44 protein-coding genes and 2 pseudogenes are annotated in these 43,169 nt (G+C 63.4%); 24 read left to right on the plus strand and 22 right to left on the minus strand.

Annotated elements, in window-relative coordinates; all coding sequences use genetic code 11:
* Positions 1 to 117: 117 nt before the first annotated feature.
* Together BFL28_RS03185 and BFL28_RS03190 are read right to left on the minus strand one after the other, a co-directional pair.
* Positions 118 to 393 (minus strand): type II toxin-antitoxin system RelE/ParE family toxin, encoded by a 276-nt coding sequence (locus BFL28_RS03185; RefSeq protein ID WP_037447529.1) that lies wholly within the window; start codon positions 391 to 393, stop codon positions 118 to 120.
* 79 nt (positions 394 to 472) lie between these two features.
* Entirely contained in the window at positions 473 to 1,036 is a 564-nt protein-coding gene (locus tag BFL28_RS03190) for a MobA/MobL family protein (RefSeq protein WP_131818580.1), read from the minus strand.
* Between the two features lie 696 nt (positions 1,037 to 1,732).
* Between BFL28_RS03190 and BFL28_RS20645 the strand changes: the two genes are divergently transcribed.
* The 9 genes from BFL28_RS20645 to BFL28_RS03230 all read left to right on the plus strand — a co-directional run bounded on the left by BFL28_RS20645 (position 1,733) and on the right by BFL28_RS03230 (position 9,038).
* Positions 1,733 to 2,050, plus strand: coding sequence for a hypothetical protein (locus BFL28_RS20645; protein WP_125962618.1), 318 nt, complete (start codon positions 1,733 to 1,735; stop codon positions 2,048 to 2,050).
* A 458-nt stretch (positions 2,051 to 2,508) separates the two neighbouring features.
* Complete coding sequence (locus BFL28_RS03195) at positions 2,509 to 2,793, plus strand: hypothetical protein (protein WP_007407013.1); 285 nt, start codon at positions 2,509 to 2,511, stop codon at positions 2,791 to 2,793.
* A 20-nt stretch (positions 2,794 to 2,813) separates the two neighbouring features.
* The gene (locus BFL28_RS03200) at positions 2,814 to 3,233 is read left to right on the plus strand and encodes a periplasmic heavy metal sensor (protein ID WP_046407154.1); all 420 of its coding nucleotides are present in this window, start codon (positions 2,814 to 2,816) and stop codon (positions 3,231 to 3,233) included.
* The gene (locus tag BFL28_RS03205) at positions 3,230 to 3,802 is read left to right on the plus strand and encodes an RNA polymerase sigma factor (RefSeq protein ID WP_046407140.1); all 573 of its coding nucleotides are present in this window, start codon (positions 3,230 to 3,232) and stop codon (positions 3,800 to 3,802) included. The genes BFL28_RS03200 and BFL28_RS03205 overlap by 4 nt, the downstream gene beginning before the upstream one ends.
* Before the next feature lie 95 nt (positions 3,803 to 3,897).
* Positions 3,898 to 5,913: a copper resistance system multicopper oxidase gene (locus BFL28_RS03210; protein ID WP_066486605.1), complete on the plus strand. Its 2,016-nt coding sequence runs from the start codon at positions 3,898 to 3,900 to the stop codon at positions 5,911 to 5,913.
* Positions 5,903 to 7,201, plus strand: coding sequence for a copper resistance protein B (locus BFL28_RS03215; RefSeq protein ID WP_066486608.1), 1,299 nt, complete (start codon positions 5,903 to 5,905; stop codon positions 7,199 to 7,201). The genes BFL28_RS03210 and BFL28_RS03215 overlap by 11 nt, the downstream gene beginning before the upstream one ends.
* A gap of 47 nt (positions 7,202 to 7,248) precedes the next feature.
* Positions 7,249 to 7,623: a DUF305 domain-containing protein gene (locus BFL28_RS03220; RefSeq protein WP_066486611.1), complete on the plus strand. Its 375-nt coding sequence runs from the start codon at positions 7,249 to 7,251 to the stop codon at positions 7,621 to 7,623.
* Between the two features lie 60 nt (positions 7,624 to 7,683).
* Positions 7,684 to 8,133: a DUF411 domain-containing protein gene (locus BFL28_RS03225; RefSeq protein ID WP_069319186.1), complete on the plus strand. Its 450-nt coding sequence runs from the start codon at positions 7,684 to 7,686 to the stop codon at positions 8,131 to 8,133.
* Between the two features lie 179 nt (positions 8,134 to 8,312).
* Entirely contained in the window at positions 8,313 to 9,038 is a 726-nt protein-coding gene (locus BFL28_RS03230; RefSeq protein WP_205499320.1) for a DUF2231 domain-containing protein, read from the plus strand.
* Positions 9,039 to 9,217: 179 nt separating this feature from the next.
* Here the strand turns inward: BFL28_RS03230 and BFL28_RS21400 are convergent.
* Positions 9,218 to 9,343: pseudogene (locus BFL28_RS21400) on the minus strand (DUF305 domain-containing protein); the annotation flags it as partial.
* 24 nt (positions 9,344 to 9,367) lie between these two features.
* Positions 9,368 to 10,378 carry an NAD(P)/FAD-dependent oxidoreductase gene (locus tag BFL28_RS03235; protein WP_338152231.1) on the minus strand — a complete coding sequence of 337 codons (1,011 nt, stop codon included), beginning with the start codon at positions 10,376 to 10,378 and terminating at the stop codon, positions 9,368 to 9,370.
* A 196-nt stretch (positions 10,379 to 10,574) separates the two neighbouring features.
* Between BFL28_RS03235 and copC the strand changes: the two genes are divergently transcribed.
* From copC to BFL28_RS03255, 4 genes are all read left to right on the plus strand, one after another.
* The gene (gene copC, locus BFL28_RS03240; RefSeq protein WP_007407009.1) at positions 10,575 to 10,943 is read left to right on the plus strand and encodes a copper homeostasis periplasmic binding protein CopC; all 369 of its coding nucleotides are present in this window, start codon (positions 10,575 to 10,577) and stop codon (positions 10,941 to 10,943) included.
* A gap of 4 nt (positions 10,944 to 10,947) precedes the next feature.
* Positions 10,948 to 11,874, plus strand: coding sequence for a copper homeostasis membrane protein CopD (gene copD, locus BFL28_RS03245; RefSeq protein WP_066706733.1), 927 nt, complete (start codon positions 10,948 to 10,950; stop codon positions 11,872 to 11,874).
* Positions 11,875 to 12,102: 228 nt separating this feature from the next.
* Positions 12,103 to 14,808, plus strand: coding sequence for a vitamin K epoxide reductase family protein (locus tag BFL28_RS03250; protein ID WP_241527195.1), 2,706 nt, complete (start codon positions 12,103 to 12,105; stop codon positions 14,806 to 14,808).
* Between the two features lie 264 nt (positions 14,809 to 15,072).
* Positions 15,073 to 17,007 (plus strand): cytochrome c/FTR1 family iron permease, encoded by a 1,935-nt coding sequence (locus BFL28_RS03255; RefSeq protein WP_069319212.1) that lies wholly within the window; start codon positions 15,073 to 15,075, stop codon positions 17,005 to 17,007.
* Positions 17,008 to 17,133: 126 nt separating this feature from the next.
* On the opposite strand, the gene BFL28_RS03260 is transcribed toward BFL28_RS03255, so the two are convergent.
* Together BFL28_RS03260 and BFL28_RS03265 are read right to left on the minus strand one after the other, a co-directional pair.
* Positions 17,134 to 17,466, minus strand: a complete 333-nt coding sequence (locus tag BFL28_RS03260; RefSeq protein ID WP_058818218.1) for a four-helix bundle copper-binding protein — start codon at positions 17,464 to 17,466, stop codon at positions 17,134 to 17,136.
* 72 nt (positions 17,467 to 17,538) lie between these two features.
* A complete protein-coding gene (locus tag BFL28_RS03265) occupies positions 17,539 to 18,852 on the minus strand; it encodes a hypothetical protein (RefSeq protein ID WP_004212961.1) in 1,314 nt (437 codons plus the stop codon).
* Positions 18,853 to 19,161: 309 nt separating this feature from the next.
* On the opposite strand from BFL28_RS03265, the gene BFL28_RS03270 reads away from it, so the two are divergent.
* Positions 19,162 to 19,632: a YybH family protein gene (locus BFL28_RS03270; protein ID WP_004212962.1), complete on the plus strand. Its 471-nt coding sequence runs from the start codon at positions 19,162 to 19,164 to the stop codon at positions 19,630 to 19,632.
* A gap of 82 nt (positions 19,633 to 19,714) precedes the next feature.
* Here the strand turns inward: BFL28_RS03270 and fliE are convergent, their stop codons facing one another.
* The 3 genes and pseudogenes from fliE to traA all read right to left on the minus strand — a co-directional run.
* On the minus strand, positions 19,715 to 20,167 hold the full coding sequence (gene fliE / locus BFL28_RS03275) for a flagellar hook-basal body complex protein FliE (protein WP_069319187.1): 453 nt from the start codon (positions 20,165 to 20,167) through the stop codon (positions 19,715 to 19,717).
* A gap of 197 nt (positions 20,168 to 20,364) precedes the next feature.
* Entirely contained in the window at positions 20,365 to 21,069 is a 705-nt protein-coding gene (locus BFL28_RS03280; RefSeq protein ID WP_004212966.1) for a DUF6118 family protein, read from the minus strand.
* 9 nt (positions 21,070 to 21,078) lie between these two features.
* Positions 21,079 to 23,187 (minus strand): annotated as a pseudogene (gene traA / locus BFL28_RS03285) (Ti-type conjugative transfer relaxase TraA); the annotation flags it as partial.
* Positions 23,188 to 23,399: 212 nt separating this feature from the next.
* Here traA and BFL28_RS03290 point away from each other — a divergent pair.
* From BFL28_RS03290 to BFL28_RS03305, 4 genes are all read left to right on the plus strand, one after another.
* Positions 23,400 to 23,663, plus strand: coding sequence for a hypothetical protein (locus BFL28_RS03290; RefSeq protein WP_004212971.1), 264 nt, complete (start codon positions 23,400 to 23,402; stop codon positions 23,661 to 23,663).
* Positions 23,664 to 23,721: 58 nt separating this feature from the next.
* The gene (locus BFL28_RS03295) at positions 23,722 to 24,111 is read left to right on the plus strand and encodes a hypothetical protein (protein ID WP_004212972.1); all 390 of its coding nucleotides are present in this window, start codon (positions 23,722 to 23,724) and stop codon (positions 24,109 to 24,111) included.
* A 69-nt stretch (positions 24,112 to 24,180) separates the two neighbouring features.
* Positions 24,181 to 24,543, plus strand: a complete 363-nt coding sequence (locus tag BFL28_RS03300; RefSeq protein ID WP_004212973.1) for a copper-binding protein — start codon at positions 24,181 to 24,183, stop codon at positions 24,541 to 24,543.
* A gap of 56 nt (positions 24,544 to 24,599) precedes the next feature.
* On the plus strand, positions 24,600 to 24,857 hold the full coding sequence (locus tag BFL28_RS03305; protein ID WP_004212974.1) for a hypothetical protein: 258 nt from the start codon (positions 24,600 to 24,602) through the stop codon (positions 24,855 to 24,857).
* Positions 24,858 to 25,013: 156 nt separating this feature from the next.
* On the opposite strand, the gene BFL28_RS03310 is transcribed toward BFL28_RS03305, so the two are convergent.
* The 5 genes from BFL28_RS03310 to BFL28_RS03330 all read right to left on the minus strand — a co-directional run bounded on the left by BFL28_RS03310 (position 25,014) and on the right by BFL28_RS03330 (position 29,383).
* Complete coding sequence (locus tag BFL28_RS03310; RefSeq protein WP_037517745.1) at positions 25,014 to 26,372, minus strand: dihydrolipoyl dehydrogenase family protein; 1,359 nt, start codon at positions 26,370 to 26,372, stop codon at positions 25,014 to 25,016.
* 369 nt (positions 26,373 to 26,741) lie between these two features.
* Positions 26,742 to 27,050, minus strand: coding sequence for a cation transporter (locus BFL28_RS03315; protein WP_004212976.1), 309 nt, complete (start codon positions 27,048 to 27,050; stop codon positions 26,742 to 26,744).
* Positions 27,051 to 27,070: 20 nt separating this feature from the next.
* Complete coding sequence (locus BFL28_RS03320; RefSeq protein ID WP_004212977.1) at positions 27,071 to 27,463, minus strand: mercuric transporter MerT family protein; 393 nt, start codon at positions 27,461 to 27,463, stop codon at positions 27,071 to 27,073.
* Between the two features lie 77 nt (positions 27,464 to 27,540).
* On the minus strand, positions 27,541 to 28,974 hold the full coding sequence (gene merA / locus BFL28_RS03325; RefSeq protein WP_037517746.1) for a mercury(II) reductase: 1,434 nt from the start codon (positions 28,972 to 28,974) through the stop codon (positions 27,541 to 27,543).
* 58 nt (positions 28,975 to 29,032) lie between these two features.
* Positions 29,033 to 29,383 (minus strand): heavy-metal-associated domain-containing protein, encoded by a 351-nt coding sequence (locus BFL28_RS03330; RefSeq protein ID WP_206599058.1) that lies wholly within the window; start codon positions 29,381 to 29,383, stop codon positions 29,033 to 29,035.
* 148 nt (positions 29,384 to 29,531) lie between these two features.
* Between BFL28_RS03330 and BFL28_RS03335 the strand changes: the two genes are divergently transcribed.
* On the plus strand, positions 29,532 to 29,972 hold the full coding sequence (locus tag BFL28_RS03335) for a MerR family transcriptional regulator (protein WP_069319188.1): 441 nt from the start codon (positions 29,532 to 29,534) through the stop codon (positions 29,970 to 29,972).
* Positions 29,973 to 30,100: 128 nt separating this feature from the next.
* Positions 30,101 to 31,345, plus strand: a complete 1,245-nt coding sequence (locus BFL28_RS03340; protein ID WP_069319189.1) for a multidrug effflux MFS transporter — start codon at positions 30,101 to 30,103, stop codon at positions 31,343 to 31,345.
* Positions 31,346 to 31,531: 186 nt separating this feature from the next.
* Here the strand turns inward: BFL28_RS03340 and BFL28_RS03350 are convergent, their stop codons facing one another.
* The 6 genes from BFL28_RS03350 to BFL28_RS03375 are packed head-to-tail and all read right to left on the minus strand — an operon-like array spanning position 31,532 to position 37,271.
* Positions 31,532 to 32,734, minus strand: a complete 1,203-nt coding sequence (locus tag BFL28_RS03350; RefSeq protein WP_069319191.1) for an MFS transporter — start codon at positions 32,732 to 32,734, stop codon at positions 31,532 to 31,534.
* The gene (locus BFL28_RS03355; protein ID WP_131818581.1) at positions 32,734 to 32,970 is read right to left on the minus strand and encodes a heavy-metal-associated domain-containing protein; all 237 of its coding nucleotides are present in this window, start codon (positions 32,968 to 32,970) and stop codon (positions 32,734 to 32,736) included. Before BFL28_RS03355 ends, BFL28_RS03350 begins: the two co-directional genes overlap by 1 nt.
* Before the next feature lie 16 nt (positions 32,971 to 32,986).
* Positions 32,987 to 33,670, minus strand: a complete 684-nt coding sequence (locus tag BFL28_RS03360; RefSeq protein WP_069319193.1) for a cytochrome c biogenesis CcdA family protein — start codon at positions 33,668 to 33,670, stop codon at positions 32,987 to 32,989.
* Positions 33,667 to 34,050 (minus strand): heavy-metal-associated domain-containing protein, encoded by a 384-nt coding sequence (locus BFL28_RS03365; protein ID WP_069319194.1) that lies wholly within the window; start codon positions 34,048 to 34,050, stop codon positions 33,667 to 33,669. Before BFL28_RS03365 ends, BFL28_RS03360 begins: the two co-directional genes overlap by 4 nt.
* A 35-nt stretch (positions 34,051 to 34,085) precedes the next feature.
* Positions 34,086 to 36,539, minus strand: a complete 2,454-nt coding sequence (locus BFL28_RS03370) for a heavy metal translocating P-type ATPase (RefSeq protein WP_069319195.1) — start codon at positions 36,537 to 36,539, stop codon at positions 34,086 to 34,088.
* Between the two features lie 42 nt (positions 36,540 to 36,581).
* Positions 36,582 to 37,271 carry a MerR family DNA-binding protein gene (locus BFL28_RS03375; RefSeq protein WP_069319196.1) on the minus strand — a complete coding sequence of 230 codons (690 nt, stop codon included), beginning with the start codon at positions 37,269 to 37,271 and terminating at the stop codon, positions 36,582 to 36,584.
* Between the two features lie 434 nt (positions 37,272 to 37,705).
* On the opposite strand from BFL28_RS03375, the gene BFL28_RS20650 reads away from it, so the two are divergent.
* Genes BFL28_RS20650 through BFL28_RS03390 form a run of 3 tightly spaced genes read left to right on the plus strand, consistent with a single transcriptional unit; the run spans position 37,706 to position 38,612 of the window.
* Positions 37,706 to 37,885, plus strand: coding sequence for a hypothetical protein (locus BFL28_RS20650; protein ID WP_131818582.1), 180 nt, complete (start codon positions 37,706 to 37,708; stop codon positions 37,883 to 37,885).
* A 47-nt stretch (positions 37,886 to 37,932) separates the two neighbouring features.
* Positions 37,933 to 38,301, plus strand: a complete 369-nt coding sequence (locus tag BFL28_RS03385; protein ID WP_241527196.1) for a copper-binding protein — start codon at positions 37,933 to 37,935, stop codon at positions 38,299 to 38,301.
* A 56-nt stretch (positions 38,302 to 38,357) separates the two neighbouring features.
* Positions 38,358 to 38,612 (plus strand): hypothetical protein, encoded by a 255-nt coding sequence (locus BFL28_RS03390; protein ID WP_069319199.1) that lies wholly within the window; start codon positions 38,358 to 38,360, stop codon positions 38,610 to 38,612.
* Positions 38,613 to 38,686: 74 nt separating this feature from the next.
* Here the strand turns inward: BFL28_RS03390 and BFL28_RS03395 are convergent, their stop codons facing one another.
* Both BFL28_RS03395 and BFL28_RS03405 read right to left on the minus strand, forming a co-directional pair.
* The gene (locus BFL28_RS03395) at positions 38,687 to 39,145 is read right to left on the minus strand and encodes a hypothetical protein (protein ID WP_206599060.1); all 459 of its coding nucleotides are present in this window, start codon (positions 39,143 to 39,145) and stop codon (positions 38,687 to 38,689) included.
* 568 nt (positions 39,146 to 39,713) lie between these two features.
* The gene (locus BFL28_RS03405; RefSeq protein ID WP_079246896.1) at positions 39,714 to 42,095 is read right to left on the minus strand and encodes a heavy metal translocating P-type ATPase; all 2,382 of its coding nucleotides are present in this window, start codon (positions 42,093 to 42,095) and stop codon (positions 39,714 to 39,716) included.
* A 206-nt stretch (positions 42,096 to 42,301) separates the two neighbouring features.
* Between BFL28_RS03405 and fdxA the strand changes: the two genes are divergently transcribed.
* Complete coding sequence (gene fdxA / locus BFL28_RS03410) at positions 42,302 to 42,655, plus strand: ferredoxin FdxA (protein WP_069319203.1); 354 nt, start codon at positions 42,302 to 42,304, stop codon at positions 42,653 to 42,655.
* The last annotated feature ends 514 nt before the right edge of the window (positions 42,656 to 43,169 follow it).

Consider the following 43,169-nt stretch of genomic DNA (forward strand, 5'->3'; position numbering starts at 1 on the left):
GTCTCCTGTCCGGGCCGATCCCGGATCATCATGCGTCTCTGTGTAAGTCCTATGTGTAAACTAAAGCCTTACATGTCAAGCAATGACTGACAGATTTTTAGGAGGGGGGACACCCTCCTAGTGATAGTCCTCGATGTTCACGTCGATCGCATCGCCGTCATCCCAAGCCCATGTGACCCGGTAATTGCCGCTGGCATCGACCGCATATCGTTTGGGCTTGGTGCTCAACCCATGAAAGCGAAAGCCCGGAACATTCATGTCCTCGGGCTTCGTGGCAGCATCCAGCGTGAGCAGGATGCGGCGAACGCGGTTGTGGTTCTGGACGGGAAGTTTTGAGCCATCTCCCTTGGTGGCGAAGGCTTCGAGCGCCTTGCTGGTGTATGTTTTAATCATAGACACATTGTAAGGCATTTCCTGACATTTGTCAAGCATTACCTTACACTCTGCCGAAAACGATTCTTCGACAGCGACCCTACCGCCCGAACCCGATATCCGGCCCGTCACGTCCACGCTGACGGTCTAGCTCCTGCTCTCGCTGCCGATCGCGCCCACGCTGCCCCGATTGGTCCAGCTCAATCGCCGGCACCTGGTCGCGCTGGGGTGACTGGTCGAGCGCCGGCACCGCCCCGAACCCGCCCTCGCTGCTGGTCTGTAGCCCCGATCGCATCGCCCGCGCTGCGCCCTGGACCAAGCTGGACATGCCCTGCATCGCTAGATCGGCACGCTCGCGGAGTTGGTGGGACCACTCCCGTATCCGCTCCTGACCACGCTCGATGTAGAAGCCCAGCCCCCGCTTCTCCATGATCGCCTCGTTCATCTGCCCGCGCGGGGTAACGGCGTGCGGCTCCTTGCCGGCCGCGATCTGCTCGGCCGACGCGCGCCGCTCGATCGCGGCCGACGCATGGCCCATCTTCACGGTCGGTTCGATATCCAGCCCCTGACGCTCGTAACTGCGGTGATCGACCCGCTCGGCTACCTGGGCGTGTTCCAGCGCGCTGTTGACCATCCCGGCCCACCGCTCGCGGATCGCCTCCACCTCCACCGAGGCCGTCGAGCGCTCGTACGACCAGTCTCAGAACCGAAAACTTCCCGCACCGCCCGCGCCCTCGTCAAAGACGATAAGCATCCCGGCTACGGCCAAACGGGCAAGGCGGCCCTCAGGCCACGCTTACAGCTTGTCTTGCTCGCAATCAGCGTAGATTCCTGCTCACGCTTGGTGAGAACGGGCGACCGCGCGTGCTCGCGCTCAACGACGCTGTGCTCGCATTCAGCGTAGCTTGCTCGATATCGGTGCCCTCATGCTCACATTGGGGTCACGACACGAAAGTGAGTTTTGCGTACGCTAGGAGCGAACAGAACGTGTCCGTAAACCCGTTGCGCGCCGATCTTGTCCGGCAAGCCGTCAAAACCGTGCGCTGCCGGACACTCTGACGCTGACCGGCATACCAGCGTTTGACGGCGACGGCAGGAACCGCCCAAATCCTGCCGTTCAGTAAATCGTCTCGGCGTTTCGAAACCGGCCATTTGCCGTGCAGAAATATTCCCGCTTTCCCATGTACGACGGGCTGTTTTGAGAAAACTCAATCGGGAACAGATTTCGAGAAAGTAGCTCCCCTAGGCGCATCAAGAGAACGATCCTGCCCAGCTTTCTCGCTGCGCCTTCCCAATCGGGAATAGGCGGCGAGCAGACAGCATTATTGCGGAGCCGATCATACGTGTTAGGCGTGTACGCATGACCAATACATACATGGCACTGGCGCTATCGTTAGCAGGACAGTCTCTTGGCTATCCCGTTTATGTTCATGTCGAAGAGGGGGTATGCCATTTTCAAATCCAAGATATGGTCATGTCGAAAGAGCGAGAAGTTCGCGATTGGTTAAGAGAATTGCCAGATAAGCAACGGAAAATCGATTTGGTTTCAGACGACAAGCGGGCAGCTAGTTGCGTTCGTAAGGCTGAAGCGATCGTGCGGCGATCTGGGTTCTTCCATATCGCTGTGCGCCGAGGTACAATGAACGACTACCCAGATGGCTTGCGGCCGGGAAAGTAAAAGCGACATATCGAAGGCTGCCGCCGCAACGGGAGGGATAGTCACTTTCCCATTTCTCGATCCCATGCGAGACGGGATCGCTATGCTTTGGGGTGTCATTCCGCCCCCAACCGGACCCGGCTACCAGCGGCACGTTTTTCAACAGCCCCTAGGGTTTCCAAGAGATAGCACATTCATTTGTAAACAGCGGAAGAGCCGTGCCGACCGGTGTCGCCCGGCTCCTCTATTTCTAACGCCGCGGCGTCCGCTCAGTGGCGCGCTCGGCCTGCAAACAGAGTTGCCAAGGAATTTGAACAGCGGGACGCGTGGATTGTCGGCTGCGTAGCCAGCTGCGAGCGATTGGACGCAATGGAAGAGTGCGCAGTCGCGCCGAGGGGCGTGTGGCATTCGTTCACTTCAGATTGGAGGGGTGTTCGCCGGCCGTGCGTAATGGATGTGAGGACGGCGGAGGAATGACCATGGACATGGATTTAGACAGCGCGTTGCGCCGCCTTGGCGAGCAACCGCTTGATCCCCGGCTCGCTGAACTGGAAGGCGAAGTCATGCGACTGATCGCGGCGGAGCGCCGCGCGGGTGGCGTAGTGGCGCTGCGATCCGGCATGCTGGCAGCGCTAGGCGCAGTCGCCTTGGGAGTGGTGGGCGGCGGATTGTCGTCCACAGCGGCGACTGCGCAGGTGCCGACGCTAACACCCTTCGGGCCTGCCATGCCGCTAGCGCCTTCGACCTTGCTCGCGTTCCAGTGACGAGCGGCGCCCGGAGGGCGATGCTGATCGCCATCATCGCGTTCGTGGCGGCGGTCGCAGGCGTTTGGGCTGGACGTGAGTTGTTCCCGTCCCCGCCAAGCCCGGGCGTTGAGCTTCACAGCTTGCTCCACGACGGGCTCGAGCTAGACGAAGCTCAACGGACTAAGCTCCAGGCGCTGGAGTCTCACTTCGCCGTTCGAAGGCGTGCCTTGGAGCTGGAGCTCAGAGCCGACAACGCCCGGCTCGCCGCCGCCATCGAGGCCGAACATGGTAACGGGCCGCAGGTCGCGGCGGCCGTCGATCGTTCGCACGGCGCGATGGGTGAGCTCCAAAAGGAGACGTTGAACCATATGTTCGCGATGCGGCAGATCCTGCGGCCGGATCAGACGACGGCGTTCGACCGCGCGGTGGTGAAGGCGCTGACCGCAGACGCGCGGTGAGCCTCGATCTCGCGGCCTGCACGGACGGCGAACTCGCCGCCTTGACGCTCGGCGGACGTCAGGCTGCGTTCGCTGAGATCATGCGGCGGCACCAAAAACCGGTCTACCGCCTGATCCGCTCGCATATCGGCGACGCCGAAGAGGCGCTTGACCTCACTCAGGAATGCTTCGTGGCCGCCTTTCAGAACTTGCGAAAGTATGACGGAGAGCGACCGCTCGCTGCGTGGCTGACCCGCGTGGCGATCAACAAGAGCCGCGACTGGCACAGGCGGCGGCGCATACGCCAGATACTATCGTTCGCCTCTTCGCTGCCGCCCGAGACCATGGAGAGTGGGCGGGACGAGGCGCCAGGTGCCGACGCGGTAACCTTCGATCGCGCAGAGCTTGCGCGGCTTTCGCGCGCGGTGTCCGAGCTGCCGGCCACGCTCAAGGAGACGCTTTTGCTGCGGACCGTGGAAGGACTGTCCCAGGGGGAGACCGCGGCCGCGCTGGGGATCAGCGGCAAGGCCGTGGAGATGCGACTCCGGCGCGCGCGTGAAAGATTGTCGAAAAATCTCGACTTAGTGTGAGGGGATGGGCCGGTTCGCGCGTAGTGAAAGGTAAGGTCGGCGGCCCTCCCCCGGGTCGCCGGCCGCAAGCCATGAACTTGGAGCGAAGGAACGGCATGAGCCGCAAACTGAACCGGCGCGACGTAATGCGCGGAACCGCCGCGCTCGGCGGCACCTTGGCCATGTCGGCCTACTTGCCAGCTTGGGCGCAACCTGTGTCGCGCGGTATCGCCAAACCCCTGCCGACCGTGTCGGGCACAAACATCGCGCTGACCATCGACCGAATGAAGCTGGTCATGGACGGGATCACCACGCCCGCGATCGGGGTAAACGGCACGGTCCCGGCACCACTCGTCCGCCTCAAAGAGGGCCAGAAGGTCCGCCTTGCGGTGACCAACAACCTCGACGAAGATAGCTCGATCCACTGGCACGGGCTCATTCTGCCGTTCCAAATGGACGGCGTACCCGGGATCAGCTTCCCCGGCATCAAGGCGCGTTCGACCTTTGTGTACGAGTTCCCGATCTTGCAGTCCGGCACCTACTGGTATCACAGCCACTCGGGCGAGCAGGAGCAGGCAGGACTCTACGGACCCATCGTGATTGATCCGGCGGGTGCCGACCCAGTCGCGTTCGACCGCGAGCATGTGATCGTCCTCTCCGACCATAGCGAAATGACGGGCGAGGAAATCTTTCGCAAGCTCAAGCAGATGGGCGGCGCCTATTTCAACTATCAACGCCCGACGCTGAGCGGGCTGCTGGCCGGCCGCGAAATGCGCCTTAAGGATCGCCTCGATTGGGGGCAGATGCGGATGGACCCGGCGGACATCGCGGACGTCACTGGTTCGACCTACACCTTCCTGGTCAATGGCTTTGGACCTTACGACAACTGGACGGGTCTCTTCCGACCGGGCGAGCGGGTTCGGCTGCGCATCGTCAATGCCGCGGCGCAGACGAACTTCAACGTGCGCATCCCTGACCTGCCGATGACGGTGGTGCAGGCCGACGGCCAGAACGTCCGGCCGGTAACCGTGGACGAATTCCAGATCGGCGTCGCGGAAACCTTCGACGTGATCGTGACGCCCGAGGACCGCGCCTACAGCTTCGTTTCCGAGGCGATCGACCGATCCGGCATGGGGCGCGCGACACTGGCCCCGCGCGAGGGCATGATCGCCCCGGTCCCGCCGCTCCGCCCACGCACGTTGCTGACCATGACCGACATGGGCATGGACATGAGCGGCATGAGCGGGATGGAGGGGATGTCCGGTATGGCGGACGAGAACCCGGTCGCAAAGCGCGGGCCGGATCCCACGTTGATGCAGAATGCCTCGCGCAACCTGTGGAAGCTCACCGGGTGGAAAGAGCCCACCGATCACGGAACGAAGGCGATAGGCGCTGCGATGGCCAGCATGGCTGGGATGGGGGGCGACCAGATGAGCGGCGCTATGCCTGGGATGGACCATAGCCAAATGGCGGCGGGCGCTGCCGGGATGGCGGGCATGGACCATGGTCAGATGAGCAGCGGCGGCATGGCCGGGATGGATCATGGGTCAGGCGGCAGCATGGACATGAACATGCGCAACCCCAAGAACGCGCCCGGCGTCAAGATGGGGCCGGGAGTGCAGACCATCTCGCCGATGCCGAAGGACCGCACGGGCGAGCCGCCGCAGGGGCTGGAGGATGCGGATCATCGCGTGCTCACCTATCGCGACCTTGTCGCGCTGGACCGCAACCCGGACGTTCGCGCCCCGTCGCGTCAGTTGGAGATCCACCTCACGGGCAATATGGAGCGCTACATGTGGGGCTTTGACGGCCAGAAGATGAGCGACCCTGCCGACCCCATCCCGTTCCGCAAGGACGAGCGCGCGCGCGTTACCCTGGTCAATGACACGATGATGCCGCACCCCATCCATTTGCACGGCCACTTCTTCGAGTTGGTGACCGGACATGGCGACTTTGGGCCTCGCAAGCACACTGTGAATGTGGCGCCAGGCGGTAAGATGACATTCGACGTAACGGCCGATGCGCCCGGCGACTGGGCGTTCCACTGCCACAATCTCTATCACATGACCGCGGGGATGATGCGTGTCGTGACGGTTCGCCCGATGGGCGAGGAGAATCGCGATGCAGCCTAAGTTCCTCCTGATCGCCGGCGGCGCGGCGCTTGGCCTCGCAACGCCGGCGGCCGCGCAGATGGACCATTCCAACATGCCCGGCATGAAGATGCCGCCGCCAAAGGCGCCAGCGGTAAAAAAGCCTGCCGCCAAGAAGCCCTCAGCGACCAAGCCCGCCGTGCACAAGGAGTCCGCGAAGCCTGCCGCCAGGTCGACACCGCGCGCGAAGGCGGGATCGGGGGCCAAGCCTGCCGCAAGTCGGTCCGCCAAGCCTCCGGTCGGTGGACCGGCTGTTGCTGATCCTCACGCCGGTCATGACATGTCCGCCATGCCCGGTATGAATATGCCTGAAGCCAAACCTGATGCCAGTTCGGGGCACGACATGTCCGCGATGCCAGGTGCGTCCGGCGGCGCCAACCCCGCTGAGCCAGGTGCTATGCAAGGCATGGACCATGGATCGATGCCGGGAATGGGCCAAAGTTCGGGCGCGATGCAAGGCATGCCGGGACACGGCATGGGAAGCATGCCCTCAGCCACGGGCGCGGCGATGATCGGCACCAACCTTCAGGCCGGCACCGCTCCGCCGCCGCCCATCCCGACCGATCGGGCCGCGGACCAGGTCTACTCTGCCGCTGCTATGGCGCATTCGCAGCAGCATCTGCGGTCGATGCACGGCGGGCAGAATTTCTCCCAGGTCATATTCAATCTGGCTGAAGTCCAGATCCGGGACGGTCGCGATGGTTACCGGTGGGACGGCAGTGCCTGGTATGGGGGTGATATCAACCGGCTGGTGCTCAAGACCGAGGGCGAAGGGAATATCGGGGGAAGTCTGGAAGCGGCGGAGGTACAGGCGCTTTATTCGCGCGCCATTGGCCCATACACCGATATACAGCTTGGCGTCCGCTACGATTTCAAGCCCAACCCCTCGCGCGTCTATGCGTCGGTCGGCTTCGAAACGCTGGCACCCGGCTTCTTCGATGTCGAGGGCGCACTGTTCCTGTCCAACAAGGGCGACCTGCTGGGGCGCCTGGAAGGTTATTACGATCAGCGGATCACGCAGCGGCTGGTTCTTCAGCCACGCGCCGAACTCAACTTCGCCGCGCAGGACGTGCCGGAAATCGGCATCGGCTCAGGCCTTTCCACGGCCGAACTCGGTCTGCGTCTCCGCTACGAGATCAGGCGCGAGTTCGCGCCCTATGTGGGCATATCGTACGACCGCAGCTTCGGGGACACAGCCCGCTTCGCGCGCGCCGAAGGCCAGGGCGCGGCGTCGACCAGCCTCGTTCTGGGCATTCGCACATGGTTCTAAGGCCAACTAGTCTTGTTGCGTTGGCCAAGGCCAAGAAGGAGAAATCGATGTTCAAGGCAGTAACGCTTCTGGCTCTGGCCGCGATGTCGGCGAGCCCCGCTTTGGCTCAGCAGGGCATGGACCACTCGAAAATGCAAGGCATGAACCACGACAACATGCCTGGCATGAACACGCCCTTCATGCCCGCCGAAATGGCGATGCATGAAAAGATGATGAAGGCCAAGGGCGCTAATGCGAGCGAGACGTGGGTCCGCAAGATGATCGAGCATCACCGCGGTGCGATCGCCATGTCGCAGATCGTTCTCCGGGAGTCGCCCGATGCGAAGACCCGGCAAATGGCTCAGAAATCGATTGCCGAGCAGAACAAGAGCATCGGTGAACTCCAGGCGATGCTCCGGTCGATGGGCAAGCGTCCTCAGTAATAAGCCTCATTCCTCCCGCCCCCAGCGAGCAACGGGAGGAATGACCAAGGAGATTCTTCCATGAAGTCAGCGTTGCGATTTGCGCTTACTGCCGCAGCCTTGTTGGTTCCGGTTGCCGCCAGCGCGGCTACCCCGATCGTTATGCACCGCGACCCCGGCTGCGGCTGTTGCGCCAAGTGGGCGGCGCAGGCGCAGCAGCAGCTCGGCCGGCAGGTGCGCGTCGTCGATGATTCTAACCGCCCGGCGCTGCAGAAGCGCGCGGGCGTTCCCGCGGACCTCTCGTCCTGCCACACCGCGATCGCCGATGGCATGGCTTTCGAGGGCCACGTGCCGATCGCCGACATGAAGCGGGCTCTTGCGACCCGGCCCAAGGGCGTGCGGGGCCTGGCGGTCGGCGGTATGCCGCTCGGCTCGCCGGGAATGGAAGTGCCGGGCGTCAAGGCGCAGGCCTATGACGTGGTCGCCTTCGGCACCGGCGGACGCCGCTTGTTCGCCCGCCACGGCAGCTGATCGGCGATTTTTCTGGTTAGGGCCGGCAGGACGCGCCTGCCGCTGCCAGCGTGACTCCTCCATCCAGTTCGCGTCGAAGCAGACGAAAAGTCTCACGGAAAGAGCTAGTGGGCGGGTGAGGGGAGAAGGCCGGGCGTGCGTAAACGGGAATGGATGAACACGGATCAAGGGGTCAGGTGATGGGCGGCAAACGAGGCGGGACCTTCGCTATACTTCTTGCGGTTGCAATATCAGTCAGCACGTCGGCATCGGCGCACGAAGATCACAATGCGCTCGGGGCGGGTCCCGGGCCGGTCGCTAACAGCGCAGCCGAGACGCAGAAAGCAGATGGGGCGGACGCTGGCGACGGCCACATGGGCATGGGCTCTATGTCGACTGTGGACATGAACATGGGTGGCCGCGACATCGCCGGCGACGACATGGACATGGGCGGCATGCACGAGGAGACCGCCAACAAGAACAAGAGTTTCGGCGAACGGCTTGTGAGCTGGCTGGGCCGGCTGCACACCATGGTCATTCATTTTCCCATCGCCATGTTCATCGGCGCGTTCGGGTTAGAGCTGTTCGGGTTATGGCGCCGCAACCGGGACTATCAGCATGTCGCACACATAATGCTGGTGGTCGGCGCGCTGGGAGCGATCGCAGCGGCGTTCCTGGGCTGGTTCGCAGGCGGGTTCTACCTGACCGACCGCAACCCTATCCTGATGACGCATCGCTGGCTCGGAACATCGATCGCGGTCTTCGGCGTCGTGCTGGCTTGGATGGCAGCCCGCCACCGCAAGGGTCCCGAGCGGTCGCGGTCGTTGTATTGGGTGGTGCTTGGCCTGATGACGCTCGCGATCTCAATTCAGGGGTTCCTCGGCGGAACCTTCATGCATGGCGGAATAAACCACTTGGCGTTCTGAGGGGCCCGACGCTTAGTAGCCGCTCGCGTGTTGGCGCGGTTCGAAGGAGAATGCGGCAGCGCCGACCTTCGTGCCGTAGGATGCCGCCAGCGATCCCGGCTCCGCTCGGGCGTGTCGAGGAACCCCGACCCTGATAATAGCACACTGTCTCGATGCACTCGCGCGCGAGCCACGGGATCGTGGTACGGGATCATCGAACGGAGAAAGGCCGTGTCGCCGATCGTCGTGTGGATACGAATAAGCGCGAAGCAGCCGAAGAAGATGACAAGCGAGCCGGCGATCAGCGCTTTGTTGGCGGTGTTCGCTCGTCGCACCGCCAATGGCTCCCGCTACGTCGGCGGTACGCTCCGAGCGGAATACAGCCCGGCGAGGGCGGATGACAATCCACTGTCGCGGTCGCGCAACAGGTTATGAATTGCGGTCGCAGCGATCGCCGCTTGTCCGGCTGCGACGCTGATCTGATCGAGCCCTTCCACGACGTCGCCGACTGCGTAGAGACCCTTAACCGAGGTTTGTTGGTGGGCATTGGTTAGCACGCACCCGGATTCGCTGAGCTGTGCTCCGAGCAAAGCGGCAAGCCGCGTCCGAGGTGATGAGCCGAGTGCGGGGTAAAGCGTGTCGAATTGTAGCTCCAAGCCATTGGCCAGCCTCACCTCGACACACTCGCCAAGACGCAACTGCCCGACAGGCGAGGGGGCGACATCAATGCCCTGCTGGTCCAGCTTGGCAAGTTCGGTCGGCCCAAGATCGAGCGAGCGTTCGGCCAGAAGCGTGACCTTGGCCCCATAAGCCCTCAGGAATTCGGCTTCTTCAGCACCATGACCATCGCCGCCGAGCACCGCCACGTTCATGCGCCGGGCCTCATAACCATCGCAGATCGGGCAATAGCGGAGAAGCCCACGCGCCACGCCGATGTCATGCATCGCATCAGGCATCTCGGGACGCCGGTTGACGACGCCCGTCGCAAGGACAACGGTCCGCGCATACAGGACGTTCAGTTCGCAGCTTGCCGAGAAGTGGTCGCCTGACGCGACGATTGCGTCAATCTCACCTCTCTGGACCGTACCGCCATATTCGCGCAGCTGAGCCTGCAAACGGGCAAGAAACGTGACGCCGGAAATGCCGCCGGGAAATCCTGGCAGGTTGTGCGAGCGCGGGATGGACGCGGCGCGCCCTGCCGCCGCATCGTAGACGACGCAGCTCCTGAGAAACCGCGACAGATAGATCGCGGTCATGAGGCCCGCTGGACCACCGCCCACTATCAGACAGTCGATGACCTCCTCAGGATCTCCAGTCCAGCCCTGATCGGTCAACCGCAACCTCATCATTACCCCGCGCATGCGCCTATCAGGCCCGCGGCCACAGTTGGTTTAAGGGGAGACGCAGTGAAAAAGCGCTCCATGCTCCCTTCTGAATACGCGCTGCCACCGCCGACCCCTCATCGAGAGCGGTGCGTCGGCACGAAAAAAGATCGTGAGGGGTGACCCGTCCAGCTGCGTAATACAGGTGAGCCCAATTGAAATGGAGATTACCTAAATGCGCCGCTTGTTCATCACGACTGCCGCCGCCGCCCTGTTCTTCGTAGGCGGCGTGGCGAACGCGCATCCGAAGCTGGTGTCCGCCAGTCCCGCTGCCAACGCGGCGGTCGCGACCCCCGAGAAGATCAGCCTCCAGTTCAGCGAGAAGCTCGTGCCGGCTTTCTCTAAGGCCGACCTTACCATGGCCGCGATGCCTGGCATGGCGGCCATGAAAATGCCCAGCAGCGCCGCAGTCGGCGCCGATGGCCGGACGCTCACCATCACCCCGAAGCAGCGTCTCCCGCGTGGACGCTACAGCGTCGACTGGCAGGTCGTCTCTGGCGACACACATAAAATCACCGGCAGCTACAATTTCACGGTGAAGTGAGCGAATGCTCGACTGGCCGACCGTCGCCATCCGCTTGGCGTTGTACCTGGTCCTGGCGGCGCTGTTCGGCCTGTCGGCCTTCAGCCTCTACGGCCTTCGCCTTGGCGAGCGCGATGATGCAATCGCGCTGCGGCCTTGGCTCACGGCAAGCGCGGCGCTCGGGTTGCTTCTCTCGGCCGCTGGCCTGATCCTCATGGCCTCGGCGATGGCCGGATCTCCGTTCTGGCCGATCGATCAGGCTGCTGCGGCCGCGCTGCTCGGAGGGTCGGCGGTTGGCACCGCCTGGAAGGTGCGTATGGTGGCGCTCGTCATCGCCGGCGGTGCAGCCCTGCTGGCGCGAGGCAGAGCATCATGGCTGGCTATGGCCATGATTGCGGCAGCCGCGGCATTGGCGACACTCGCGTGGAACGGGCATGGTGCCGCGAGCGAGGGAAGCACGGGATGGCTTCACCTCACTGCGGACATCCTCCATCTCCTTGCTGCCGGTCTGTGGGTCGGGGCGCTGTTCGGATTGCTTCTCCTGATGGCGCGGCGCGCCGAGGAGATCGATGCTGCGCACCTTCGGCTGACCCATCGCGCCCTGCACGGGTTTGGCTCCGTTGGTACGCTCGTTGTTGTTACCCTGGTGGTAACTGGTTTGATCAATAGTTGGCTGCTCGTCGGGCCGACCAATTTTATGGCTCTGGGAACGACACTTTACGGCCTGTTGCTGCTCGCCAAGCTAGCCCTGTTCGCCGGGATGCTGGGGCTCGCTTCGCTCAATCGGTTTCGCCTCACGCCGGCCTTTGAGCGCTCGATTGCCATGAACGACCATGGCGGGGCGCTTACGGCGCTGCGGGTCAGCCTTGCGGTCGAGACAGCCTGCGTGATCGGCATCCTGGCGCTCGTGGCATGGCTAGGCACCCTCGCGCCACCCGCGTCGGGCATGTAAGCGCTATGGACCAACCGTCCACGCAAGCGCCGCTCAGGCCTTCCACCTTCTTTTACCCACTTACGCGGCTTAACCCTCGCCTCCCAAGACACCCCCCGCTTGGACTGAGCTTACGTGTCCGACGCCCTAAGTCGCCCACAGGCGCTTGCGGGAAGGCCGCGTCGCGCTGCAAAGCTGGGCGTGCGAGAGGGTTGGTCCGGGTGGGCCTGTCAGTGTTTTCAGAGATGAATGAACAAGGGTGGCAAAGTCATGAACGATGGCAAACGCAGTGAAGCCGGCAGCGGCCAGGGTGGCGAAGTCGTCCTCATCACGGGCGCGAGCGGCTTCATCGCGGCCGCGTTGATCGCCAAGCTTAGCGAGCGCTATAGGGTCGTCGGCCTCGATCGCGCTGGTCCTCCCGATCCGCCGCCGCCCGCCGCAGCAGTCGACTTCGATCTCGGCTCTGACGAGGCAGTGCGCGCTGCACTTGATGAGGTTCGTGCCCGCTATGGCAACCGCATCGCCTCGGTGATCCATCTCGCCGCCTATTACGATATTACGGGCGATGCCAATCCGCTTTATGACAAGGTCACCGTGCAGGGCACCCGCCGGCTGATTGACGGGCTGCAATCGTTCGAAGTCGGACAATTCGTCTTCGCCAGCACGATGCTCGTTCATAAGCCGACCCCCACACCCTACGAGCGCATCAACGAGGACTCGCCGATCGGCGCGTCCTGGGCCTATCCGCAGTCCAAGGTCGACGCCGAGACATTGCTGCATGAGCGCCACGGAAACATCCCCGTCGTTTATATGCGCGCCGCCGGAGTTTACGACGACGACGGACGCTCGGCTTTTCTCGCGCAGCAGATATCGCAGATTTACGAGCACCGCCTGATCTCGCACTTTTATCCCGGCATGCTGTGTGCGGCGCAGTCATCGGTGCACCGCGACGACTTGGCTGACGCCGTGCTGCGTCTGGTCGATCGGCGGCACGAACTGCCGTCAGAACTGCCGCTGCTCATCGGCGAGCCCGACGCACCCGGCTATGCCGAGATCCAGGACATCGTCGGCGAGGCGCTCCACGGCGAGGGCTGGAAGACGATCCGGATTCCGCAGCCGCTCGCGAAAGCCGGGATCATCCTGCAGAACGAAGCGCTCGGCAGCGACGACTTCATCCAGCCCTGGATGATCGACAGCAGCAACGACCACTATATCCTCGATATTTCACGCGCCCGCTTGCTGCTCGGTTGGGAACCGAAGCATCGCCTCCGGGACACGCTGCCGACGATCGTCGCCGCGCTGAAGCGCCACCCGCGGGCCTGGTATCGGAACAACAAGCTTAACGAGAATCTGGTTGCCTGGCACGATAAGCTAAAGGCCGAACCTGTAGCGCCGGGCCAACAACCCGCAGCGGCAGGCGGTGGAATGGCCGGTATGGATCACGGGGCTGCGGACCATAGCAGCATGGACCATGCTGCCATGGGGCACCGACCTGGCGCGGCGGACATGGCGATGACCGGTCACGGTGCACACGGCGATCACATGGCCATAATGGACCGCGACGAGCGCCGTGCGCGCTGGGCTCTTTACGCAAACATCGGTCTTGGGCTGTGGCTCGCCTCCAGCCCGCTTATCTACGACTCCGTGACCACTCACAGTGTCGGCGAGGCGGCGCGCTTCGTAACTATTGATCGCGGGCTGCCGTCGATCGAGTGGCGGGCGAACGCGCTGGCCATCAGCGATGTCGTCAGCGGCCTCGCCATCGTGCTGTTCGGCGCGCTGTCGCTCGTTCCGCGCACCAAGACATGGGCGCAGTGGGCGGTCGCGTTCGTCGGCATCTGGCTGTTCTTCGCCCCGCTGATCTTCTGGAGCCCGAGCGCCGCTCAGTACAACAACAACCTGCTCATCGGCTCGGCCGTGATCGCCCTGTCGGTGCTCGTGCCGATGATGCCGGGCATGAGCATGGCGGGCATGATGGACCCCAAGAACATCCCGCCCGGCTGGACCTATTCGCCATCCACCGACGCACAGCGGCTGCCGATCGTCGCCATGGGTCTGATCGGCCTTCTCACCTCGCGCATCCTCACCGCCTACCAACTGGGGCATATTGACGGCGTTTGGGAGCCGTTTTTCGCCGGCTCCCTGAGCGATCCACGCAACGGCACCGAGGAGATCATCACCTCGGACATGTCCAAGGCCTGGCCGATTCCCGATGGTGGGCTCGGCACGGTCAGCTATGTCCTCGAGATCCTGATGGCGGTAATGGGCACCCGCGACCGCTGGCGGACCATGCCGTGGATGGTGACCTTCTTCGGCATCCTTGTCATCCCGCTCGGCGTCATCAGCATCTATTTCATCATCAGTCAGCCCATCGTCATCGGCACATGGAGCACGCTGGCGCTGATCGCCGCGCTCGCCATGCTGATCATGATCCCCTTCGCGCTCGACGAGGTGATTGCGATGGGTCAGTTCCTTCTCTGGGCGCGCCGGCAAGGCAAACCGCTGATCCGCACCTTCTTCCAGGGTGACGCGATAGAGGCGGGAGCGGTGGACGCGTCGGACGCGATGGCCTCGCCAAGCACCTTCTGGGCGGACGCAAAGAAGGGACTGACCCTGCCATGGACGCTGACTGCGAGCATCGTCATCGGCGTCCTGCTGATGCTGACCCGAATACTGTTCGGCACGGAAGGCGGTATGGCGAACAGCGATCACGTTGTGGGTGCGCTGGTCATCACGGTCGCGATCATCGCCACCGCAGAAGTTGCCCGCGCGCTGCGGCTGATCAACGTCGCGTTCGGAGCCTGGCTTGTGGCCGCGCCTTTCCTCCTCGACGGCGTTGGTCACCTTGGGGCCGTGGCCTCGGTCGTAGCCGGCATTGCGCTCGTCGGCCTCAGCTTTCCAAGGGGAAAGCGCAGCGCCGAGCATTATGCAAGCTGGGACAAGTACGTGATCTGAAAGTATCTTCAATCACTGCTTAGCCTCATCGAAAACCTTGATCGTGCATCGCACACCGTCACGCGCCTTCGCTGCCGCTTTTCTACCCCCCCGATCGTCTCCGGGTTCGCGGTCACGATCTTGTCGCCGGAGACGATCGCCCGCCAGCTCTCCGGCGGCGATGTTCATCATCCTGCCATTGGTGGTCGCGCACGCTGCCCAATACTGCTAATGAGAGTTGTTCGCATAGTCCGCGACGAGTGAAGCTTGGAATCGATCACCCATATGCCGTCACCTCTGGTCGCGCTGGTCGCGTCGCTTATGCTGCTGTTGATCCCCGCTGCGGCGATGGCCGATACCCGCGATGTTCAAACTGCTTGGCGTCTGCTCGACTATATGGCGGTCGATTATGGCGGTGCGGTCGCCAACGGCGCGGTCATAAGCGCGTCCGAATACGCGGAGATGACGGAGTTCGCCGCTGGGGTGTCGACGCGCCTCCGCGCACTTCCCGCGACGCCTGAGCGGCAATCTCTAATCCAAAGCGCTTCGCAGCTCGAAGCCGTGATCGGCCGCAAGGGATCGTCCCGAGAGGTCGCGACACTCGCGCATGGCCTCGCCGCCGATCTGCTCAAGGCCTATCCGGTGCCGCTCGCTCCCGCCAAGGCACCCGACCCCGCCATGGGAACAAGGCTATACGTCCAAAGCTGCTCGTCCTGCCACGGCCTCACCGGCGACGGACATGGGCCTGACGCTGCCAGACTCGACCCGCCGCCGATCGCGTTCACCGACGCCGAACGGGCGCGCCAGCGCAGCGTGTTCGCGCTCTATCAGGTGATAAGCCAAGGCATCGACGGGACCGCGATGCAGAGCTTCGCCGATCTGCCGAACGATCAACGCTGGGCGCTGGCGTTCCGCGCTGGCAGCTTCGCCCTGACCGACGCGCAAGCGGTCGAAGGCGAACGGCTGTGGAAGTCCCAGCCGAGCTTGCGGGCGCGGATCCCCGATTTGAAAACCCTGGTCGCGCTCACCCCCGCCGCGCTTGCGGGCAGCATCGGGCAGGCGAAAGCCGACGCGGTGCTCGCCTATCTGCGGCGCCACCCCGATCAGGTGATGCAACAAGCCCCGGGCTCGCTCGCGGTCGCTCGCTCCAAGCTTGCGCAAAGCCTCGCCGCGTTCCGGCGCGGCGACCGGCGCGGCGCAAAGGAACTGGCGCTGTCCGCCTATCTCGACGGGTTCGAGCCGATCGAACCGACGCTCTCGGCGCGCGACCCGACGCTCATGTCCAGGATCGAAGGCGCGATGGGAGAATATCGCGCCGCTGTGGAGAGCAGCACGTCGGCCGATGATGTGGCCGAACGAGTGGCAGTGCTGGGCGGCCTGTTCGATGATGCCGAGGCGGCGCTCGCGCCCGACGCCGCGACGCAGGCGTCCACCTTCTTGGGGGCCTTTACGATCCTGCTGCGTGAGGGGCTGGAAGCTCTTTTGATCGTGGTCGCCATGATCGCGTTCCTCCGCAAAGCGGAACGGCCAGAAGCCTTGCGCTATGTGCATGGCGGGTGGATCGGGGCGCTCATCGCGGGCGGGCTTACCTGGGCCGTCGCCACCTATGCGATCGGGATCAGCGGCGCGAGCCGGGAGCTGACCGAAGGGTTCGGCTCGCTGTTCGCCGCGATCGTGCTGCTCTCGGTCGGAATCTGGATGCACGGCAAGGCCCAAGCCGATCAGTGGCAACGCTATATCCGGGAGAAAATGTCACGGGCGCTATCGAGCGGGTCGGGATGGTTCCTGTTCGGGCTCGCATTCCTGGTGGTCTGTCGGGAGGTCTTTGAAACGATCCTTTTCTACGCCGCGCTCTCGACACAGGGTAACACCGCGATGCTGCTGGCCGGCGCCGGCGCAGCGATCAGCCTTCTCGCCGTCATCGCCTGGGCCATGCTCCGCTACAGCCGGACGCTGCCGATTACGCAGTTCTTCCGCTACAGCTCGTGGCTGATGGCCGCTCTGACGGTCGTGCTGGCCGGTAAGGGAGTCGCTGCCCTCCAAGAGGCGGGGATCATCGACATAGCGCCGCTCGCCAGCGTGCCACGTATCTCGATGTTGGGCCTGTTCCCGACATTTCAGTCGGTGCTGGCACAACTCCTGATGCTTGCCGTGATCGTGATCGGGTTTGCCTGGAACCGCCGCGCCAAGCCGCGGGCGGGCGGGCCGCTAGCCTACTAGTGGCAGGGCAGACAACGCCCCTCTCTAAAGCGTTGCCGCAACCCTGACCGTGCATCGCACCGTCTCACGCGCCTTGGCTCGCAATGTAACGGGAGGGCGGCGGGGAAAGCGCCGCCCTCGGGCCATTTACGCGGCCATCTTGTCGCAAGCCTCGGCGCACTTGCGACACGCGGCGACGCAATCCTCCATGCCGTCCAGCCCTTCGCAGCTCGACGCGCACGCCCGGCAAATCTCGGCGCACTCGCGGCAGATATGCCGGTGATGCTCAGATTTCCGCGCCATGAAGTCGATCGCGACCGCGCAAATCTGCGCACAATCGGCCATGATCTTCATGTGCTGCGGCTCGGCATGTCGGCCTCCCGCCTCAAGGCAATGGTTCATCGCCATGTGGAGGCAGGTGACATGGCATTCGTGGCAGGCGTCCATGCACGCCTTCATCTCGGGATCGATCTGATGCATCATTCATCTCCAGCTGAGCCCCCGCCCATTTGAAAATACGCGGCGCGCGCGCGTACCCCTTACCTCTCTCGATCAAGCCAGCTTGCTGGAGATGGCTTTGATCGCTTTAAGCCCCGATCCGAACCTGGCGATTGCCTCGCGGTTTCTCTCCAGCTCGCCGTAGGGAAGATACGATATGTCGAGATCGGCGACGCGGCTGAACGCGGGACGCTGTAACTGCGCGCGGACATCCGCCTCGCGGGCGTCGGGTGCGACCAGAAACAGCCCTGCGGTCGCGTGGAGGGCGCTGCCGCTCAGCGCCAAGTCGAGCATGCGCACAATGCCCGAGTAGATCGACGTCGAATGCTCGACCTCGAACGCTGCCGCGACGTGATCGCCGCCGCGCTCAAGCCACAGCACGTCGATTAGACGGATGGAATCCGCCCCCTTCGAGGTTGCGATGGAGGCGGGCAGGTGCTCAAGGCACCCATGTCCCAACGGCGATCCATTGAAGGCACGGCTGCGGTCGTTCGATGCGATCCACACGTCATAGCCGAGCGCGAGTCCTAGATCGCGAAGCCATGCTTGGATTTCAGTATGGGTGCGCTCGTTCTCGCCTTCGCGTAGCGCCGCCTTGCTGAGCGTGCGCGCCTCCTCGCGCGCCGTCTCAAGCCGTTGTCCCCAACTTGCCAGCGCCTCGCCGCTAACATCGAGAGGAGGGGCCGGGTAGCGATCGAAGCCGATGTCGAACAGCAAGCCGCCAATCGCACCCAGGTCGTTCGATAGCAGGTCGCGGTGGCGATCGTTCAAGTCGAGTACACCCGACCGCATCGCCAGAAAATGCTCCCAGCTCCCGAGCTTCACCTTCGAGCCGGTCAGCGCGTTGTAGCCTTTGACGATCGCGGTGTTGAAGGGCGGCACCAGCGTCGGGTGAAGAAAATAGAGCAGGTTGGCGACCGCGGGCCCGAGCCCCTTGATCTTCAAGCGATCGATCGTGTGGATATGGCCAATAATTTCCTCGGCCGTGTCGCAACACGAACAGGCGTCGAGCAAGCGACCGAACGCCCGCTGGTTCTCCGGGTTTTCGTAGATATCGGGTATGCGGAGCTTCGGCTTCCAGAGAAAGGCATGGTCAGCGCCTTTGAAAATTTGACGCTGCTCGGCGACGGAATGAACGACCGTTTCGAGCGACGATCCCCGGTAGGCGACGCCGAACGTGCCGCGCTCGATCTCACCAACGACCTGGCCAATACCACGCCGGATCGAGCGGAAGTTTTTCAACCGTTCGTCCCACAGAAACCAGCTTCGGTAGGTTGCGCCAGGATCGTCACGCCAACGGGCAATAAGACGACGAACGAGGCCACCGTGATCCTCTCCGGTAGTAATTTGGTCGGGTTGCGTGGCCATATTGTCGGTGTGATCCCCATTCGCTGAACCAAGACCTAAGCCCCTGGCCGGTGACCGTCGAGCTTCTTGATTCAGCATACCGGACCGCGAGGTTCCGCATCTGTTCAGTTTTTGGTATAACGTGACAACGGCGGGGATGCTCGGTTTGATGGTGAGCCGTGACCATCGTGCTTGCCATCCAAAGTTGGCTAAGGGCTATTTAGTACACGGTAGCCTCGACCATTTCGCGACCTGACGGTCAGTCGGCTGCTCCATATCGCATCAAGCGGTGATAGCCTAAAGCCGGACAGTCTATTTGGGAGATCATGAATGAACACCGGCGTGAAAACGATTATGCTCATGTCGATCGCCGTGCCTGTTGTGGCGTGGGCTCAGCCGGTCGCCCGCGATGCCGATACACGGGCCGTGGAGGCTGTGCTCTCACGGTACAAAAACGCGATCGAGAAGCTTGACGTCGCTGGAACCGAAAAACTGTTTACGATTGACGCGCGGGTCTTCGAGACAGGAAGCCCTGAAGGAACCTACGCCACCTACCTCGCCCATCATCTTGGTCCCGAGCTGCGGCAGTTCAAATCGTTCCGCTTCTCCGACTACAAGGTCGACGTCCGCTTCGAAGGGTCGGTTGCCCTTGCGACCGAGACCTACCGTTACCGAATCGAGCCAAGAACCGGCGAGGCCGCCGAAAGACTCGGCGTCGCCACAAGCGTGCTGAAAAAGGTGAACGGAGGATGGAAGATCGTGTCCATGCACAACAGCGCTCGGAAACCGAAGGGCAGCTGACGGACGCAGGCGGGGGCTGGCGTGCGAACGTTTTTCGCAGCACCGGATTAGCGACAAGGCGATGTGCTTTCGGCAGATTGCGCTAGACCGGCATACTCATGATGTCCTTGTAGGCCGAAAGCACTTTATTACGAACTTGCAACGTTGCCTCGAATGCGATCGAGGACTCCTGCCGCGCGAGCATTACCTTCGCAATGTCGGTTTCGTCCCCGCGTTCGTAGGCGACCGTCAAAGCACCAGCGCGCGCATTGATCGCGTTAATTTTTTGAAGCTGCGTCTGAAAAGTAGAGGCGAAGCCGCCTGGCTCCGCGTGTCCTGGCTGCGACACGCCCGCCGCTCCGCTCACCCCTGAGACGGAATTTGGGCTATCCACCGTTCCCAGCGCGGTGATCATCGCTGCGTCAAAAGCCGCTCCTCTCGCAGCCGCGGAAACGGCGACAGAATTCGGGTTGCTCGCTATATTCCGAAGCGCCGCGTTCTTGTCGAGGACGGCGTTCCGCAGGGCCATAACGTCGTTGATGGAGATGCTGCTCATATTCACCCCGGTGCGACTTCTATCGCATCTGTATGATCGCACTGTAAGCATTAGAAGATGGTTAACGACGCTTAGTATTGATTGCCTGATCGTGAAGCCATGCGCCGACCTCTAATTGGACCCGCCCAAGCGTGCCACGGTGAGGACCGGGCCGGATTGTCTATTGTCAATTGCTTGGCGGAATAGATACGCGGCCACTACGGGGCGACCTTAATTGTGCATCGCACTGTGGCACGCGCCCGATTCGCCGCTTTGCTGCAACCCTCGATCGTTTCACGATTGGCCGTCACGATCTTGTCGGCCGCGACGATCGCGCGGAACTGTGCGGCGTCGGCGCTCTGCATCATCCGCTGACCTGCCTCCCAACGGGGCATGTCAAGCGTCCGCGCCGCCATGCGCTCGGGCCATCGCCAGCTCGCCGGCGCGAGCTCGCGCGCGACGAGGCCCGGCACGATCGCCCATGCGAGGATGCCGGCCGCTACCCCGCCCAAGGCGAACCATAGCTGCCGGTTTCTCTGGTCGGCGCGTGTCCATGCGGACCCGGCGATGGCGCGAAGCTCGGCCATGACGCGGGCCTTGTCCTCGCCCGCCTTGGCGAGCGCCGCCTGATCCTCGCGCCGGGCGGCGTTGCCCACCGCGGCGATCCGTTGCGCCATCTGCTCCGGCGTCATCGCCAGCGCCGGACTCCGCACGATCACGTCGTTGATGAGCGCGACGCGGGCGGCCGTGGCGTCCACGCCCTGCTGCATCCGCCCTAACGTCTCGGTGTAGTCGGGAACGTCGATCGCGCCGCGCTCGGCCGCCAGACCCTCCACGGCGCGGCGCAACAGCGCCAGCTCGCCACGCATGGCCTCGAACGCCTCGGCCGCGTCGGTTCCGCCCTGATCGTCCTCGTCCGTCACCCGTCCCCCTTACCGGCTCATGCCACGATCGCGGTCGCGGCCTTGTCCGACCGACTGCGCCAGCTCCTGCCCGATCGACCGGCCCCGCTCCATGTTCAACGCCAGCTCGGGCGCGTGCCGCTTCAAGGCGGATTCGAGCTGCGGGTCGCGATGCAACCCGCCCGCGATGCTCTCCATGCGCTTGCCGAGCTTCTCCGCGCCCGCGCGGTCGCCGGCGCGCTCCATACTGGCCCGCGCCGCCTTCATGTCCTGCCACTGCTCCACGAAGCGCCCCGCACGCTTCTCCGGGTCGATACGGACCTGGCGCTCTACCTCCATCGCCTTCGCCGCGCCGCCCGTGTTCCCTTCGGCCGCGGCGCGTGCGAGCTGGGGGTCGCGCTCGATCGCGCTGGCGAGGTCGCGCGCGCCATTCGGTCGCACCTGGTCGAGCGCGTCGCCCGCCTTCGCCAGCGCCTGTTCCTGGTGCGCCAGCACCGGCAACCCCTTCTCCCACATCCGGCCTATATCGGCCGCGGCGCGCCCATAGCGTTCGATCGCACGGGCCTGCGAGGGCGCCAGCGGCCGATCGGCCGCGATGCGCTCCGGCGACGTCGTTTTTTCCGACGTCGGTTTCGGCCGGAACCCGGCGAACATGCCCCTGGCCTTGTCGCGCACCTTCTCCGCCACCTGACGCGCGAGTTCCGGGAACCGGATCTCGCGCCGATCGGCGAACGCACGGGCCTGGTCCTGCTCGGGCCGCGCATAGTCGCCGGCCATGTCCTTGCCCCGGTCGCGCGACATGGCGCGGACGAGCTGGCGCTGGTCGGCGAAGTCGTCGCGCCCGTAATGGAGCTGCACGTCATCACGATGCCGCGACATGCCGACATAGGCGCTGTGGCGGTCCATGCCGGGGGTGGCGAGGACGTGGGCGTGATCGACGGTCACGCCCTGCGCCTTATGGAAAGTGGCGGCGTAGCCGTGATCGACCGCGGCATAGTCCTTTGCGTCGAACGCGACCCGCGCGCCGCTGTCGAGCCGAACCTTCATCCCCTCGGCCGATACCTGCTCGATCGTGCCAAGCGTGCCGTTCTTCACCCCTAGCGACCGCTCGTTCCGCAGGAACATCAGGCGGTCGCCGCGCGCGAACGCGCGCGTCCCCCGGTCGGCGCTGAACGTCACGTCGTCGCCAAGGTCGCCGGTCGCGCGAAGTCGGCCGCGCGCTTCCTCGTTCAGCTCGCGGACCTCGGCGTTGGTGTGGGTGAGGATGATGCGGGATTTGCCCGGTTCGGCCTGGCGCTGCCGATCCCAGCCATCGACCAGCTCGCCCCGCGCCTGCTCGCGCGTGTCGGCCGCGTGGACCATGCCCTTGCCGTCATAGGCGTGGATCGCCTCGCCGGTGCGCCCGGTCGCCAGCGCGCGGGTGGCGTCGCGCTGCCAATCCTCGCGCTGCCGGCGAATCTCGGTGATCTCGGCCGCGCCGTGCCGCTCGGTGACGCTGCGGAACGCCGCGCCCGCCTCGATCGCCTGTAACTGCTCGGGGTCGCCGATCATCACGACCTTGGCCCCGGCGTCACGCGCCTGGCTCAACACCCGCTCCATCTGGCGCGAGCCGATCATGCCCGCCTCGTCCACCACCAGCACGTCACGCGGGCCTAGCTGCTCGCGCCCCTGCCCCCATGCGTGCTCAAGGCTGGCGAGGGTGCGGGACTGGATGCCGGACCCGCCCTCAAGGTTCTCGGCCGCGATCCCCGACAAGGCCGCACCGCGCACCTGGTAGCCCTGCCGCTCCCAAGCCTCGCGCGCGACGCCCAACATCGCGGATTTGCCGCTGCCGGCGTAGCCGACGACCGACGCCAGCCCCTTGCGGCCGGTGATATGGTCGAGGGCGTCGCGCTGCTCGGCCGACAAGACGAGCCCCCTGCCCTGGGCCGCGCCGATCGCGGCGTCACGCTGGCGATCGGCGATGCCGTGACCGTCGCGCGCCGCCAGCGCGCCGGCGCTGCGCTCGAGCCGGGCCTCCACCGCGATCATGTCGCGCGACGTGAACCGCTCCTGGTCGCGTCCGTCCTTCCCCAACGCGACCAGCTCGGGGCTGGCGCGCACCGCGGTCATCACCTGGTCGAACTGCTCCTTGCCGTCGCGGCAGGCGCAAGGCATTCCATTAGCAGGGCTCTTAGCGTTCGCTCCAGTCAGCGATGAGTTCGATAACTCTGCACTGCAACGATTCACCGCCGGCGCAGCAAGTGACGACGGTTCTCAGCTCGCAAAAAATTCTTCGAAACCCCTATTGACCTTCCCACGATGGGAAGCCGCATCTTTCGATCTGTGAGATAGGAAGAAGGGTTTCGAGCATGACGACGCAGACCTCCACCGCGCTCGTTCCGGTCGCCGATGCGAAGGCATCGGAGACGAGGCAGGGCTGCTGTGAGACGGGCCAGAAGGGCGGCCGCATGAAGTGGCTGATGTTCGCGGCAGTGGCCTTGCTCGTGCTCGGCTTGGTCACAGGCTCAGCGGTGTTCGGCTTCGCGGCGATCGCGCCGCTTCTCTATGCGCTTCCCTGCCTCGCCATGTGCGGCATGTGCCTCTTCAAGCACGGCGGAACCGCGAAGAGCTAAGCCAGGGCGCGGAACGCGAACTTAGGCTGACCACACCTTCAGGAAAGGAACACTGACCATGAAGAAGTTTATCACGATCGCGGCGGGCACGCTGGCTGCTCTTGGCTTCAGCGCCCCTGCCTTCGCACAGGCGGGGAGCGTGCAGGGCGGGATGAGCGCCGAAGAGCATCAGCAAATGATGTCGGCCGGTGGGGCAACCGGGCGGGGGCAGTGGATGTCCGATCCCGATATGCACCGCCGGATGATGGCGATGATGGAGCGCTGCGAGGAGATGATGGCGAAAAAGGACAAGCGCGCCTCCGCCACGGGCCTTCAGAGCACCAGGAAGACTTCAGCCGAGGGCAAGTGGGCCTGGCGCCCGGACCCGAGGCAGGCGCCTGGCCCGAGAGCGCCGCTCCGTCCCCCTGTCCGGGTGTGGGTGCCTGCCGATAAGAGTTCAACCAACTAATCCGCCAGCCGATTTACCGACAACTTGGCTGGTGGATCACCACTCGCCTGGATCACAGGAGTATCAAACGTGAAGAGTATCAAGTTTCTCGCCCTCGGCGCCGCTGCCGCGCTCAGCTTCAGCAGTGCTGCGTTCGCTCAGCATGAGGGGCATGGTCAGATGACGGCAGAGCAGCACAAGCAGATGATGGCCGGCGATGGTGCTGCTTCTGAGAAGGTCACACACGCCACCGGCGTGGTGAAGGCCGTCGATGCTGCGAAGGGCACCATCACAATCGCACACGATCCAATCGCGGCCAAGAAGTGGCCGGCCATGACCATGACGTTCAAGCTCAACAAGGGCGGGCTCGGCAAGGTTCGGGCTGGTCAGCGGGTCAAGTTCTGTTTCGAGGGTGAAGGCTCTTACACCGTGACGAAGATGACGCGGATCTAAGGCTCACGGAGGTGCCTGCGCCTCCGAACGTCGTGAACGCAACGAGGAGAATAGAGATGAAGACCATGAAAGTAGCAGCCATCGCAATTGCCGCCACACTGGGCCTCGCGACCACGGCGATGGCCCAGCAGTCGGGCGGGTCTACGCCGGGCATGACCGCTGAGCAGCACCGTCAGATGATGTCCGGTGGGGACCAGAAAGGGCAGGGTGGCATGATGATGAACCACGCGGACATGGCCAAGATGATGGACCGCTGCGAGAAGATGATGAAGGAGATGGGCGACAAGCCCGCTGCGTCCACGACGAAGCGCTAAGATACCTTGTCGAAGCGTGGAGGGCGCCGCAGCATGTCTGTGGCGCCTTCTTTGTGTCCGGGTAGGAGAGAGCCTTAGGCTTCCTTGAGCACTAGTGCCGGAGGGCCATCCCTGCAGGAGCCCGAGGAACGAACAGTCGCAGCAGGATCACCGCTGTCAGACCATGTATCCGATGTCCGACGCGCCCGTGGGATACGCAAACATGGTGCTTTTGATGTCATCCGCCGTCAGTCCATGGCGCATCGCGAGTCCAAAGACATTGATGACCTCATCGACATGAGGACCGACGAGATGGGCTCCCAGGATGAGCTTCGAGCCCTCCTCGACCATCACTTTGAAGCCATAGACGCTCTCGGCGACGCGTCTGGCCGTGTACCAGGTCGAGGCTTGCTCAGACTTCAGGCTGAACTTGAACCCCTTGGAACGCGCCTCCTCCTCGCTGAGCCCGACCGATGCGATAGGTGGAATTGTGAAGGCAACGCTTGGGATGGCGCGATAATCGGGACAATACGTGTTGCCCTCGAGCAGATTGGCAACAACGACCTTGGCATCGTGGCTGGAGACTGGGGTCAGTGGCGGCCCTTGTGCCGCAGCATCGCCGGCGGCATAGACAGCTGGATTGGAAACGCTCTGTAGATGCTCGTTGAGCTTCAGGCGCCCGCACTGGTCCCGTTCAACTCCGGCCGCTTCAAGCCCGAGAGAGTCCAAATCCGGGATGCGACCGGCGGCGTGGACGACCAGATCAGCATGGACCGCCGCTGTCCCTCCGTCAGCAGAGCGGACACGTATGATATATCCTTCATCGGTCTTCTCGACGGCTTCCACTGAGTGGCCGGTCCGGACTTCGATCCCGGCGGCGTCGAAGGCTTCCATGAGCCAGCCCACGAGATCTCCGTCGAACTGAGGGAGGATGCGCTTGCCGCGCTGAAGGACCGTCACTTTGGCACCGGCACGCGCAGCGATGTGGGAGAACTCTGATGCGATATAGCCGCCGCCGACCATGACGATGCGGGCGGGCAGCTCGTCGAGCTCAAGGAACCCCTCATTGTCCATCAGGTGCTCCTCCCCAGGAAAGCCGAGGGGGACCGGGCGCGCTCCAGCCGCGATCAGAACGTTCGTCGCCTCGATGATGCCGCTACGCTCAAGTTCGAGACTGTTCGGTCCTGCGAAGCGGGCATGCTCGTGGTAGGTGTCGACGCCTTTTGCGGCGTAGTTCTTCAGCTGTTTGCCCGGGACGGGCCCCGTGAAGGTGCGCTTGAACTCCATGAGGTCGCGCCACTCGATGTGCGCGCCGTCCGCCGCGACACCGTGCCCGCGCATGCGGCGGATGTCGTCCATGACCTGCGCACCCGTAATCAGCATCTTCTTCGGATCGCAACCTCGCAGGGCACAGGTGCCGCCGAATGGCCGGTAGTCGGCCACTGCAACCTTCTTCCCTGCAGCCGCCATTCGGTTGGCCGCGACCATGGCGGCTGTGCCGCTGCCGATCACGATGAGGTCGTATGACTTGGTCACACCTCGAAACCGGCTGATGGGCCTCGGTGAGCGGGAGCTGCAGTGTCCTGTCGGTGGTGTGGACCCGATGTCACTGCTTCCGACGGAACGCAGGAAGCGCAGCGTCTCCTCAGATGCCAGATGAGTCCGGCCGATGCTGACAGGGCCGTGAGGGCTCCCACCACATTCGAAGACGGCATTAGGCTGTTTAGAGACACTCCCGAAGCCACCATGATGGGTATGCCGCAGCAGAGGAAGTGAAAGCCGCTCAGCAACGCTATGACCGTGCCCATCGGCGGCTTGGCGGCGAAGTCGGTCGTGTCGGCCGGATCAACCTCGTTGCCAGAGCTTTGCTGGGTCCCCATCACGGATTCCTCCTGCCTCGGCTGATCAACGAGCGCGTCGTTGCTGACTTGCTGAGCGCTTCAATCGCGAGGGGTATCCAGCGTTCGTGGTCGCCTTCACGAGCTCAGCCACGTTCGTTGCCTTGTCGTCGTAAACGACAGTGGCTGTCTTGGCCTCGACCGAGACTGCCACACGCTTCACGCCGCGAATTTGGCTGAGACTCTTCTTCACCATCGGGACGCAGGTGACGCATGTCATGTTATCAACGGCCAGCGTGACGGTGCGGACTGCCGCGAGGGCGGGAACACTCGTCGCGGCCAAGGTCGCGATAACCGCTGCTTTGATGAACTTCATGGATAGGCTCCTACTCAAACTCACAAGAAATAGACGGCAACGTACGGGAAGCTTATCGCTGCCAGAACGAGGAGGGTTGTGGCCCACAGCGCAATCTTCAGAAGCCGTTTAGAGGCCGGCTTGGCGCAGTAGCTGCCTTCCTCACAATCGGCCTGAGGGCGCGCGTAAACCCGAATGAACCCGAAAATGAGGGCGACGGCTGCCAAGCCGACGAAGAGCGGCTGGTAAGGCGCGAGCGCCGTGAGACTGCCGATCCAGGCCCCGCTTATTCCAAGCGAGAACAGCAGAAGAGGCGCGATGCAGCAGGAGGCAGCGCCCACAGCGCCAAGAACACCTCCGCCGACGGCGATCCAAGTCCGGCGGCCGGGAGCGGCGGCGGTAACGGACCGCTTGGCATCAGGGATTTTCAACACGATCAACCTACCTCTTGTTCATGCAAGCTCAGGAGCTACCACCTGTAGCAACTCCAGGTTCAAGCTGTTTTTTTGGTTCACCCGGCGCAGCAGGAGAGCTTGCTGACATCCTTGTCGAAAGTCTGCGCAGCGAGCTTCAGCCCCTCCACCGTCGTAAGGTAGGGAAAGATCGATTCCGCCAGATCGTCGATCGTGAGGCCGCACCGGATGGCGATGGCCGCAGTCTGGATGCTGTCGGCGCCCTCAGGCGCGAGGATGTGTGCTCCGAGAAGCTCTCTGGTTCGGCCATCGGCAACCAGCTTGATCAGCCCCCGCGTATCCCTTGCCGCAAGAGCGCGTGGAACGTGGTCGAGCGTGACGATGGACGTCCTGACCTGGAACCCGGCGGCGCGGGCCTGAGCTTCGGTGAGCCCGACGCTGCCAACCTGAGGGTCTGAAAAAACGACAGCAGGCATTGCGCGGTTGCTATAAACCAGACTGTCACCGTTAAGGGCGTTCTTCGCCGCGAGCTTTGCTCCGTAGGCAGCCATGTAGACGAACTGGTCGCGTCCAGTGACATCGCCGGCAGCGTAGAAGCCAGCGCGTGTGGTCCGGAGCCGATCGTCGACCTTGATGCCGCCGTTCGGGGTTGTCTCAATACCGAGCTCTGCGAGCCCGAGCCCCTCGACATTGGGTGCCCGGCCAGTCGTGACCAGCACCTGCTCCGCCGCCAAGGTCACGCTGCGACCAGCATGCTCCACGTCGAGCTCGATGCGGCCGTGCACGTGGCGAATAGCCTGGTATGAGACGCCGCTGGCGATCTGGACCCCCTCGGCCTCTAAGTAGCCCTCCAACGCCGCCCCGATCTCCGGCTCTGCCTCGGGCAGAAGGCGTGATCGGAATATCAGCGTCACCTTCACGCCAGCACGCGCCAGGGTTTGCGCGAGCTCGACCCCGACATAGCCGCCTCCAAGCACGAGCAAGGACTTGGGAAGCTCCTCAAGCTCAAGGGCCGTGGTGCTCGTAAGGTACGGCACCTGCGCCACGCCTGGAATAGCTGGGACAGCAGGCCGCGTGCCGGTGGCGATGATCACCTTCCCGGCCGAGATGAGCCGGCCATCCACCTGAACGCCCCCGGGCGCGAGCTTCGCCTGCCCTTCGACGTAGGCGACATTGTTGTACGAAGGGAGAAGGTCAGCGTATTTCGCTTGGCGAAGCGATGTGACGAGTTGGTCCTTCTGAGCAACCAGCGCCTTCCAGTCGACGACAGCTCCTGCCGCCTCGACACCGGCGAACTTCGCGCTCGCCGCATTCGCGTGATACACGGCCTCAGTTGCCCGGATCATGGCCTTGGACGGCACGCACCCGACATTCACGCACGTCCCGCCGATGGTCCCATGGCCAATCATGGCCACCTGCGCGCCTTGCTCAGCGGCAGTGATGGCGGCTGAGAAGCCGGCGGACCCATTCCCTACTACGGCAAGATCGTAGCGTATGGCCTCGTTCGGGCGCGGCCCGCAGCAGTCGGTCATTGCAATTTCCTAATCGTTGATCGGTGGCGGCAGCCCGGTACGCGGCCCTCGATGACGCCTACTGTGCGACGCTGGTTGGGAAGCCAGCTTCAGTGACAGCCGCAGCAAGCGCAGACGGGGTGACGAGCCGAGGATCGTGGGCTACCCGGGCGGTCGCAGATGCGCCTGCCCGCTCTTCCACCGAGACATCGATGACGCCTCGAATGCGGCTGAGCGCCGCCTTCACGATCGGTGCGCACGTAGCACAGCTCACGTTGACGACGTTCAAGGTCGTGATGCGCTGTCCTGCCGACGGCTTAGGGCCCTGAGATGAGGCCGGCGAGCCTGCCACGAGGGCGATCCCAGGTGTGGCGGCCGCTGCTGTCAGCAACGCGGCAGCCACGCTTCCGGCGAAGATCACCTTTCTCATTTTCGTGTCCTTGTTCTCGGCTAGCAAAGCGAACAATGCTCGGCAGATGTGCCTTCTGATCAGAAATCCTGACCGTTGTGGGGCTTCGGAAAACCATCTACACGAGCCATATAGGATCTGTAGTAACTACAGATACAAGGGCTAAATCATGATCGACAAAAAAATACTCCAGGATCTCGCCCCCCGGTTCACGATTGGGGTGCTGGCGCGGAAAACCGGCTGCAACATTGAAACCATCCGGTACTACGAAAAGGCAGGCATCATCCCCCATCCGGCCCGATCGGACGGAGGGCACCGGCTTTACGGCACTGGCCATCTGAAGCGCTTGGCTTTTGTCATGAAGGCGCGCGTGCTGGGCTTCACCCTCTCAGAAGTGAAGACATTGCTGCGGCTCGTCGATGAGCGGGACCGCCCTTGCGCAGAGGTGCGCGACTTGGCGGCGGCGCATCTTCAAAATGTGCAGGCGAAGCTCGCGGATCTTCGCGGTATGGAGGCCGTTCTCAAGGACATGGTGATCACCTGCGATACAGGTCAATCGACTGAGTGCCCGCTAATTGAGCGAATGTTCGACGAGCAGAAGCTGATCTAGGCGGAATATCAATTCAGGCGCTCAAGATGTTTCGCCCCCCCCAGAAGGCTACATCCTTGCTTGCCGATACAGAAAGGCGCGATAGGAGTGGGCTCATCGTTTGTGGAGCTCTGATGAATCGCCCATGAATGCGTGAGCAGCCTCTTGAAGGCGCGCGCCATAGCTCGCTGGCGTTCCTGGTGGGCGGCTACGCGATGCTGGGGCCGTTCTCGATCTCCACTTACATGCCGTTCTTCCCAGCATTGATGATGGCGATGGGGGCAAGCCAGGCAGAGATCCAGCAAACCCTTAGTGCCTATCTCGCGGCCTTCGGTTTCATGATGCTCCTGCATGGCCCGCTCTCGGATGCGTTCGGCCGCCGGCGGATCATCCTCGTTGGACTGGCGGTGTATCTCGCGGCGTCGCTGGGCGCAGCGCTTGCTTCGAGCGTAGTGCTTCTGCTGCTCTTCAGGATGGCACAGGGGCTGGCTGTCGGTGCCGGGAGCATCGCGGGACGGGCGACGGTTCGAGACACGCTCGAAGGGCCGCGAGCGCAGCGGGTGTTGGCCCACGTCCAGATGATCTTCGCCATCGCCCCTGCGGTTGCTCCCCTCCTCGGGGGATGGCTCGCCCGATATTTCCCATGGCAGTCGGTCTTCATATTCATGGCAGCCCTAGCCGCTCTGCTACTCGCGTTCAGCTGGCTCCGGTTTCCTGAAAGCCTAGCGCTGGATGCCCGGACCTCGTTCAGGCCACGTGCCCTGTTCAAGGGATACTTGGCCGTTCTGAGATCCCGCCCATTCTGGCTCCTTACCGCTGCATTGAGCTTCAATTTCGCCGGCTTCTTCCTCTACGTCGCCTCGGCTCCGGTGTTCGTGCTGGAATTTCTCGGGCTTGGTCGTGATCAGTTCGGCTGGCTGTTCATCCCCGCCACGGCCGGAGTGATGCTTGGCGCGTACATTTCCGGCCGTCTCGCCGACCGCCTCTCATCCCGTAAAACGGTGACCGCAGCTTACGCAGTTATGATTACGGCCGCCGCTCTCAATGTGGGCTACCATGTGTTCTTGCCGCCCGTGGTCCCTTGGGTGATCCTTCCGGTTATGCTGTTCAGCGCTGGTATGGCGATGGCATCTCCCACGATCACCCTTGCGACAATGGACCTATTTCCGCGCGCCCGGGGCATGGTCTCGTCGGTTCAGGGCTTCCTTCAGACGCTATTGATGACGCTGATCTCGAGTTTCGGGCCGACAGCGGTCGGTCATTCGGGACAGTTGATGGCAATCACTATGATGGGGTTTACAGTCATCGGGCTGGCGGTTTGGTTTTTGTATGTCCGCGACAATCGGGCGGGTGCGGCACCCACCCCTGTTAGCGCCGGTCCGCTTTCTGGATGAGCCGATAAGCGTCCGCAAGCCGCTCATCCTTCTCATCTCGGGCAAGCAGTTCTAGGGCTTGAAGGAGGAGCTCCGCTACGTCCAGTCGCTGCTGAGCATAGGCTTGGCGAAAGGCGAAGAAGACAGCGTCCTCAAGATCGCTCGCAGAAGCCATGCCGAACCTCTCGTTTCAATGACCAGCTCTCGTTACGGCGCACCAACTTTGGGCATCTCCGACCGGAACAGGCGAAGCGCGCCTACTGCGAGCGCCAGCTCCGTCAGGGCGAAGAGACCAAAGGCTACATCAAAGCCGAGCCTCAGCGCCTCGCCAAACAGCAGCGCGCCTAGTCCAAAGCCTGTGAACAAGGTGAATACGTTGAGCCCCATCGCCTGGCCCGGTCTTTGTCCGCCTAGCGAAGTGATGATGCCGGCAAACAGCGGCTGCGTCATGTCGTAACCAAGGGAGAGGACGGTGATCGCCAAGGCGGCCGCGATGAGCGGCATGTCGAGCATCATGGCCGCGGCTGCAAGGGCGCCGAGCACTAGCCCGCCGGGAAGAAGTCTGCCTCGGCCCCACCGATCGGCCATGCGTCCGATAATCGGGCCGAAGAGGAAACCGGGAACGCCATAGCCGAGTAGGGCCAGGCCGATGCCGATTGGGCCGAGGGCGTATCGCTGCTCAAGGTAGAGCCCGAGCCAGGTGAACACGCCCGAGTGGAATACGGAATTCAGGAAGACGTAGGCGTATGTCCGCGTTCCTCGAGCAGTGGCGACGAGCTCGCGGTATCCTTGAAAGAGAGCGCCCAAGCTTCCAGCAGCCGGGGCCGATCCACTCAGCTCCCGCCGGCTGGCGCGAAGTGCAAGGAGGATCCCGAAACCTGAAATCCCGACCGCAAGGAAGATCCCGCGCCAGCCGACATACGGCTCGAGGAGAGCTCCGAACGTGGAGCCGAACGCCATACCGCCGGCCATGGCGCCGAAGAGCCACCCAAGGGGTCGGCCGCGTTGTTCATAAGGGTAGAGCCGCCCAACCAAGACAAGGGCCAAAGGCACGACGCCCGCAGCTCCGAGGCCCGTCAGCAGCCTCCACAGCGCCAGCTGCTCGATCGACTGAGCCGTGGCCGTGGCGGCTGTGAGGATTGAGAAAGCAAGAAGCGAGGCGGTCATGATGCGCCAGAGGCCCAAGCGATCCGCCAACAGCCCATAGACCAGCGTCGCCACTCCGTACGGTATCAGGTAGGCCGGGACAATCACCCCCGCTGCCTGCGGGGTGGCGCCGAAGGTGCTCGCCAGGCTCGGTATGATCGGCGCTACCATGAAGGCTTGGAAGAAGATGGCGAAGGTCGCGACGGAGAGCACCCGCAGAGCGCGCTCTCGGCTCTGTTCTGGGTCTGGTGCATGGGCCGCCATCACTTAGTGACCTCACCTGCCGCAAAGCCGCCCGCCTCGAGCTCAGCGCGTAGCCGACCGCTCTCGACGCGGTCTGGATCAAACTGGACCCGGACACGCTTGCGCCAGACACTCGACTTCACCTTCTGAACGCCCTCGACGGCGCTCAGGATGGCTTGCACCTTCTCGGCGCAGCCTTCGCACATCATGTCGGTCACGGAGAAGGTGACCTCCGACGACAGCTTGCTCGTGAACAAGACTTTTTCCCTCAAGTTAGGCGAGCGCTGTGTAGAGCCAGCCGTAATAGCCGCTGAGACCGAGTAGGATCACGCCGCTGGCGGTCTGAACCACGCGGCTCCAGACGCTTATCCTCGCCATCCGGGTCACCGTCGATGCGGCGGCGCCGACGACGAGGAACGGCAGTGCTCGACCGAGGCCGAACACGAAGGCGAGGAGAATACCCTGCTCCGCTCGTCCCGCCGCCGCTGCAACAGTGAGGAGGAGCAGGAGTGGTGCCACGGATGTCCCAACGCTGAAGGCCAATCCATAAAGGAATGCCCCGGCCATTCCGGGCCGCCGCCATGACGCGAGACGATCAAGCTTGACCCTTGGCCAGAGAAAGGCCGAGAGCGCTGCGCCGAGCGTGACGATTGCCATCCCCAGAGCCCAGTTGCGACCGAACCATTCTGTAGTCAGCGCTCCCAATTGAGCTGCGAGGGCGCCCAGAATGGTGAGGCTGGCGACGACCCCGGTGGAGAACGCGGCGGCTATGTAGAAACCGCTGCGCTGCTTCCCTGCCTCGGATGCGCTGGCGACACTCGCGACGCCCAAGCCGACGGGCAATGTGCACGGGCAGACAGCGCTCGCCACCAAGCCCGCAACGAAGGTGATCCCAAGCGCGTAGATTGCACCGTGGTCGCCTGTGCTGAGCGATTGCAGGACCGTATCGAGGTTCACCGGATTTGCACCGGTGCGCCGGCCTTGTACCCGAGGTTGTTGATCGCGGCGGCAGCTCGCCGAGGCACGTCCGGCCGGTTGGCGAAGTAGGTGATCCTGAAGAGGCGCTGGGCGAACACGATCTCGACGTTACTAACGCCTTCCACCGCTTTGAGCTTCTGCTTGATTGTGGCCGCGCAAGAAAGGCAGACCATGCCGTCGACCGGCATGTTCACCACCCGGGTAGCGACGCTATGTGCAGCGTGCGCGCGCGGAGTGGCTGCGTCCTCGGGCCCAACTCGGGAGATGGATGCCACCGCGCCGATGCCCACGCCGGCCACGGCGAGGACAATCAGCGACGTCAGCGCCAACGAGCGGCGTCTCAGGCGCTGGTCAGACATCGGTGCTTCCTTTCATTCCTGTCATATCATCTGCCTCACGCAGTTTTCGGCACGGCGGCGGCAGGCTGACCGACACTGGATATCGCCTCGAAGAAGAGTCTCGGTTGGCCGGAGAGCGAGTTGATGAAGATCGCGGTCACGCTGACGGCCATCGCGACCATCGCCCACACAGGGTGGATGAGACCGGTCGCGGCGATGGGGATTCCAATCCCGTTGAAGGCGAAAGCCAGGATCACATTCTGGAGCATCTTCCCGTAGCTCCGCCTGCTGATCTCCCTCGCAAGCGGAAGCGCCTCTAGCCGGTTCGAGAGGATGATGATGTCGGCAGACTCAATGGCGATGTCGGTACCGCCCCCCATCGCGATGCCGACATCCGCCTGCATCAAGGCAGGCGCGTCGTTGATACCGTCGCCAACCATGGCGACCCGCGTGCCGCCGGACTGGAGCTGCCTGACGATTTCTGCCTTTTCGTGCGGTAGAACGCCGGCGTGCACCTCCTCGATGCCGAGGTCGGCCGCGACGCGGCGGGCGGCGCGTTCGTTATCACCAGTGACCATGAATGGGGTCACTCCATCGCGGCGGAGTGCTGCCAGTGCTTCGCGAGCTTTGGGGCGGACCGTGTCGCCGAGAGCTATGATGCCGAGCAGGCGACGTTCACGCGCCACGGCGATGACGGTTCTACCTGCCTCTTCCAGCGTCGCAATCCGCTCCTCCAATGACGCCGCGTTGATGCCTTGCTCGGCCACGAACCGTGGGCTGCCGACAAGGACATTCTCACCACCGATTCGTGCGGCGACGCCCTTCCCCGGGACCGCTTCGAACGTCTCCACGCGCGGCGGAACTGCATCGACTTCGAAGGCAGCCTGTACGATCGCCTGGGCCAGCGGATGCTCGGATGATACTTCAGCTGCGGCGGCCAGAGCCAGCAGCTCGTTTTCCGTGCCCTCGATCGCCTCAATCTCGCGCACGGCCGGCCGGCCAAGCGTCAGCGTCCCAGTCTTATCGAGTACGATGCGCTTCGCGAGCCGGTAGCCCTGAAACGCCTCGCCCGTACGCATCAATATGCCGTGGCCCGCCGCTTCGCCAGCGCCGCGCACGATCGAGAGCGGAGCGGAGATGCCGACAGCGCATGGATAGCCCATCACGAGGACACTGAGACCGGCGAAGACGGCCCGCTCCACGTCCGCCTGGCCGCTGGAGAGCCAAGAGCCCGCGAGCCAGCCGACTACGGCGAGGGCAGCCACCCCGAGGACCGTCGGCGTGTAGATCTGAAGAACGCGGTCTACTAAATGGAGGAGGCCGGGCTTCAAAGCGCGCGCGTCCTCAACCTCGCGGATGATGCGCTGGAGGAAGCTGCCTTCGCCTACGGCCGTGGTGAGAAGCAGAAGCGTGCCTGTGCCGTTGATTGAGCCGCCGATTACGGCGTCGCCGATGCCTTTCTCGATTGGAACAGGTTCACCGGTGACGAGCGACTGATCGACGCCTGAGCGGCCGCTGAGGACAGTCCCGTCGACGGGGATCCGTTCGCCAGGTCTGATTCGAATGTGATCGCCGACCCTCACCGCGCTAAGCGGCAGCTCAACCTCCACCCCATCGCGCATGACGGACGCCGTTTCTGGCTGTAGATTGAGAAGCTTCTTCACCGCCTGCGAGCTGCGGGTCTTCACGATCAGCGAAAGCCACTCTGAGAAGATGTGATAGGTCGCGACCATCACTGAGACCGCGAAGAACGCGGCCGTGGGATATCCTGGCCGGTCCATCACGAGGCCGATAATGCCGCCGACGATTCCAGCGAAGGCGCCGATCTCCAGCAGGACATGCTGGTTTAGGATGCCGCGCCGAAGTGCCTGCACGGCCATGTGAAGGATGTGACGTCCCACCCCGAAGACTAGAACCAGCGCGAGGGCGGCTACGATCCAGGGGGCTGCTGCCCCGAGGTGTCCCATCAGGTTGAGGTACAGCAGGCTCAAGGCCATGATCGCCAGGCCACCGGTAGCGAGGCTAGCGGTCCAGATGCTGGTCTTCTTCAGAACGAGAAAGACCATCGCGCCCAGAGAGAGGCATACCAGCGCGGGGAGGAAGCCGATCCAGCCCACGGTCGGATCGGCGATGATTGGGATGGAGGCGACGCTGAACGCGACCGCGACCACAAACCGCCGGCTCTCGCGGACGAGCTCCTGCTCTTCCTCCTCGAACGGCCGAACCTTCCTCGGGTCCGAGATGGTGTAGCCGATGTCCCGGAGAGTCTGGAGCAGCTTCTCTGGACGGGCGACGGCAGGATCATACTCGACGAGCGCCTGCTCATGGGTGAGGCTGACCGCCACCTTATTCACGCCGGGCTCGCGGCCGAGCGCCTTCTCGATCGTGCCCGTGCAGAGCGAACAATGGAGGCCGCCGATTCGCGCTCGGATGCGCGCTCGATCGGAGCGCTCAGCCGGCTCCTCCGTCCAAGGCTGAAAGCCTGTGTCTGCGATGGCGGTGATCGTCATGTCCGTTCCTTGCGAACTAAGCTGGGAGGGCGGAAACTTGGTTCAGCGTCGCTCGACGACACGGTAGCCCGGCTTCTCGATCCTGGCGGCCAGGGCGTCTTCGGTGACGGCATTAGGCTCATAGAGGATCCTTGCCTGCCGGTTCTCGAACGACACCGATACGGCGGAAACTCCCGGCACCTTTTCCACCAGCTGCTTCACCTTTTCGGCGCAGGCGTTGCAGCGCAGGCCTTCGATCGTGAAGGTCGTTGTTTTCATCGTTGATGCCCTTTCGTCGGTCTGTTTGGGGACCGGTTCGCAGGAGTGTCCTGGTCTGGCGCTGTCGGAGGAGGTGAGCGCATCCATAATGGTGCACGCCTCAAGACCACCGCAGCCGGGACAGGTTGCGACCAGCCGCTCCAGGGCGGCGCCGATGGCCTGAAGCCGGCGGATCTTCTGGTGCACGTCGGCCAGCTTGATAGTGGCGAGATCGCGGACCTCTGCGCAGTCGGCTGACGGATCCGTGCGCAGCGCGAGCAGCTCCTTGGCTTCGCGCAGGGAGAATCCTATTTCCTGCGCCTCCTTGATGAACCGAATGCGCCGGACCGTGTCACCCGAGTAGAGTCGCGCGCCGGTCCCGAGCGGCTTTGGCGGCTGCTCGATCAGCTGCTGCCGCTCATAGAAGCGGATCGTTTCAATTCCGACGCCGGCGGCGCTAGCTGCCTTTCCAATCGTGTATTCTTCTATCTTCATTTACCACCTCAGAGCAAGTGTAGCAGCCGTACTACAGTACGGAGTCAAGAGGGGTTCTCAAATATTTCTTTGTTCGGCTCAAACCCTCTCGGGCCTGCTCCGGTGAGGTGTTAGCCTTTGAGACTGGGCCCTCCAGCGAGCTGTCAGCTGGAGCACCATGCAGATCGGCGACGCGGGGCAAAGCGAGGCGAATTCGGTGCTCGCTTGAACCGCAGGGGGGCCTAAAGTCTGCTCGCGCTTCTGCGATGTGTGAGAAATCTTCGAATACCTATTGACCTTCCCATGATGGCAAGCCCCATCTTCCTGTCTCTAAGACGGGAAGATGGGTTTTACGGATGACGACGCGGACTCCCACCGCTCGGGTTCCACTTGCGGATTTTAAGGCCGCCGAGACGAACAACGGCTGCTGTGGAAGCGGCCAGAAGAGCGGCCCTATGACGTGGCCGATGGGTGCGGCGGCTGCTTTGCTGGTGATCGGCCTGGTGACAGGCTCGGCGGTGTTCGGCTTCGCGGCAATTGCGCCGCTTTTCTACGTTCTTCCGTGTCTCGTCATGTGCGGAATGTGCCTCTTCAAGCAGCGGGGAGACGCCAAGAGCCGAGCTCGACGGCGCTGACGGCGCAAGACTTTTGCGAGACGATGAAATTAGGAGGAATACGGACGATGAAGAAGATTTTCTCGATCGCGGCAACAAGCGCGGTGGCTGCCGTTAGCCTCGGCACCTCCGCAGTTGCGCAGTCCGGGAGCACCCACGGCGGAATGACCCCCGAGCAGCACAAGCAGATGATGGCGGCCGACGGCTCGGATTCCGAGAAGGTCACGCACGCCACCGGCGTCGTGAAGACCATCGATGCTGCCAAGGGCACCATCACCATCGCGCATGATCCGATCGCTGCCAAGAAGTGGCCGGCGATGACCATGACGTTCAAGCTCGACAAGGGCGTGCTCGGAAACGTGAAGGCAGGCCAGCGGGTGAAATTCCGTTTCGAGGGCGAAGGCTCTTACACAGTGACGAAGATCACGCGCATCTAGCCTCGGGGCGCGTTCCTGCGCCTCCGAGTTTCCTGACTTCACCGAGGAGAAGAGAAATGAAGAACTTGAAAATTGCGGCATTTGGGATGGTCGCTGTGCTTGGTTTGGCCACGACTGCCGTGGCCCAGCAGCCGAGCGGATCCATGCCCGGGATGACCGCCGAGCAGCATCGCCAGATGATGGCCCGCGGCGATCAGAAGGAGAAAAGCGACATGATGAACCACGGCGAAATGGCGCAGATGATGGACCGCTGCGAGAAGATGATGAAGATGATGGAAGACAAGCCGGCTGCGCCGACCACGAAGCGCTAAGGCCCTTGTCGGGAGCAAGGGAGGCGCCGCGGCATGTTCGCGGCGTCTTCTTTGCGTCTGAATTGGCGACGCGCTTAGGTGTCGTGCGATCTCGCGCCCGCGAGCTGGCGCTTGACGAACCAGACGAGCAGCAGCGGAAGAATCACCCACTGCAGAAACGGTGTGAGGCCGATCTCGAGCACCGGAACGATCGGCATAGCAGTCGCGTAGCGCCAGCCCCGGTTCGGATCGTTTGAGACGATCGCCAGGCGTTCGAGCAGAACGGTGATCGCCACGCCGATCCCGATCAACGTAAGGATTGGCGCCAAGCGCGGACGAGCGATCCACCACCTGTCCCGGACCAAAAAGGCCGCACCCCAGTAGGCGAGCAGCATGATGACACCGTCGCCGAGCGTTGCGCGGGTGCAGACCTTGATGGCATCCCAGTGTGCCGCATCGGGCATTGCACGGTAGAGAGGCACTTGCATGAGCTCCCATGGGTAGTTCAGCAGGAACGCGAAAACGAAAACATTGAACTCGGGCAGGTTGGTCAAACGGAACCGGGTTGTTGCTCGCGCCAAGTCGGCCCCCTGATCTTAGCGCTCGGGTTTCCGGATGTGCGAAAGGTGCTTGGATGGCAAGTACCGCAATGCCCACGCGGGACGCGCTCACTTGCGCTTTCCGGTGGCGCAGGCCGAGCCTCAGTCTTCAAGCATGGCGTTTGCCCACCTGGCCCGCCTGGCGCAAGTCGACCTTTGCTTCCGGCGTTGCTCGGTCCGGACCCAGGAGGAGCCAAAGCGCCGCAAGGAATGCAGCGGCATAGGCAGTCGCGCCTACAAAGCCGAGCTGCCAGCGAGGCTCCATTATGATTAAGGCCATCGATCCTGCCATCAGCAGAAGGCCGGCGCCCGCCCGACGACCTCGAGCCAGGGGAATGAGGACCAACAGTCCGCCAAGGCCGAGTGGCAGCACAAGGACATGGGTGAGGAGCCCGACAAGCTCGAAGGGCGTAGGCAATTGAAGTATTCCTCAGCTGCTGCCGTTGAAGTGGTTCGGGTTCAGATGCGGCCGGCACCTGCGCCGTCAGCCGCTGGCGCCCTTTTACGTTGCCTGACGGGGGCGTCAGGTAAGCTTTACTCGTCTCAAGCGAAGCGCATTGCTGATGACCGTGACCGAACTAAGCGCCATGGCAGCTCCAGCGATGATCGGGCTGAGGAGGATCGCGAACAGCGGGTAAAGAACCCCGGCCGCGATCGGGACTGCCAGCGCATTGAAAATGAACGCAAAGAACAGGTTCTGGCGGATATTGCGCATCACCGCGCGGGAGAGGCGCCTCGCGCGCACAATGCCAGTCAAATCGCCCTTCACAAGCGTCACAGCGGCGCTTTCCATCGCGACGTCCGTGCCCGTACCCATGGCGATGCCGACATCGGCTGCGGCGAGGGCTGGAGCATCATTGATGCCGTCCCCAGCCATGGCGACCCGTGCGCCAGCAGCCCTGAGGCGCTCGACAACAGCCTGCTTCTGATCCGGCAGTACGTCGGCGATCACCTCGTCGATGCCGCCGACCTGGCGAGCAACGGCATCGGCTGTTCCCCGGTTGTCGCCGGTGAGCATGATCACCCGGACGCCATCGTGCGTCAAAGCCCTGACCGCAGATGCGGCAGTTCCCTTGACGGGATCTGCAACCACGAGGAGACCCGCCATGCGGCCGTCGATCGCCGCGAACATGACGCCCTGGCCTTGGCTCCGGAGTTGGGCGGCCTGTTCCTGCACGGCGCCTGCGTTGACGCGTGCGGCGGTCATCATGGCGGCGTTGCCCAGTGCAACCTGTCGCCCGTCGACGAGCCCGGTGACGCCCTTGCCGGTGTGGGACTCAAAGTTGCTCGTGTCGGGAAGCGAGAACCCTCGCTCATGCGCGGCCGCGACAATCGCCTCGCCGAGCGGGTGTTCGCTTCCGCGCTCCAGCGCTGCCGCAAGGCGAAGCAGGTCTTCCTCGCTGGTGTCGCCCGTCGCATGGACGGCGACGAGCCGGGGTTTGCCTTCCGTCAGGGTGCCGGTCTTGTCGATGACGAGGGTGTCGATCTTCTCCATCAGCTCGAGCGCCTCGGCATTCTTCACGAGGACGCCTGCCTGAGCGCCGCGTCCGGTCCCGACCATGATCGACATGGGCGTTGCCAGTCCGAGGGCGCAGGGGCAGGCGATGATTAGAACCGCGACCGCGTTGACGAGAGCGAAGCCCATTGCGGGCGCGGGACCGAAGATCGACCAGATCGCGAATGACAGGAGCGCGATGAAGACAACGGCGGGGACGAACCAGCCTGAGACCTTGTCCGCCAAGCTCTGAATCGGTGCCCGGGAACGCTGAGCGTCAGCGACCATGCGGACGATCTGCGATAGCATGGTGTCCTGACCAACACGCTCGGCGCGCACGAGCAGCGCGCCGGTTCCATTGACGGTCGCGCCGGTGACGGGATCGCCTTCCGTCTTTGTGACGGGGACCGGCTCGCCAGTGAGCATCGACTCGTCCACGCTCGAGCGTCCTTCGAGGACGACGCCGTCGACGGGCACCTTCTCGCCCGGTCGGACGCGGAGCACGTCGCCCACCTGGACGAGCTCCAGGTCGATGTCTTCCTCCAGACCGTTCTCCCGAACAATGCGAGCCGTCTTGGGCGCCAGCCCCAGGAGAGCACGTATAGCCTGTCCGGTGGCTGCTCGCGCGCGAAGCTCCAGCACCTGGCCGAGGAGAACGAGGGCGGTGATGATCGCCGCTGCTTCGAAGTAGATCGGGACTTCGCCCTCGTGCGAGCGGAAGGAGGGCGGGAAGGCGCCGGGGAACAGCGCTGCAAAGGCACTGTAGGCGTATGCCACTCCGACACCGATTGCGATCAGAGTGAACATGTTGAGGTTGCGCGTCTTCACTGACGCCCAGCCGCGCTCAAAGAAGGGCCACCCCGCCCACAGGACTACAGGGGTCGCAATCGCAAGCTGCACTAGGGAGGAAGTGCGAGGCGGAAGTATCCGCCAGCCGAACAGATCGGCACCCATGGTGAGCACCAGCAGCGGTAGCGAGAGAATGGCAGAGACCCAGAAACGGCGCGTGAAGTCAATCAGCTCAGGGTTCGGGCCCTCGTCCAAAGTGGGCTCAAGGGGTTCCAGTGCCATGCCGCAAATCGGGCAGCTGTCAGGACCGGATCGACGAACCTCCGGATGCATTGGGCAGGTCCAGACGCTGCCTTCTGCAGCCTGCGGGAGCGTGCCCATCGCCGGGTGAAGCACGGCAGGGTCAGTTCCGGCCGGATTGAGGTAGCGGTCCGGATTGCTGGCGAACTTCGCTTTGCAGCCGGCGCTGCAGAAATAGTATTTGGTCTCGCCGAGCTCATGCTGGTGCTTGGCCGTTGCCGGGTCGACGGTCATCCCACAGACTGGATCCTTCACCTCGTGAAGAGCTGTGTCTCGCGAGGGAGTCGCAGTGTTGGAAGAGCAGCAGCTATGATCGGCCATTTGATGATCCTTGGTGTCTGAGACACGAGATGCGGCTTCCCACCATGGGAAGGTCAAGGGGCTGTAGACCGCAAAATGAAACGCGGTGATCAGGCTCTGTGTCCAATGATCCCCACTGACCTTCGTCACGTGTTGAGTCGCCGTCGATTGGGAGCTCGCGGGGCAAACGAGGTGAACCAACCGACCGCTCAAGCGTCGGTAGCTCCATGACTTATGTCGTCACGGAGAACTGCATCCGGTGCAAATATATGGATTGCGTGGAAGTGTGCCCCGTCGACTGCTTTTACGAAGGCGAGGCGATGCTCGCCATCAATCCGGACGAGTGCATCGACTGCGGCGTTTGCGAGCCCGAGTGCCCGGCCGAGGCAATCCTGCCTGACACGGAGGCAGGCATCGATTTCTGGCGCGAGTTGAACGCCACCTATGCTCCGCAATGGCCGAACATCACCCGGAAGGGGGTGCCGCCGGCGGATGCGGATGAGAGGAATGGAGAAGCGGGTAAATACGAGAAGTATTTCTCGCCTGCGCCTGGTGCAGGGGATGCGGGACGGAGGGCCTGAGATGGTGCGCAACACCTGGCTGAAATTGGCTTTCGGAGGAGCCGCATTGATCGGCGGCGGGATTGGAGTCGCACATTTGGTCCAGCGGCGGCGCCGCAGCGTGGCGGAGGACGCGGTCCCATCCCGCTGGCTCAAGCGACAGTCTCAGGCGAACCGGGCCATGCACTTCCATAACCGCAGCGCCTCGCCTCGTTCCGGATCAAACGAGGCGGCCTCGCCTTAGGCGCCCGTTCGCCGACGTACGAGTACGGTCAGCACCTAGGGGCTACAGCTTTAGCTTGGGGCCAACGCGCTCACATATATGCCGCTGCTCCGGCACCGGCCGAGTTCCCTCAGGGCAAGGCACGTAAGGGTCGGCTGTGAGGCTTCGATAGAAGGAGTCTCTGAGTAAGCGTGGCATGAGGGCCGCCTTGCTCGTTTGGCCGTAGCCGGGATGCTTATCGTCTTTGACGAGGGCGCGGGCGGTGCGGGAAGTTTTCGGTTCTGAGACTGGTCGTACGAGCGCTCGTACGAC

The organism is Sphingomonas turrisvirgatae (assembly GCF_001721295.1).
Taxonomy (GTDB): domain Bacteria; phylum Pseudomonadota; class Alphaproteobacteria; order Sphingomonadales; family Sphingomonadaceae; genus Sphingomonas; species Sphingomonas turrisvirgatae.

What these genes read in the sequence shown, in the direction of transcription:
- BFL28_RS03270 (WP_004212962.1), top strand. Translation starts at nt 19,162, where the DNA reads ATGAACACCGGCGTGAAAACGATTATGCTCATGTCGATCGCCGTGCCT.
- copD (WP_066706733.1), top strand. Translation starts at nt 10,948, where the DNA reads ATGCTCGACTGGCCGACCGTCGCCATCCGCTTGGCGTTGTACCTGGTC.
- BFL28_RS20645 (WP_125962618.1), top strand. Translation starts at nt 1,733, where the DNA reads ATGACCAATACATACATGGCACTGGCGCTATCGTTAGCAGGACAGTCT.
- BFL28_RS03335 (WP_069319188.1), top strand. Translation starts at nt 29,532, where the DNA reads ATGATCGACAAAAAAATACTCCAGGATCTCGCCCCCCGGTTCACGATT.
- BFL28_RS03220 (WP_066486611.1), top strand. Translation starts at nt 7,249, where the DNA reads ATGTTCAAGGCAGTAACGCTTCTGGCTCTGGCCGCGATGTCGGCGAGC.
- BFL28_RS03295 (WP_004212972.1), top strand. Translation starts at nt 23,722, where the DNA reads ATGAAGAAGTTTATCACGATCGCGGCGGGCACGCTGGCTGCTCTTGGC.
- BFL28_RS03260 (WP_058818218.1), bottom strand. Translation starts at nt 17,466, where the DNA reads ATGCATCAGATCGATCCCGAGATGAAGGCGTGCATGGACGCCTGCCAC.
- BFL28_RS03375 (WP_069319196.1), bottom strand. Translation starts at nt 37,271, where the DNA reads ATGAAGATAGAAGAATACACGATTGGAAAGGCAGCTAGCGCCGCCGGC.
- BFL28_RS03250 (WP_241527195.1), top strand. Translation starts at nt 12,103, where the DNA reads ATGAACAAGGGTGGCAAAGTCATGAACGATGGCAAACGCAGTGAAGCC.
- BFL28_RS03200 (WP_046407154.1), top strand. Translation starts at nt 2,814, where the DNA reads ATGCTGATCGCCATCATCGCGTTCGTGGCGGCGGTCGCAGGCGTTTGG.
- copC (WP_007407009.1), top strand. Translation starts at nt 10,575, where the DNA reads ATGCGCCGCTTGTTCATCACGACTGCCGCCGCCGCCCTGTTCTTCGTA.
- BFL28_RS03350 (WP_069319191.1), bottom strand. Translation starts at nt 32,734, where the DNA reads ATGGCGGCCCATGCACCAGACCCAGAACAGAGCCGAGAGCGCGCTCTG.
- BFL28_RS03385 (WP_241527196.1), top strand. Translation starts at nt 37,933, where the DNA reads ATGAAGAAGATTTTCTCGATCGCGGCAACAAGCGCGGTGGCTGCCGTT.
- BFL28_RS03305 (WP_004212974.1), top strand. Translation starts at nt 24,600, where the DNA reads ATGAAGACCATGAAAGTAGCAGCCATCGCAATTGCCGCCACACTGGGC.
- BFL28_RS03340 (WP_069319189.1), top strand. Translation starts at nt 30,101, where the DNA reads ATGCGTGAGCAGCCTCTTGAAGGCGCGCGCCATAGCTCGCTGGCGTTC.
- BFL28_RS03330 (WP_206599058.1), bottom strand. Translation starts at nt 29,383, where the DNA reads ATGAGAAAGGTGATCTTCGCCGGAAGCGTGGCTGCCGCGTTGCTGACA.
- BFL28_RS03390 (WP_069319199.1), top strand. Translation starts at nt 38,358, where the DNA reads ATGAAGAACTTGAAAATTGCGGCATTTGGGATGGTCGCTGTGCTTGGT.
- BFL28_RS03405 (WP_079246896.1), bottom strand. Translation starts at nt 42,095, where the DNA reads ATGGCCGATCATAGCTGCTGCTCTTCCAACACTGCGACTCCCTCGCGA.
- BFL28_RS03315 (WP_004212976.1), bottom strand. Translation starts at nt 27,050, where the DNA reads ATGAAGTTCATCAAAGCAGCGGTTATCGCGACCTTGGCCGCGACGAGT.
- BFL28_RS03185 (WP_037447529.1), bottom strand. Translation starts at nt 393, where the DNA reads ATGATTAAAACATACACCAGCAAGGCGCTCGAAGCCTTCGCCACCAAG.
- BFL28_RS03225 (WP_069319186.1), top strand. Translation starts at nt 7,684, where the DNA reads ATGAAGTCAGCGTTGCGATTTGCGCTTACTGCCGCAGCCTTGTTGGTT.
- BFL28_RS03235 (WP_338152231.1), bottom strand. Translation starts at nt 10,378, where the DNA reads ATGCGCGGGGTAATGATGAGGTTGCGGTTGACCGATCAGGGCTGGACT.
- BFL28_RS03215 (WP_066486608.1), top strand. Translation starts at nt 5,903, where the DNA reads ATGCAGCCTAAGTTCCTCCTGATCGCCGGCGGCGCGGCGCTTGGCCTC.
- BFL28_RS03365 (WP_069319194.1), bottom strand. Translation starts at nt 34,050, where the DNA reads ATGTCTGACCAGCGCCTGAGACGCCGCTCGTTGGCGCTGACGTCGCTG.
- BFL28_RS03290 (WP_004212971.1), top strand. Translation starts at nt 23,400, where the DNA reads ATGACGACGCAGACCTCCACCGCGCTCGTTCCGGTCGCCGATGCGAAG.
- BFL28_RS03210 (WP_066486605.1), top strand. Translation starts at nt 3,898, where the DNA reads ATGAGCCGCAAACTGAACCGGCGCGACGTAATGCGCGGAACCGCCGCG.
- BFL28_RS03255 (WP_069319212.1), top strand. Translation starts at nt 15,073, where the DNA reads ATGCCGTCACCTCTGGTCGCGCTGGTCGCGTCGCTTATGCTGCTGTTG.
- BFL28_RS03370 (WP_069319195.1), bottom strand. Translation starts at nt 36,539, where the DNA reads ATGACGATCACCGCCATCGCAGACACAGGCTTTCAGCCTTGGACGGAG.
- BFL28_RS20650 (WP_131818582.1), top strand. Translation starts at nt 37,706, where the DNA reads ATGACGTGGCCGATGGGTGCGGCGGCTGCTTTGCTGGTGATCGGCCTG.
- BFL28_RS03230 (WP_205499320.1), top strand. Translation starts at nt 8,313, where the DNA reads ATGGGCGGCAAACGAGGCGGGACCTTCGCTATACTTCTTGCGGTTGCA.
- fdxA (WP_069319203.1), top strand. Translation starts at nt 42,302, where the DNA reads ATGACTTATGTCGTCACGGAGAACTGCATCCGGTGCAAATATATGGAT.
- BFL28_RS03195 (WP_007407013.1), top strand. Translation starts at nt 2,509, where the DNA reads ATGGACATGGATTTAGACAGCGCGTTGCGCCGCCTTGGCGAGCAACCG.
- merA (WP_037517746.1), bottom strand. Translation starts at nt 28,974, where the DNA reads ATGACCGACTGCTGCGGGCCGCGCCCGAACGAGGCCATACGCTACGAT.
- fliE (WP_069319187.1), bottom strand. Translation starts at nt 20,167, where the DNA reads ATGAGCAGCATCTCCATCAACGACGTTATGGCCCTGCGGAACGCCGTC.
- BFL28_RS03265 (WP_004212961.1), bottom strand. Translation starts at nt 18,852, where the DNA reads ATGGCCACGCAACCCGACCAAATTACTACCGGAGAGGATCACGGTGGC.